46 protein-coding genes and 2 pseudogenes (2 of these 48 running past the window's edge) are annotated in these 57671 nt (G+C 70.3%); 24 read left to right on the top strand and 24 right to left on the bottom strand.

The window, feature by feature from the left end:
• Nucleotides 1–10494: the start of a non-ribosomal peptide synthetase gene (locus LK06_RS33980; protein ID WP_107430819.1), read on the bottom strand. It extends 11817 nt beyond the left edge of the window; 10494 of the gene's 22311 nt are visible here — the first part of the coding sequence; its start codon is at nucleotides 10492–10494; its stop codon lies beyond the left edge, outside the window.
• A gap of 194 nt (nucleotides 10495–10688) precedes the next feature.
• On the opposite strand from LK06_RS33980, the gene LK06_RS21030 reads away from it, so the two are divergent.
• Entirely contained in the window at nucleotides 10689–11615 is a 927-nt protein-coding gene (locus LK06_RS21030; RefSeq protein WP_043432115.1) for an ornithine carbamoyltransferase, read from the top strand.
• A gap of 271 nt (nucleotides 11616–11886) precedes the next feature.
• The gene (locus LK06_RS21025) at nucleotides 11887–12090 is read left to right on the top strand and encodes a hypothetical protein (RefSeq protein WP_043432113.1); all 204 of its coding nucleotides are present in this window, start codon (nucleotides 11887–11889) and stop codon (nucleotides 12088–12090) included.
• Nucleotides 12091–12186: 96 nt separating this feature from the next.
• On the opposite strand, the gene LK06_RS33820 is transcribed toward LK06_RS21025, so the two are convergent.
• On the bottom strand, nucleotides 12187–12336 hold the full coding sequence (locus LK06_RS33820) for a hypothetical protein (RefSeq protein WP_167747950.1): 150 nt from the start codon (nucleotides 12334–12336) through the stop codon (nucleotides 12187–12189).
• A 326-nt stretch (nucleotides 12337–12662) separates the two neighbouring features.
• Between LK06_RS33820 and LK06_RS21020 the strand changes: the two genes are divergently transcribed.
• Nucleotides 12663–13907, top strand: a complete 1245-nt coding sequence (locus LK06_RS21020; protein ID WP_039658280.1) for an IS110 family RNA-guided transposase — start codon at nucleotides 12663–12665, stop codon at nucleotides 13905–13907.
• Between the two features lie 118 nt (nucleotides 13908–14025).
• On the opposite strand, the pseudogene LK06_RS21015 reads toward LK06_RS21020, so the two are convergent.
• Nucleotides 14026–14184: pseudogene (locus tag LK06_RS21015) on the bottom strand (DUF255 domain-containing protein); the annotation flags it as partial.
• 295 nt (nucleotides 14185–14479) lie between these two features.
• On the opposite strand from LK06_RS21015, the gene LK06_RS33340 reads away from it, so the two are divergent.
• Nucleotides 14480–14701 carry a hypothetical protein gene (locus LK06_RS33340; RefSeq protein WP_159025322.1) on the top strand — a complete coding sequence of 74 codons (222 nt, stop codon included), beginning with the start codon at nucleotides 14480–14482 and terminating at the stop codon, nucleotides 14699–14701.
• A 38-nt stretch (nucleotides 14702–14739) separates the two neighbouring features.
• Here LK06_RS33340 and LK06_RS21010 read toward each other — a convergent pair whose 3' ends face one another.
• Entirely contained in the window at nucleotides 14740–14979 is a 240-nt protein-coding gene (locus tag LK06_RS21010) for a hypothetical protein (RefSeq protein WP_071659220.1), read from the bottom strand.
• On the bottom strand, nucleotides 14972–15853 hold the full coding sequence (gene mca, locus LK06_RS21005; protein WP_071659221.1) for a mycothiol conjugate amidase Mca: 882 nt from the start codon (nucleotides 15851–15853) through the stop codon (nucleotides 14972–14974). Before mca ends, LK06_RS21010 begins: the two co-directional genes overlap by 8 nt.
• A gap of 152 nt (nucleotides 15854–16005) precedes the next feature.
• Here mca and LK06_RS21000 point away from each other — a divergent pair, with 152 nt between their 5' ends.
• Nucleotides 16006–16404 (top strand): DUF4307 domain-containing protein, encoded by a 399-nt coding sequence (locus tag LK06_RS21000; RefSeq protein WP_039653015.1) that lies wholly within the window; start codon nucleotides 16006–16008, stop codon nucleotides 16402–16404.
• Nucleotides 16405–16582: 178 nt separating this feature from the next.
• The gene (greA, locus tag LK06_RS20995) at nucleotides 16583–17080 is read left to right on the top strand and encodes a transcription elongation factor GreA (RefSeq protein ID WP_039653014.1); all 498 of its coding nucleotides are present in this window, start codon (nucleotides 16583–16585) and stop codon (nucleotides 17078–17080) included.
• Between the two features lie 306 nt (nucleotides 17081–17386).
• Here greA and LK06_RS20990 read toward each other — a convergent pair whose 3' ends face one another.
• The 3 genes from LK06_RS20990 to ilvA form a co-directional block, all read right to left on the bottom strand.
• Nucleotides 17387–18187, bottom strand: coding sequence for an ABC transporter permease (locus LK06_RS20990; RefSeq protein WP_039653013.1), 801 nt, complete (start codon nucleotides 18185–18187; stop codon nucleotides 17387–17389).
• Nucleotides 18188–18398: 211 nt separating this feature from the next.
• Complete coding sequence (locus LK06_RS20985; protein WP_039653011.1) at nucleotides 18399–19406, bottom strand: daunorubicin resistance protein DrrA family ABC transporter ATP-binding protein; 1008 nt, start codon at nucleotides 19404–19406, stop codon at nucleotides 18399–18401.
• 272 nt (nucleotides 19407–19678) lie between these two features.
• A complete protein-coding gene (ilvA, locus tag LK06_RS20980) occupies nucleotides 19679–20908 on the bottom strand; it encodes a threonine ammonia-lyase (RefSeq protein ID WP_039653010.1) in 1230 nt (409 codons plus the stop codon).
• A 162-nt stretch (nucleotides 20909–21070) separates the two neighbouring features.
• Here ilvA and LK06_RS20975 point away from each other — a divergent pair, with 162 nt between their 5' ends.
• The 3 genes from LK06_RS20975 to LK06_RS20965 all read left to right on the top strand — a co-directional run bounded on the left by LK06_RS20975 (nucleotide 21071) and on the right by LK06_RS20965 (nucleotide 22566).
• Complete coding sequence (locus LK06_RS20975) at nucleotides 21071–21577, top strand: MarR family winged helix-turn-helix transcriptional regulator (protein ID WP_174673998.1); 507 nt, start codon at nucleotides 21071–21073, stop codon at nucleotides 21575–21577.
• Between the two features lie 208 nt (nucleotides 21578–21785).
• Complete coding sequence (locus LK06_RS20970) at nucleotides 21786–22289, top strand: sigma factor-like helix-turn-helix DNA-binding protein (protein ID WP_043406317.1); 504 nt, start codon at nucleotides 21786–21788, stop codon at nucleotides 22287–22289.
• A 28-nt stretch (nucleotides 22290–22317) separates the two neighbouring features.
• On the top strand, nucleotides 22318–22566 hold the full coding sequence (locus LK06_RS20965; RefSeq protein WP_039653008.1) for a hypothetical protein: 249 nt from the start codon (nucleotides 22318–22320) through the stop codon (nucleotides 22564–22566).
• Between the two features lie 38 nt (nucleotides 22567–22604).
• Here LK06_RS20965 and LK06_RS20960 read toward each other — a convergent pair whose 3' ends face one another.
• Nucleotides 22605–23759 carry a cystathionine gamma-synthase gene (locus LK06_RS20960; protein ID WP_043433541.1) on the bottom strand — a complete coding sequence of 385 codons (1155 nt, stop codon included), beginning with the start codon at nucleotides 23757–23759 and terminating at the stop codon, nucleotides 22605–22607.
• A gap of 243 nt (nucleotides 23760–24002) precedes the next feature.
• Here LK06_RS20960 and LK06_RS20955 point away from each other — a divergent pair, with 243 nt between their 5' ends.
• The 3 genes from LK06_RS20955 to LK06_RS20945 all read left to right on the top strand — a co-directional run bounded on the left by LK06_RS20955 (nucleotide 24003) and on the right by LK06_RS20945 (nucleotide 28384).
• Nucleotides 24003–25121 carry a hypothetical protein gene (locus LK06_RS20955; RefSeq protein ID WP_039653005.1) on the top strand — a complete coding sequence of 373 codons (1119 nt, stop codon included), beginning with the start codon at nucleotides 24003–24005 and terminating at the stop codon, nucleotides 25119–25121.
• A gap of 264 nt (nucleotides 25122–25385) precedes the next feature.
• Entirely contained in the window at nucleotides 25386–26921 is a 1536-nt protein-coding gene (locus LK06_RS20950) for an MFS transporter (protein WP_043433542.1), read from the top strand.
• 185 nt (nucleotides 26922–27106) lie between these two features.
• Nucleotides 27107–28384, top strand: coding sequence for an ATP-binding protein (locus LK06_RS20945; protein WP_039653003.1), 1278 nt, complete (start codon nucleotides 27107–27109; stop codon nucleotides 28382–28384).
• Between the two features lie 175 nt (nucleotides 28385–28559).
• Here LK06_RS20945 and LK06_RS20940 read toward each other — a convergent pair whose 3' ends face one another.
• Nucleotides 28560–29897, bottom strand: a complete 1338-nt coding sequence (locus LK06_RS20940) for an MFS transporter (RefSeq protein ID WP_086083722.1) — start codon at nucleotides 29895–29897, stop codon at nucleotides 28560–28562.
• Nucleotides 29898–30390: 493 nt separating this feature from the next.
• Nucleotides 30391–31431, bottom strand: coding sequence for an NAD(P)-dependent alcohol dehydrogenase (locus LK06_RS20935; protein ID WP_039653000.1), 1041 nt, complete (start codon nucleotides 31429–31431; stop codon nucleotides 30391–30393).
• 172 nt (nucleotides 31432–31603) lie between these two features.
• Here LK06_RS20935 and LK06_RS20925 point away from each other — a divergent pair, with 172 nt between their 5' ends.
• A complete protein-coding gene (locus LK06_RS20925) occupies nucleotides 31604–32509 on the top strand; it encodes a helix-turn-helix domain-containing protein (RefSeq protein WP_039652998.1) in 906 nt (301 codons plus the stop codon).
• A gap of 136 nt (nucleotides 32510–32645) precedes the next feature.
• On the opposite strand, the gene LK06_RS20920 is transcribed toward LK06_RS20925, so the two are convergent.
• The 4 genes from LK06_RS20920 to LK06_RS20905 form a co-directional block, all read right to left on the bottom strand.
• Nucleotides 32646–33329, bottom strand: coding sequence for an ABC transporter ATP-binding protein (locus tag LK06_RS20920; protein WP_039652996.1), 684 nt, complete (start codon nucleotides 33327–33329; stop codon nucleotides 32646–32648).
• 79 nt (nucleotides 33330–33408) lie between these two features.
• Nucleotides 33409–34857 (bottom strand): ABC transporter permease, encoded by a 1449-nt coding sequence (locus LK06_RS20915; RefSeq protein WP_039652994.1) that lies wholly within the window; start codon nucleotides 34855–34857, stop codon nucleotides 33409–33411.
• A gap of 166 nt (nucleotides 34858–35023) precedes the next feature.
• Entirely contained in the window at nucleotides 35024–36274 is a 1251-nt protein-coding gene (locus LK06_RS20910) for a L,D-transpeptidase (protein WP_039652992.1), read from the bottom strand.
• Between the two features lie 219 nt (nucleotides 36275–36493).
• Nucleotides 36494–36835 (bottom strand): hypothetical protein, encoded by a 342-nt coding sequence (locus tag LK06_RS20905; protein ID WP_086083426.1) that lies wholly within the window; start codon nucleotides 36833–36835, stop codon nucleotides 36494–36496.
• A 108-nt stretch (nucleotides 36836–36943) separates the two neighbouring features.
• On the opposite strand from LK06_RS20905, the gene LK06_RS20900 reads away from it, so the two are divergent.
• Nucleotides 36944–37294, top strand: a complete 351-nt coding sequence (locus LK06_RS20900; protein ID WP_039652989.1) for a hypothetical protein — start codon at nucleotides 36944–36946, stop codon at nucleotides 37292–37294.
• A gap of 42 nt (nucleotides 37295–37336) precedes the next feature.
• Entirely contained in the window at nucleotides 37337–38128 is a 792-nt protein-coding gene (locus tag LK06_RS20895) for a hypothetical protein (RefSeq protein ID WP_234367463.1), read from the top strand.
• A gap of 47 nt (nucleotides 38129–38175) precedes the next feature.
• On the opposite strand, the gene hutH is transcribed toward LK06_RS20895, so the two are convergent.
• The 3 genes from hutH to LK06_RS20880 form a co-directional block, all read right to left on the bottom strand.
• A complete protein-coding gene (hutH, locus tag LK06_RS20890; RefSeq protein ID WP_039652986.1) occupies nucleotides 38176–39714 on the bottom strand; it encodes a histidine ammonia-lyase in 1539 nt (512 codons plus the stop codon).
• A gap of 88 nt (nucleotides 39715–39802) precedes the next feature.
• Nucleotides 39803–40945 (bottom strand): GGDEF domain-containing protein, encoded by a 1143-nt coding sequence (locus tag LK06_RS20885; RefSeq protein WP_039652984.1) that lies wholly within the window; start codon nucleotides 40943–40945, stop codon nucleotides 39803–39805.
• Between the two features lie 153 nt (nucleotides 40946–41098).
• The gene (locus LK06_RS20880) at nucleotides 41099–41893 is read right to left on the bottom strand and encodes an enoyl-CoA hydratase/isomerase family protein (RefSeq protein WP_039652983.1); all 795 of its coding nucleotides are present in this window, start codon (nucleotides 41891–41893) and stop codon (nucleotides 41099–41101) included.
• Between the two features lie 190 nt (nucleotides 41894–42083).
• On the opposite strand from LK06_RS20880, the gene LK06_RS20875 reads away from it, so the two are divergent.
• Nucleotides 42084–42740, top strand: coding sequence for a hypothetical protein (locus LK06_RS20875; protein ID WP_234367462.1), 657 nt, complete (start codon nucleotides 42084–42086; stop codon nucleotides 42738–42740).
• Nucleotides 42741–42809: 69 nt separating this feature from the next.
• On the opposite strand, the gene LK06_RS20870 is transcribed toward LK06_RS20875, so the two are convergent.
• Entirely contained in the window at nucleotides 42810–43934 is a 1125-nt protein-coding gene (locus LK06_RS20870; protein WP_039652981.1) for an adenylate/guanylate cyclase domain-containing protein, read from the bottom strand.
• Between the two features lie 298 nt (nucleotides 43935–44232).
• Nucleotides 44233–45099, bottom strand: coding sequence for a biotin--[acetyl-CoA-carboxylase] ligase (locus LK06_RS20865; protein ID WP_039652979.1), 867 nt, complete (start codon nucleotides 45097–45099; stop codon nucleotides 44233–44235).
• A gap of 110 nt (nucleotides 45100–45209) precedes the next feature.
• On the opposite strand from LK06_RS20865, the gene LK06_RS20860 reads away from it, so the two are divergent.
• The 4 genes from LK06_RS20860 to LK06_RS20845 all read left to right on the top strand — a co-directional run bounded on the left by LK06_RS20860 (nucleotide 45210) and on the right by LK06_RS20845 (nucleotide 47962).
• Nucleotides 45210–46823 (top strand): acyl-CoA carboxylase subunit beta, encoded by a 1614-nt coding sequence (locus tag LK06_RS20860; protein WP_039652978.1) that lies wholly within the window; start codon nucleotides 45210–45212, stop codon nucleotides 46821–46823.
• A 41-nt stretch (nucleotides 46824–46864) separates the two neighbouring features.
• Nucleotides 46865–47074: an acyl-CoA carboxylase epsilon subunit gene (locus tag LK06_RS20855; RefSeq protein ID WP_039652977.1), complete on the top strand. Its 210-nt coding sequence runs from the start codon at nucleotides 46865–46867 to the stop codon at nucleotides 47072–47074.
• Between the two features lie 109 nt (nucleotides 47075–47183).
• Nucleotides 47184–47312 carry a morphogenic membrane protein MmpB gene (gene mmpB / locus LK06_RS34920; RefSeq protein WP_086083424.1) on the top strand — a complete coding sequence of 43 codons (129 nt, stop codon included), beginning with the start codon at nucleotides 47184–47186 and terminating at the stop codon, nucleotides 47310–47312.
• A gap of 32 nt (nucleotides 47313–47344) precedes the next feature.
• Nucleotides 47345–47962, top strand: a complete 618-nt coding sequence (locus tag LK06_RS20845) for a Maf family protein (protein WP_086083422.1) — start codon at nucleotides 47345–47347, stop codon at nucleotides 47960–47962.
• A gap of 160 nt (nucleotides 47963–48122) precedes the next feature.
• Here LK06_RS20845 and LK06_RS20840 read toward each other — a convergent pair.
• A pseudogene (locus LK06_RS20840) lies at nucleotides 48123–48596 on the bottom strand (hypothetical protein); the annotation flags it as partial.
• Between the two features lie 411 nt (nucleotides 48597–49007).
• On the opposite strand from LK06_RS20840, the gene LK06_RS20835 reads away from it, so the two are divergent.
• A complete protein-coding gene (locus tag LK06_RS20835) occupies nucleotides 49008–50783 on the top strand; it encodes an acetyl/propionyl/methylcrotonyl-CoA carboxylase subunit alpha (RefSeq protein WP_039652976.1) in 1776 nt (591 codons plus the stop codon).
• 203 nt (nucleotides 50784–50986) lie between these two features.
• Here the strand turns inward: LK06_RS20835 and LK06_RS20830 are convergent, their stop codons facing one another.
• The gene (locus tag LK06_RS20830; RefSeq protein ID WP_071659222.1) at nucleotides 50987–51934 is read right to left on the bottom strand and encodes a DeoR/GlpR family DNA-binding transcription regulator; all 948 of its coding nucleotides are present in this window, start codon (nucleotides 51932–51934) and stop codon (nucleotides 50987–50989) included.
• A 165-nt stretch (nucleotides 51935–52099) separates the two neighbouring features.
• Nucleotides 52100–53548, bottom strand: a complete 1449-nt coding sequence (locus tag LK06_RS20825) for an NAD(P)H-quinone dehydrogenase (RefSeq protein WP_039652972.1) — start codon at nucleotides 53546–53548, stop codon at nucleotides 52100–52102.
• Between the two features lie 138 nt (nucleotides 53549–53686).
• Here LK06_RS20825 and LK06_RS20820 point away from each other — a divergent pair, with 138 nt between their 5' ends.
• The 3 genes from LK06_RS20820 (at nucleotide 53687) to LK06_RS20810 (ending at nucleotide 57180) form a co-directional block, all read left to right on the top strand.
• Nucleotides 53687–54124 carry a gamma-glutamylcyclotransferase family protein gene (locus tag LK06_RS20820; protein ID WP_039652971.1) on the top strand — a complete coding sequence of 146 codons (438 nt, stop codon included), beginning with the start codon at nucleotides 53687–53689 and terminating at the stop codon, nucleotides 54122–54124.
• A 124-nt stretch (nucleotides 54125–54248) separates the two neighbouring features.
• Entirely contained in the window at nucleotides 54249–55073 is an 825-nt protein-coding gene (locus LK06_RS20815; protein ID WP_039652970.1) for a purine-nucleoside phosphorylase, read from the top strand.
• A 439-nt stretch (nucleotides 55074–55512) separates the two neighbouring features.
• Nucleotides 55513–57180, top strand: a complete 1668-nt coding sequence (locus LK06_RS20810) for a phospho-sugar mutase (protein WP_039652968.1) — start codon at nucleotides 55513–55515, stop codon at nucleotides 57178–57180.
• Between the two features lie 123 nt (nucleotides 57181–57303).
• Here the strand turns inward: LK06_RS20810 and LK06_RS20805 are convergent, their stop codons facing one another.
• Nucleotides 57304–57671, bottom strand: partial view of a PH domain-containing protein gene (locus tag LK06_RS20805; protein WP_039652967.1) — the 3' portion only. It continues 298 nt past the right edge of the window; only the last 368 of its 666 coding nucleotides appear in the window; its start codon lies off the right edge, out of view; it ends in the stop codon at nucleotides 57304–57306.

Below are 57671 nucleotides of genomic sequence, written 5' to 3'. Positions count from 1 at the left end.
CACCGGAAGCGGCGCCCAGCCCGGGGCGCGCCCCTCGGCCCGTGCCGCGTAGGCGATGGAGAGGTCGTCGCCGAGCAGCGTCTCCGACCAGCCGTCGCTGGCGATGTGGTGCATGAGCGGCAGCAGGGCGTGTTCCTCGTCGCCGAGCCGGAACAGAGTGCAGCGGATGGGCAGTTCGGTGACGAGGTCGAAGTGGTACTGCGCGGCCTCGGCGAGAGCCGCCTCGAGGTGCCGCTCGTCGTCGACGTCGGTGGTGATCAGATCCACCACCGCTTCGTCCGCGGGCACGATGTGCTGGTACGGCGTGCCGTCGGCCTCGCGGAACAGGGTGCGCAACCCCTCGTGCCGGGCGACCACGTCGTGCAGGGCGGCCCGCAGCGCCGGAACGTCGAGCGGCCCCGAGAAGCGCATGACGAGTGGCACGTTGTACGTCGAGCTCGGGCCTTCGAGCCGGTTGAGGAACCACAGCCCGCGCTGGCCGAAGGAGAGCGGCACCCGCTCGGGACGTTCCATGGGCTCCAGGGCGCGCCTGGCCTCGCCCGCCTGGTCCGTCCAGCCGGCGAGCCCGGCGACGGTCGGCGTCTCGAACAGTGCCCGGACGGGCACCTCCACCCCCATCGCGGACCGGATGCGGCTGATCAGCCGGGTGGCGAGCAGCGAGTGCCCGCCCAGCTCGAAGAAGTTGTCGTCGATCCCGACCCGGTCCACGTTCAGCACGTCGGCGAAGAGGACCGCGAGGAGTTCCTCCCGCGGGTTGCGCGGTCGCCGGCCCTCCGCGGCGCCCGACAGCGTGGGCGCGGGCAGGGTCTTGCGATCGAGTTTGCCGTTCGGGGTGAGCGGCAGCCGGTCGAGCGTGACGAAGGAGGCGGGGACCATGTGGGCGGGCAGCACGTCCGCGACGTGCTTGCGGACACGGGCGGTGTCGCCACCGACCACGTACGCGGTGAGCCGCGGATCGCCCGGCTGGTCCTCACGCACGATCACGGCGGCCTGCGTGACGTCCGGCGCGTCGAGGACCGCGGACTCGATCTCGCCCAGCTCGATCCGGAAGCCGCGGATCTTCACCTGGTCGTCGGCCCGGCCGAAGTAGGACAGCGTGCCGTCCGCGGCCCGGCGGGCCAGGTCTCCGGTGCGGTACATGCGGGTCCCGGGCGGGCCGTACAGGTCGGCGACGAAGCGCTGTGCGCTGAGGCCGGGCCGGCCGAGGTAGCCGCGGGCCAGGCCGGCCCCGGAGACGTACAGCTCGCCGGTGGTGCCCGTCGGGACGGGCTGCAGGCCCTGGTCGAGGACGTACACGTGCAGGTCGGGGATGCCGACGCCGACGACGCTGTTGGCGGTGGCCGCCGCCGAGACGCGGTCGAGCGCGTGGTGGGTTACGTGCACCGTGGTCTCGGTGATGCCGTACATGTTGACCAGCACGGGAGAGTCGTCGGGGTGCCGGTCGTACCAGGACGACAGCCGTCCCAGGTCGAGCGCTTCACCGCCGAAGACCACGTACCTGAGCGCCAGCTCCGTGCCGGGGTTCTCCTCGTCGGCCTGCATGAGCTGGTAGAAGGCGGACGGGGTCTGGTTGAGCACGGTGACGCGCTCGTCCGCGAGCAGCCGCAGGAAGTCGAGCGGAGACCGGCTCACGTCCTGCGGAACCACGACGAGCGTGCCGCCGCGCAGCAGCGGTCCCCACAGCTCCCAGACGGAGAAGTCGAACGCGTAGGAGTGGAACAGCGTCCACACGTCGGGCGCGTCGAAGCCGAACCACTGGTCTGTCCGCGTGAAGAGCCGCACGACGTTCTGGTGGGGGATCAGGACGCCCTTGGGCCGCCCCGTGGAGCCGGACGTGTAGATGATGTACGCGCCGTTGTCGGGGCGCAGGGTCGGGCGTGCCGGATCGGTGACGGGACCGTCGGCCAGTTCCTCCATGACGACGCGGGTGCTGCCGTCGGGCAGGGCCACGTCCGCGCGGAGGCTGGTCACGACGACGGCCGGGCGGGCGTCCTCCACGACGAAGGCGATGCGCTCGGCCGGGTAGTTCGGATCCAGCGGCAGGTAGACGCCGCCGGCCTTGAGGACGCCGAGGACGCCCACCACGAGGTCCACGCTGCGCGGCAGGGCGAGCGCGACCACGGACTCCGGGCCCACGCCCTGGGCGATGAGGGTGTGGGCGAGTCGGTTCGCCCGGGCGTTCAGCTGCGCGTAGGTCAGGCGCTCCGTGCCCTGGGCGACGGCGATCGCCTCGGGGTGCGCGGCGGCGGCGGCCTCGAACAGGGCGGGGACGGTCGTCCGCTCGGACGGCGGAGCCGGTGCTGTCCACTGCTCCAGCAGTTCCCGGCGTTCCGCCGGGGCCAGGATGTCCGTCTGCCACAGCCTCTGGTCCGGGTCCGCCACGACCGCCCTCAGCAGCCGGGCGAGCCGGTCGACGATGTCCTGCACGGTGGACCGGTCGAACAGGTCGGTGGCGTACTCGACCAGGCCCGACAGGCCGGCGGGCTCGCCGTCGGGGCCGTGGTTCTCCTGCATGTCGAAGTCGAGGTCGAACTTGGCGACCCCGGAACCGACATCCTCCAGACCGGCCCGCAGACCGGGCAGGCTCAGGTCCGCCTCGGCGTTGTTCTGGAACAGGATCATGACCTGGAACAGCGGGTGGTGCGCGAGGGAGCGGGTCGGGTTGAGCACCTCGACCAGTCGCTCGAACGGCACCTCCTGGTGCGCGTACGCGGCCAGGTCCGTCTCGCGGACCCGGGCGAGGAGTTCCCGGAAGGACGGGTTCCCGGAGGTGTCGGTGCGCAGCACCAGGGTGTTGACGAAGAAGCCGATCAGTTCGTCGAGCGCCTCGTCGGTCCGTCCGGCGATGACGCCGCCGAGCGGGATGTCGTCGCCGGCTCCGAGCCGGGTGAGCAATCCGGCCACTGCCGCCTGGAACACCATGAAGAGGGTGGTGTTCGTGTGGCGGGCGAGTTCGAGCAGCCCGGCGTGCAGGTCGGCGTCGAGCTCGAAGTGGACCTCGTCGCCGCGGAAGCTCGCGGCGGAGGGCCGCGGCCGGTCGGTGGGCAGCTCCAACTGCTCCGGGAGCCCGGCGAGGGTCTTCTGCCAGTAGGCGAGTTGCTGCGACAGCAGGCTCTGCGGGTCGCTCTCGGAACCGAGCAGTTCGCGCTGCCAGAGCGTGTAGTCGGCATATTGGACGGGCAGCGCGGACCAGGCCGGCGCCCGCCCCTCGGTCCGGGCTGCGTACGCGACGGAGAGGTCCCGCGCGAACGGTGCGTCCGACCAGCCGTCACTGGCGATGTGATGCAGCAGGAAGAGGAGGACGTGCTCGGTCTCCGAAAGCCGGAACAGGGTGATCCGCAGCGGCAGTTCGGTGGCGAGGTCGAAACCGTAGCGGGTGGCGACGGCGAGTTGCTCGGCGAGCCCGGCCTCGTCGGTCTCGACCAGGGTGACCTCCGGCTGCTCGGCGTCGACGATCAGCTGGTAGGGCTGCCCGTCCACCTCCGGGAAGCGGGTGCGCAGGCTCTCGTGCCGCGCCACCATGTCGCCGAGGGCGGCTTCGAGGGCCGCCTGGTCGAGGGGTCCCGACATGCGCAGCAGCAGCGGCACGGTGTAGGTGGCGCTGCGGCCTTCGAGCCGGTACAGGAACCACAGGCGCCACTGCGCCGCCGAGACGGGGATGTGCTCCGGCCGTGTCATCGGGCCGAGGGCGAGCCTGGACTGCTCGGCGCCCGTCATCCGTTCGGCGAGTTCGGCGACGGTGGGGGCCTCGAAGAGGTGCCGGATGGCGAGTTCCACGTTGAACATCGAGCGGATGCGGCTGAGCAGCCGGATCGCGGTGAGCGAGTGCCCGCCGAGGTCGAAGAAGCTGTCGTCGATGCCGACGGTCGGCACTCCGAGCACGGCGGCGAAGAGACCGCAGAGGATCTCCTGCTCCGGGGTGCGCGGTGCGCGGAAGGAGAGGGGCACGGCGACGCCGCCCTCGTCGGCCGTACCGCTGGTCCGCGCCGCGGCCGGTTCGACGGCCGGTGCGGTGCCCGGAGCGGTCGCGGCCACGGCCGTCCCCGTCCCGACGAGTTCGCCGACGGGCACGGAGGCGTCGTCCACGAGAGCGGTGAACAGGCGGACGAGGTCGGCCGCGAGCGCGTCGATCTGCGAACCGTCCAGCAGGTCCGGCCGGTACTCCAGGCGCAGCTTCAGCCGCGACCCGGGAAGCACCGAGAGGGTCAGCGGGTAGTGGGTGGCGTCGTGGTCCTCCAGCACGCTCGCGCGCAGGCCGGGTGCGGGCTCCCATACGTCGTCGTCATCGTGCGGGTAGTTCTCGACGATGGTCAGCGTGTCGAACAGGTCGCCCGGTCCACGGAGCCGCTGTACGTCGTTGAGTCCGAGGTACTGGTGCGCGATCAGCCGGGACTGCTCGTCCTGTACGCGCTCCAGCAGCTGCAGCAGGGACTCCGTCGCGTCGAGCCGGACGCGGACGGGCAGCGTGTTGATGAACATACCGACCATCGCCTCGCTGCCGGCCAGCTCCGCGGAGCGTCCGGAGTACGTGGAGCCGAACACCACGTCCTCCTGTCCGGTGCGGGCGCGAAGCAGCAGGCTCCACAGGCCCTGGACGGCGGTGTTGAGGGTGATCCCGTACTCGCGCAGCCGCTCCTGGAGCCGCCCGGAAACCGTGTCGGGCAGGTCGCAGTAGACCTGGAGGGGGCGGGCGGGCGTCTCCGTGCCCGGCTTGGCGAGGAGGGTCGGTGCGGCGAGCCCGTCGAGCGCGGTCCGCCAGGCGTCGTGCGCCGCCGTGCGGTCCTGCCGCGCCGTCCAGGCCAGGTGGTCGCGGAACGCGGCCGGCTCAGGCAGGGTCTCGCCCCGGTAGAGCGCGAACAACTCGTCCAGCACCAGCTGCATGGACCAGCCGTCGAAGAGGATGTGGTGGTTGACGAGGACGAGCCGGTGCTCGTCCTCGTCGAGCCTGACCAGGGTGAAGCGCAGCAGCGGCGGCCGGCCCAGGTCGAAGCGCTCGGCGCGCGCCTCGGCCACGATCCGGGCGAGGGCGGGCTCGCGCTCGGCCTCGGTGAGTCCCGAGAGGTCGACCTCCCGCCACGGCAGTTCGAGGCCGTCGACAACCACCTGTACGGGCCGGGGCAGGCCCTCGTGGTGGAAGCCCGCCCGCAGGTTCGGGTAGCGGTCGAGAAGGGAGGCCGCGGCGGTGTGCAGGGCGCACGGATCCAGCGGGCCGCTCAGCGCGAAGACCTCCTGGACGGCATAGAGGTCGGCGCCGGAGTCGTACAGGGCGTGGAAGAGCAGGCCCTCCTGGAGCGGGGCGAGCGGCAGCACGTCGACCAGGTCCGGCAGTGCCCCTTCCAGCTCCTCGATGTCGCCTTGCGAGAGGTCCACGAGGGGCAGGTCGAACGGGGTCAGTCCGCCGCCTTCGACGGCCGCGAGATCGGTGAGTGAGGCGAACCAGCCGTGCGCCAGTTCCCGTACGTCGTCCTCGGCCAGCAGGGCCTTCGACCAGGTCCAGGTCGCGACGAGCTGCGCCCCGTGGGCGTGGTCGACGGTCACGGCGTCGAGCTCGATGCCGAGGCCGAGCGGCGCGGCTCCGTCGAAGCCGGCGCCCAGCGCGGGAGCCTCGGGCGCGGGCGCCCAGTCGGCGAGTTCGGGGGCGGCGTAACGGCCCAGGTAGTTGAATCCCAGCTGGGGGCGGCCGTATGCGGCCAGTTCCGCGGTGGAGCCCGGATCGCGGTGCCGCAGCAGCCCGTATCCGAGGCCGTTGCCGGGCACCGCGCGCAGCTGCTCCTTGACGAGCTTCAGGGCGCGGACACCGTCCGCGCCTCCAGGGTCGACACGGACGGGGAACGCGCTGGTGAACCAGCCGACGGTACGGCTGAGGTCCAGTCCGGGCACGATGTCCTCGCGGCCGTGGCCCTCCAGTTCGAGGAGCAGCGCTGAGTCATCGACCCCTCGGCGGCCGCGCCACTCGGCGACGGCCAGCGAGAGGCCCGTGACCAGCACGTCTCGGACGCCTGCATGCACGGCAGCGGGGGCCGAGGTGAGCAGCGCTTCGGTGACGCCGGCCGGCAGGGTGAGCGTCAACGTCCCAGCGTCGGCCCGGACATCGATCGCCGGGTCCAGGGGTCGGTCGCCGAGGAGCGGGTCGGGTGTTTCCAGCACCGATCGCCAGAAGGGCAGTTCACCGGTGCGCCTGCTCGCCTCCTCGCCGAGGAGTGCGCTCCACCGCCGCAGCGAGGTCCCGACCGGTTCGAGGGCCTCTCCCTCCCAGGCCGCCCGGAGGTCGCCGAGGAGGGGCTGCCAGGAAACGCCGTCCACAGCCAGGTGATGCACGAGCAGCAGCAGCCGCCCGGCCTCCGCCCCGGCGTCGAACCACACCGCGCGCACCAGGTCGCCCTTGTAGGGGTCCAGTTCCGCCTGGGCAGCCCTGCCGTGCTCTTCGATCGCCTCGCGCAGCGCGTCGACGTCGGCGGCGGCGGTGTCCACGCGGTGGACGGTCGCCGTGACGGCGCCCGGCGCGGGGATGGTGAGTCCCCACTCCTCGTCCAGGGTCAGCCGGAGCGCGTCATGCCGGTCGAGGACTGCCTGGAGTGCGGCGGTCAGACGCTCGGTGCCGAGCCCGGCCGGCACGACGAGCAGCATCGACTGGTGGTAGCCGTCGATGGGACCACCGAGGTCGCGCAGGTCCGCCATGACCGGGGTGGGGAGCAGCGGTCCTGTGGCGATGTCCTGGGCGACCGGGGCGGTGTGATCCGCCATGCGGGCGGCCGCGGCGATACGGGCGACGGTCTTGTGCTCGAAGACGTCCCGCGGCGTGATCCGCAGTCCCGCCTTGCGGGCGCGGCTGACCAGCTTGATGGAGACGATGCTGTCGCCGCCGAGATCGAAGAAGCCCTGGCTCGGGTCCACCCCGGGCAGGCCGAGCACCTCGGCGAAGAGTGCGGCCAGCAGCTCTTCCTCGGGAGAGCCCGCCGATTCGTGGCCCCCGGAGGCGGGAGAGGGCAGGGCGCCGACGTCGAGACGGCCGTCCTCGGTGCGCGGCAGCTCGGCGACGGTGACGTACGTCTCCGGCACGAGGAAGTCGGGCAGTACACGGGCGAGGTGATCACGAAGGTCGACGGAGCGTACGGAGAGGCCGGGGGCGGTCACGACATAGGCGACGAGACCGTCCGTCACGGCCGCGTCGATGAGTGCGGGGTGGGCGAGCAGGGTGTCGACGGTGCGGGACGCGTCGACCGGGGCTCCGTCGACGAGGATCGACGGGCACAGGCGTTCGAGTCGGCCGTCGAGGGTGTACCTGGCCGGGGCGCCGTCGAGGATGCCGACCACGCCGTCGGGCACCGGTCGGCCGTGCTCGTCGACCACCCGGTCCGAACGGCTCTGGATCACGGCGCGTTCATCGTCGGTGAGCAGGTCGATCGTGGAGATCCGGCGTTCCGGGTCGGCCGCCGCGGCACGCAGCAGCCGGGCGAGCCGGGCGATGAGCGTGTCGACCGAGGCGCCGTCGAAGAGGTCGGTGGAGTACTCGGCGACCACGTCCACTCCGGCCGGAGTGCCCGTGTCGGAGAAGCGCTCCTGCAGGCGCAGGTCGAGATCGAACTTGGCGACGCCGGTGGAGACTTCGTCCACCTCGACGGTGAGGCCAGGCATGGCGGGTGCGGCCGTGCCGAGGTTCTCGAAGGTGAGCATCACCTGAAAGAGGGGATGGTGCGAGAGGGACCGGGCCGGGTTGAGCGCTTCGACCAGCCGATCGAATGGTACGTCCTGGTGCGGGTAGGTGGTCGCGGCCGTGCGGTGCACCCGGTCCAGGAGTTCCCGGAAGGTCGGGTCGCCCGAGGTGTCGGTGCGCAGCACGAGCGTGTTGACGAACGAGCCGACGAGGCCGTCGAGCTGCTCGTCCGGCCGCCCTGCGGTCGGGGTGCCGAGCGGGATGTCGGTGCCGGCGCCGAGCCGGGTCATGAGCGCCGCGAGGGCGGCCTGCACCACCATGAAGACGGTGCGGCCGGTGGAGCGGGCGAGCGCGGTCGCCTCCCGGTGCAGCTCGGCGTCGAGGTGCGTGCGCACCTCGTCACCGCGGAAGCTGGCAGCCGGAGGCCGGGGGCGGTCAGTGGGAAGTTCGACGCGTTGCGGCAGCCCGGCGAGCGCGGTCCGCCAGAAGTCGACGCCGTCTGCCTCGCCCTGCCAGAGGGTGTAGTCCGCGTAGGTCACCGGCAGGTCGTCCCACGCCGGTTCGCGCCCGATGCGACGGGCGGCGTAGGCCAGGGACAGATCTTCGATCAGCGGACGCTCGGACCAGCCGTCGCTCGCTATGTGGTGCATCAGGAGCAGGAGGGTGTGCTCGTCCTCGCCGGGTCGCGAGAATAGGGTGGCTCGCAGCGGCGCCTCGCTGCGAAGGTCGAACGGGTGACGGGCCGCTGCGGCCACCGCACCGTCGATGTCGGGGGTGCTGACGACGGTGAGCGTGGCGAGCGTGTCGAGAACCTCCTGGCGGGCGACACCGTCCGTCTCCGGGAACACCGTCCGCAGGGTCTCGTGCCGCCGGGAGACGTCGCGGACGGCGGCACGGAGGGCCTCGGGGTCCACCTGCCCGGTCAGCCGCAGGACGAGGGGGATGTTGTAGGTGGCGCTCGCGCCTTCGAGCCGGTGCAGGAACCACAGTCCGCGCTGGGCGTGAGACAGCGGCATGGGGTCGGGGCGCTGGGTGCGGGTCAGTGGCGGCCGTGCCACTGCCGCCCGATCGAGACGGGCGGCCAGGCCGGCGACGGTGGGCGCCTCGAACAGGGCGCGAACCGACACCTCACGGTCGAGCGTGGTGCGGATGCGGCTGATGAGCCGGGCTGCGAGGAGTGAATCGCCGCCGAGATCGAAAAAGCCGTCGTCCGCACCGACACGGTCGATGCCCAGGACATCGGCGAAGAGTCCGGCAAGAACCTCTTCGGCGGCCGTTCGGGGCGCGCGGCCGGCACCGGCGGTGAGTTCCGGGGCGGGCAGCGCGGCACGGTCCAGCTTGCCGTTCGGGGCGAGCGGAAGCTCGTCGAGCATCATGTACACCGACGGCACCATGTGCTCGGGCAGCCGGACGGCCAGCCGGTCCTGCACCGTATCGGCCTCCACCGCGCCCACGACGTAGGCGACGAGGCGCTGCTGTCCCGGACGGCCCTCGTGCACGGTCACGACCGCCCGGGACACTTCGGCAAGTTCGGTGATCACCGCTTCGATCTCACCCAGCTCGATCCGGAAACCTCGGATCTTCACCTGGTCGTCGGCTCGGCCCGCGAATTCGATGAGGCCATCGGCATTCCACCTGGCCAGGTCCCCGGTTCTGTACATGCGCTCGCCCTCGGCGAAGGGGGAGGCGACGAACCGCTGTGCCGTCAGGCCTGCCCGGCCCAGGTACCCGCGGGCGAGCTGGACGCCCGCCACGTAGAGCTCGCCCTCCTCACCGGGTCCCACAGGGTGCAGGGCGCTGTCGAGGATGTGCACCTGGGTGTTGGCGACCGGGGACCCGATGGGGACGTTCCGGTAGCTCTCGCCGGGCCGTACTTCGAACGCCGTCACATCGATGGAGGCTTCGGTCGGGCCGTAGTGGTGGCAGAGCCGTAGGTCCAGCTTGGTGACAACCTCGTCCGCCAGGGAGGGCGGCAGCACTTCTCCCGCGACAAAGAGGAGTCGCAGGGCGAGACCGGAGGCGTCCCGGATCGCGGGCAGAGCGACCGCCAGCAGCGACGGAACGAACTGAGCGACCGTGACACGGTGCTCGACTGCGTACTCGATCAGCAGGTGCGGCAGGCCCACCACGTCGTCGGGCGCCATGCAGATCGTCGCACCGGCGATCAGCGGTAGCCAGATCTCCGAGCCGGACGCGTCGAAGCTGAAGGCGGTCCGGGCGAGCACCACGTCCGACGCGTCGACATCCCACTGACCGGCCTGCCACAGCATGTGGTTCGAGACGCCCAGGTGCGGTACGACCACGCCCTTGGGCAGTCCCGTGGAACCGGACGTGTAGATGACGTAGGCCGCGTTCTCCGCACGGACCGTGATGCCGGGGGCGGTGTCGTCACCCGTCGTCAGGTCGATGTCGTCGAGAAGTACGACAGGGGTCGTGGTGTCGGGCAGCGTGGCACGGGTGGCGCTGGTCGTGAGCACGACTGACGGCCGGGCGTCGGTCAGCATGAACGCGATCCGCTGAGCGGGGTAGCGCGGGTCGATCGGCAGGTATGCCGCCCCGGTCCTCAGTACGGCCAGCATGGCGACCACCGCGTCCGCCGACCTCGGCACGGCCAGTGCCACGACCTGCTCGGGGCCCGTTCCGATACCGATGAGCCGTCGGGCCAGCCTGTTGGCCCGACGGTCGAGTTCGGCATAGCTGAGCACGGTCGAACCGAAGACCACGGCCGGGTGCTCGGGAGCCCGCCGCACCTGCGCCTCCACCAGTGCGGGCAGCGACATCGCCGCCACATCACCGCCCAGGCTCGACCCGATCGGATTGCGCGTCGCACGACGGTCCACGCTGCTGGCTCCTGTACTTCGTCGACAACTCGTAAAGCCGGGGCGTACACGCACGTCCGACACGGTGCCCGACCGTAGGGAGCGGCACTTTCAGCCTGTTATCGCACGCTCATCCGATGCAGAGGCGACGCCGATACCGCCCTGATAAACAGCGCCTCTACATTGCCAAGCCCGACATGCACAGGAGTCGCGCAATGGCCCGTAACCACCTCATCTCGTTGGCCGACATCCCCGACGCCGACCTCTACCGAATCGTGGACAGAGGAACCCGGTTCGCCTCCGGCGCGTGGTCGGACGAGACCCTGCACGGCGCCGTCGTCGGCATCTACTTCCGGGCGACGTCGACGCGTACGCGTACGGCGTTCTCCTCCGCGGCCCTCCGACTCGGCGCGCGCCTCATCACCTACGGTCCGCACGATCTCCAGGTCAACACGGGCGAGACCACCGCGGACACCGGCCGGGTGCTGGGCGGCATGCTGGACGCCTTGGTCGCGCGCACGGTGGGCAGCGTCGAGGAACTGCGCGCACTGGCTTCCCAGGACCGGATGGCGGTGGTGAACGCCATGGCGGCGCAGGAGCATCCGACGCAGGCACTGACCGATCTGACCGCCATGGCCGGACACTTCGGAGATCTGACCGGGCGGCGGGTGCTCTACATGGGCGAAGGCAACAACACCGCCGCCGCTCTGGCTCTCGCCCTTCCGCGTTACCCCGGGATCGAGTTGCACCTGCGGACTCCCGGGCGCTACGCCCTCGATCCGGAGATCCTGATGCGGGCCAAGGACCTCGCGGCACGGCACGGCTCCACCATCACCGAGCAGCACGACACCGTCGGCATGCCGAAGGACGCCGACGTTGTCTACACGACGCGGTGGCAGACCACCGGCACTTCGAAGGACTCCCCGGACTGGCGCGAGGAATTCGTTCCCTTCCGGGTTGACGAAACCATCATGGAAGCCAGCCCGGACGCGGTCTTCATGCACGATCTGCCCGCACACCGGGGCGACGAAGTCACCGCCGCGGTACTGGACGGACCGCGCTCGATCACATTCACCCAAGCCGAAGCGAAGATGCACAGTGCCGCAGCGGTCCTGGAGTGGAGCCTCGGAGTCCTACCCTGACAGGCGTCCGCCAGTGGTTCGGCGCCCGTCTCCAGGCCGAGTGGCCGGCCCTCCGGAAGGACCTAGGAAGCCCGCTGGCTGATCTCCGCGGCCCTGCCAAAGGGTCGCGCGCCATCGCCGCCACGGTTCGCGCCGGCCAGGGACGCGGGGAGTCGGTGCACAACGCCGGGGTCAGCAGCTGTCGCGGCCGGTGGACGATGCCGGTCATCGGCCCGGACCGCGAAGTCGTGGCGGTACCAAGATCGACCTTGGACCTGCGGACGCCCTGACCGTGGCGCATCCCGACGATCCGGGGCGGTACCTGATCGCCACCGGCGGCGAGGTACCAGTGCTCCCCAGGAAGCAAGCCGTCCGGCACCTGGAGAAGCGCAGGTTCGCGGTCTCAGCCAGCACGCGAACCGACGCACGTACCGATGAGGGCTCGACGCAGGTCGCCGCCACGTCGTGGACGGCGCCCTGCCACCCCGCTGCCTGATCACGGCAGAAACATTCTCGATGCCGCACGCACCGACCCCTCCGTCCTGGCGTGCGGCATCACTCCTGCGCGGGGCCGGCGGCTGAAGCGTCGCGCTTACGCGCCCGCTTCCCGAGGCGGAGTGGTGCCTTCGAGGTGCTGCCTGATGCTGATGTACTGCTCGGGCGGCCACTCCGGGGAAGCCTTCAGTTGATCTTGGACCCAGGCGTCTATCTTGTGGGTCAGATCCTCATCATACGTGTCCACGCTGGCACTCCTCGTGAAAACACCAGGTCAGCAATCCAGCGCACCTTCGGTGCGCGCCGGGGGCGTGGTAAATGCCGTGGCGCGCGCCGGGGGTGCTTCTGTCTGCCCTGACGTGGACTGATGGGGTACGGGACGCTGAGCTGGTTCGTTCCGGCCGAAACCGAAGCCTCTGTGATGCCGGTGAGCTCGCAGGTCAGCATGGTGCTGGGGACCGCCCACGGGAACCGTGGAGTGTTGCTGCGAAGCACGTGCGTCAGAATTCCTGATCCGCCCTGGTCCTCCCGGAACGACGCACCCGGCTGTCCGGCGAGGGAGGGAGCAAGGCCGTGGATGTGCTGCACGAACGCTGCGCCGGCCTCGACATCAGCAAGAAGGACGCCAAGGCGTGTGTCCGCACCCCGAGTACCAAGCGGCGGGGATCCTTCACGACCCAGACCACGACATGGGGGTCGACGACGAATGCGGTCCTGGCCCTGCGGGATCACCTGCTTGCCGCGCGGGTGACGCTGGTGGTCATCGAGGCGACCTCGGACTACTGGAAGCCCTTCTACTACCTGCTGGCCGAGGACTTGAACGTGATCCTGGTCAACGCGCGGCAGGTCAAGAACCTCCCCGGCCGCAAGACGGACGTCTCGGACGCGGCCTGGCTGGCCCAGCTCGGCGCCCACGGCCTGGTGAGGCCCTCCTTCGTGCCGCCCGAGCCGGTCCGTGAACTCCGGGACCTGACCCGGGCCCGGACCACCGCCACCCGTGAACGCGGCCGGGTGGTCCAGCGGCTGGAGAAGCTGCTGGAGGACACCGGCATCAAACTCTCCGCGGTCGCCTCCGACATCATGGGCGTCTCCGGCCGGGCCATGCTCGAAGCCCTCATCGCCGGAGAACACGATCCGCAACTCCTCGCAGACCTGGCCAAGCGCAGGCTCCGCAACAAGATCCCTGAACTGACCGAGGCCCTGACCGGGCGCTTCCGCGAGCATCACGCGTTCCTAACCCGCCTGCATCTGGACCAGTACGACCAGCTCACCGCCATGATCGAGCAACTGGACGAGCGGATCGAGGAGGCGATGGCCCCCTTTCGAGGCGCCCTGGACCTGCTCGACACCATCCCCGGGATCAACCGGGCGGTCGCCGAAGTGATCATCGCTGAGACCGGCGGAGACATGAGCCGGTTCGCCTCCGCCCGTCACCTCGCCTCCTGGGCCGGGGTCTGTCCCGGCCACCACGAGTCCGCCGGCCGCACCAAGAAGACCAAGGTCCGGCCCGGCAACCCATATCTCAAAGGCGCCCTCGGCCTGGCAGCGTTCGGCGCGGTGAGAACCAAAGACACCTACCTGCAGGCCCGCTACAAGCGGCTGACCGCACGCCGCGGCCCGCTCAGGGCACTGGTCGCCGTCGAGCACTCGATCATCACCGCGATCTGGCACATGCTCACCGACAACGTCGCCTATCAGGAACTCGGCGGCACCTACTTCACCCAACGCGATCCAGAACGCGCCACCCGCCGGGCCATCAACCAGCTCAACCAGCTCGGCTACACCGTCACCCTCAACCCGAGGGAGACCGCGGCCTGACCGACAGGGCAAGACACCCGGCGGCCCATCGCGACCACCGGGCACCCAGCCCTGCCCACACCCACCCTGAACAGGTTCTATTTACGCGTCAGAGCTACCTGGTTGTCTAAGTACACTGGCACCAGTGGCAGGCGCTGTAGCCCACGCTCAGGAAGACGGGGACGTTGCGCCGCCGGGCTTCCTCGAACGCGGCGGGCTCCCAGGGCCACCAGTCGACGGGGTTGTCCGCGTGCTGGAGGAGGTACGGGGACGTGGCCTGCGCGAGTCGGTTGGGCATACCCCCATCCTCGCGTACCTGCCCCCGCCCCACCCATGCGCCACGGGGCAGCGCACGACCGGGGCGTAGAGGGAGACCGCCTCGCCCGGCCTCCGGGGCGCCCCTCGGAGCAGACTCACGGCCTCGACGACCACAGCCACGGCGGTCATGGCGGTCATGGCGGTCATGGTCATCTGGCTCGGCATCACGACGGCTTCGGCCGCCTGCCCTTTTGTCCCAGCTCTCGTGTGCGCGGTGGCGGAGGGGCCCTCGCGGGGTGTGCGTGGGCCTGGCCGTGCCCAAGGAGCGGGGCTGCGTGGAAAGGAGCGGGACGTCACCCCGCCTGCGCTACGACGCACAGCGACGCCTCACCTGGGATGCGCGGGCCGTGCCGAGCGCCGCCCGGCAGCGCTCGGCTCGGGTCACCCGGGACCGGAGCACGGCTGCTGCCGAGGCGGGGGAAGCAGGGGTGCACCCGGAGGCGGCCCGGCGGAAGCGACGGCTGCGCATGGCCTCGGACCGCCACCCCCAGAGGTGAGGGAAGGTGGCGGTACCGGCGTGGCGGCGCCCCTCGGGTCAGCCCCGCGGTGCCGTGGAATCGGCCTTCTGCTGCACATCGGCGTCCGGGGCTTCCTTGAAGTCGACCTTCCGCATGTGCTTGCTCATCGACTTCATCAGGCCCCACACCGCCAAGGCCATCACCGCGAAGACGATGAAGCCGAGGACACCGGGGGTGACCTTGTTCTCGTCAAACTCCTTGGCGAGGGGGACGAGGTGCGTCACTGCCAGGCTCACGCTTGCACTCATGTCAGGCATTGTCCCGGATGCCCGCGAAGAGGTCGTCCTCGGGGAGGGAACTGTCGACGAGGGACTTCGCCAGCTCGTACTCCTCCGTCGGCCAGACCTCCTTCTGGAGCTCCATCGGAACCCTGAACCATCCGCCGTCGGGGTCGATCTGTGTGGCGTGCGCGATCAGCGCCTTGTCGCGGATCTCGAAGAAGTCCGCACACGGGACATGCGTGGTCAGGGTCCGCTCCGTGCGCTCGAACTCCTTCCAGCGCTTGAGCCAGTCGCCGTACGGCGACTCCAGGCCACGGTCGAGCATCGCCTGGTGCAGTGCCTCGGTCCGAGGGCGGTTGAAGCCCTGGTTGTAGTAGAGCTTGAGCGGCTGGAAGGCGGGACCGAACTCGTTCTCGGGGTACTTCTCGGTGTCCGCCGCGCCCTCGAAGGCCACCATGGAGATCTTGTGGGTCATGATGTGGTCGGGGTGCGGATAACCGCCGTTCTCGTCGTAAGTGGTGATCACTTGTGGGCGGAATGAGCGGATCTGCCGCACCAGCTCGCCGGCCGCCTTGTCGAGGTCCTCCAGTGCGAAGCACCCCTCGGGCAGCGGCGGCAGCGGATCGCCCTCGGGCAGGCCCGAGTCGACGAAGCCGAGCCACTCCTGCCGGACGCCGAGGATCTCGCGCGCCTCGTCCATCTCCTTCTTGCGTACCTCGTGGATGTATTCCTCGATGTACCTGTCGCCCTGCAGCTTCGGATTGAGGATGGACCCGCGCTCTCCGCCGGTGCAGGTCACCACCAGCACGTCCACCCCCTCGGACACGTACTTCGCCATGGTGGCTGCGCCCTTGCTCGACTCGTCGTCGGGGTGTGCGTGAACGGCCATCAGTCGCAACTGGTCAGTCAAGACTCAATCCTCGGTAAGTCGGCGCCCGGCGTCCCGGGGCATTCAATAGGGCCGTCCCGGAGGGACGTGGTGGGGGCGGCAGTCGGGTGACGGTCAGACGGCTTCTATAGTGACCGAATCGGGGGGCGAATAATTCCGCGGAGAGGACGATCATGAGCACGGCGAGCACCCGGTTTCCCGAGGGCCGCTACGGCCGCTCCTCGGACGAGCGCGCCGATCACAAGCTCAGGATCGCCGCGGGGGTGTTCGGTGCCGCTCTGCTCACGCTGGTCGGCTACTTCGCGTACCACTATGTCGCACAGAGCGAGATCAGTGCACAGGTGATCGCCTTCCAGGCCTCGGACGAGGCGGTCAAGGTGCATTTGGAAGTACACAAGGACCAGGGCGCCTCCGGCTACTGCACCCTGCGCTCCCAGGCGGCGGACGGCTCCGAGGTGGGCCGCGCGGACTTCCGTTTCTCCGGCCCGGCCACACGTATGGACAAGGTCGTCACGCTGCGCACCACGGCCAGGGGGACGACGGCGGAGCTGCTCGGCTGCCACGCGGGCTGACACTCCCCGGATACGCCTGGAATGCATGGCGCTGACCTGCACTGATGAGATTCTGATGGCTTATGTCCTCCCCCTTCCGCCATTGAATTGTTAGGCTCGTGGTTTCGCCCATCCGAGAGGGAACATGCTTCTGGGTAGGGCGATGCTTTGTATTCCCAGTACCGACGAGGAGCACCCTGTGACCCAGACCAGCGAGAACGTCACCTGGCTGACCCAGGAGGCGTACAACAAGCTCAAGGACGAGCTTGAGTACCTTACTGGTCCTGCGCGCACGGAGATCGCCGCAAAGATCGCGGCTGCGCGCGAGGAGGGGGACCTGCGCGAGAACGGCGGGTACCACGCGGCCAAGGAGGAGCAGGGCAAGCAGGAGCTTCGTGTGCGCCAGCTGACCCAGCTCCTGGAGAGCGCCAAGGTCGGCGAAGCCCCGGCGGCAGACGGTGCCGTCGCGCCCGGCATGGTCGTCACGATCGCCTTCGATGGTGACGAGGACGACACTCTGACGTTCCTGCTCGCCTCCCGCGAGTACGCGAGCTCCGATATCGAGACCTACTCCCCGCAATCTCCACTCGGCGCGGGCGTGATCGGCCACAAGATCGGCGAGGACGCGGAGTACGAGCTGCCGAACGGCAAGAAGGCCTCGGTGAGGATCCTCAAGGCCAAGCCGTACACGGGCTGAGCCGAGCCGGAGCCGACCTCGGCCGGCTCCGGACGCGGGTCGCTTTCGGGTCCTGATCAGCTTCGGGCCCCCGGCATCCCACGGGATGGCGGGGGCCCCTGCCGTACCCGAAGGGTGTCAAGTGGTGGCCGAGCGAGGCGCCAGGGCCAGCTTCGTCCGGATCACCGCAGTGATCAAGACGAGTGGATCAGTGTGCCCCAGGCCGGGTGCTTCTTCGGTTCGCGGTCGTGACACCTGGCCAGGGACCCCAGCCCCGGCCGGCTGAGGCCTGGCCGTCTCTGGCAGACGTCCGGGAGGGCAGAGCCATCAACCGGCTGCCCGGCGGTACTTGCGGACCGCGAGCGTACGGAAGATCAGGATGATCACGACCGACCAGATCAGCGAGGCCCACACGGGGTGCTGCATGGGCCAGGCGTCGGGCGCCTGGAAGTCCGGAGGAAGGTTGCCGAACAGTTCGCGGCATCCCTGCACGGTAGCGCTGAACGGGTTCCACTCTGCGATGTGCCGCAGGAAGGTCGGCATGTGGTTCGCGTCCACGAACGCGTTCGAGATGAACGTCAGCGGAAACAACCAGATCAGGCCGCCCGAGGTGGCCGCTTCCGGGGTACGCACGGACAGGCCGATGAGCGCACCGATCCATGAGAACGCGTACCCGAGCAGCAGGAGCAGGCCGAATCCGGCTAGCACCTTGCCGACGTTCTCATGCGTGCGCCAGCCGACCAGCAGGGCGACGGCCGCCAGGACGAGCAGCGTCAGCGCCGTCTGGACCAGGTCGGCGAGGGTGCGCCCGGTCAGGACCGCGCCGCGCGCCATGGGCAGGGAGCGGAAGCGGTCGATGAGGCCCTTGTGCATGTCGTCGGCTATGCCCGCACCGGCGCCCGCCGTGGCGAACGTGACGGTCTGGGCGAAGATGCCGGCCATCAGGAACTCGCGGTAGGCCTGGGTGGAGGTGGACGAGCCGACTTGGATCGAGCCGCCGAACACGTAGGTGAACAGCACCACGAACATGATGGGCTGAATCAACCCGAAGACGAGCATCTCGGGAATCCGCCCCATACGAATCAGATTCCGGCGGGCAATAACCAGGGAATCGGTCACGGCGTTCACTTCACCTGCTCCTTCAAGGCATGGGGCCGCCGGCCTCGGATGCGCGGCGAGGTGAACCCCGGCCGGCACGAGCGCACGGGATTCGAGGTTCGGGACATTCGGAATCTTCGGATCGGGTTGCGCTCAGCGGCGAGCAGCGAGTCACGGGTGGACCGGGCGAGGGGGGCGTCGGGCGATGCGACGGGCACGGCCTCGGTAACGGCAGCGGCACTCATGTCACGGCCTCCTTGTCGTCTTCCGCTTCTTGACCGACGCCCTCATCTGCACATCTGGGCGCATCTGCTGTCGCGTGTCCTGTCAGGGACAGGAAGACATCATCGAGAGTGGGGCGGCGCAGGCCGATGTCGTCTATCTCGATCCCGCGCGCGTCCAGTTCCCGGATGACCTCGGCGAGCAGCTTGGCACCGCCGGTGACGTGCACCGTGAGCATGCGGGTGTGCTCCTCGACGGTGGTCTCGCCCTTGCCGAATGCGCGCAGCACCTCCGCGGCTCCGGCGATCTCGGCGTGCTCGTGCACCACGACCTCGACACGCTCCCCGCCGGTCCGGGCCTTCAGCTGGTCAGAGGTGCCCTTGGCGATGACCCTGCCATGGTCGACCACCGCGATGTCGTGCGCGAGGTGGTCGGCCTCCTCCAGGTACTGCGTGGTGAGCAGCAGGGTCGTACCGCCGGAGACGAGTTGCTTGATGACCTCCCACAACTGCTGGCGGTTGCGCGGGTCGAGGCCGGTCGTCGGCTCGTCCATGAACATCACCGGCGGTGAGACCACCAGGGCCGCGGCAAGATCGAGGCGGCGGCGCATGCCCCCGGAGTAGGTCTTGACAGGACGGTCCGCGGCGTCCGCGAGGTTGAACTGCTCCAGCAGTTCCGTGGCACGCGCCTTGGCCGCCTTCCCCCTCATCCGGTACAGCTGCCCGACCATCTGCAGGTTCTCCCTGCCGGTCAGGTATTCGTCCACCGCCGCGAACTGACCGGACAGGCCTATGGAGCGGCGCACGGCGTCAGGGTCGTTGAGTACGTCGACGCCTGCGACGACCGCCTTGCCGCTGTCGGGTCGCAGCAGGGTCGTCAGGCAGCGGACGGTCGTTGTCTTACCGGCGCCGTTCGGCCCGAGCAGGCCTAGGACCGTGCCCTCGGACACGTCGAGGTCAACGCCGTCCAGTGCTCTTACGTCGCCGAAGGATTTCACCAAGCCTTCGGCATAGATGGCGCCTGGCATGTCTGTCTCCGTGTCGTCAGGGATTCTTGGGAAGGGGCTGGCTTCGCGTGCTGGGCACCCCGCCCGGGTCGGGCGCGGTCGGGAAAGCACTCCAGCGCAACACAAGACACCGTAACGCGATGTATCGCGTTCCTCAACGGTTTTCCGGGCGAGGGGATGCGATGGACCCGAACGAGTGACGCGTGTGGACACCGGACCGGAAACGGCGCCGGGGCCGCAACCGGCAGCAGGACCGGCCTCAGTCAATGGCCGGCCTCAGTCAATGGCCGGCCTCAGTCGATGACCGTGTAACCCGCGTTTTGCAGGGCCCGACCGACCTCGGCGCAGTGCGCCGGCCCCTTGGTCTCCAGGTGCAGTTCCACCTCCACCTCCGTGAGCCCGAGCCGGGGGTCGGTGCGGACGTGACTCACGTCGAGGACGTTGGCATCCGCCTCCGACAGCACACCGAGGAGCGTGGCAAGGGCACCCGGCCGGTCCGTCAACCGGAGTCGGACGGCCAGGTAGCGGCCCTGCGCCGCCAGGCCGTGCCGGAGCACGCGCTGCAGCAGGACCGGGTCGACGTTGCCGCCGGAGAGAACCGCGACGACCGGCCCCTCGAAGGCGTCCGGCGCCCCCAGGAGAGCCGCGACCGGACTCGCCCCAGCAGGCTCCACCACCAGCTTGGCCCGCTCCAGGCACAGCAGCAGCGCGGCCGACAGCTGGTCCTCGCTGACCGTGCGCACCTCGTCGACCAGCTCGCTGATGATCCCGAACGGCACCTCGCCGGGCCGGGCCACCTTGATGCCGTCGGCCATCGTCGTCGGGTTGTCCAGTGTCACCGGGTGCCCGGCGGCCAGCGAGGGCGGGTAGGCGGCCGCCCCCTCCGCCTGCACGCCGACGATCCTGACGTCCGGCCGGAGTCCCTTGACCGCCACCGCGATGCCGGCAGCGAGCCCGCCACCGCCCATGCCCACGACGACCGTACGCACCTCCGGACACTGCTCCAGGATCTCCAGGCCGACCGTGCCCTGCCCCGCGATGACGTCCGGGTGGTCGAAGGGGTGGATGAACACGGCACCCGTCCGGGCCGCGTATTCCTGGGCGGCGGTCAGCGTCTCGTCGACCACCTGACCGTGCAGACGCACCTCAGCGCCGTAGTCTCGGGTCGCGCTGATCTTCGGCAGCGGCGCACCCTTCGGCATGAACACCGTGGCGTGCACGCCCAGCAGCGAGGAGGCGAGCGCCACCCCCTGCGCATGGTTCCCGGCGCTCGCGGCCACCACGCCGGCCGCCCGTTCCTCCGGAAGCAGCCCGGCGATCCTGACGTAGGCGCCGCGCAGCTTGAACGAGCCGGTCCGCTGGAGGTTCTCGCACTTGAGCTGCACCGGCGCACCGACCAGCTGGGACAGGTACCGACTGCCCTCCATCGCGGTCATCCGGGCCACGCCCGAGAGCATCTTCTGGGCTCCACGCACATCGTCGAGGGTGACGGAGCGCAAGGAACCGGCCGTGCCGTAGCTCATGACTCCAGCATCGCAGTCCGCGGTCGCGGACGGCGGGCACGACCACGCTCCGAGACGGGTTTGCGCAGCGCCGGTACGACCGGGCGCTGGGCCGCGTACCCTGTCCCCCAACCCAGCACCCCTTCATGAAGCGAGCCTCCGGCCATGCCCACAACACCCGAAATGTCGATGGACATGATGACCGTCGGTGTCACCGGCCTTCTCGACACCCTCCAGCACGAGGTGGCGGTGTTCGCCCGCCGTGCCGAACAGACCCGGCTCGGCGGTGTCGGGCACGTGCGCAACTCCATGGACCGCGCCGCGTATCTGCTGCTCAACCGCCTCGACAAGGAGGGCCCGATGGGCGTCAAGGCACTCGCCGCGGGCATGGGCATCGACTCCTCCACGGTCACCCGGCAGGTGGCCCCCCTGGTGGACACCGGGCTCGTCAAACGCACCTCGCATCCGGAGGACGGGCGCGCGGTGGTGCTCCAACTGTCCCCGCGCGGAGCCACCCGGCTGGAGGAGGTGCGCTCGTCCAGGCGTCAGCTGATGGCCGAGCTGACACACGACTGGGCACCGGAGGAACGCGAGCAGTTCTGCTCGCTCCTGACCCGCTTCAACAGCGCGCTGTCCGCACGGATGACCATGCAGGGCGTCCCGTCGGCGGAGCAGCCGCCAGCCTCCTGAGGGCGTTCGTCCTGCCCGCTGCCGGCGCCGGCTCCCGGGGCGAGCAGCCCATCGCAGGCCGTCCGTCCCCTCCGGCCGGTCCAGTGGGGTCCGGAGCCTTGACCCCAGACCGCCGCCGGGCCTCATATGAGACCGGTGAGACCGGGTCCTGCGTGGCATGCGGCGCCGCCTGTCCGGCACCGGGCGGGGCCCGTCGGGGGGAGGCACAGTGCATGATCGGCAGCTGGCCCGCGGTGACCGCCGGGCCCGCGAGTTCGACGCGTTCGTCACGGGCGCTGCCGGGCGCCTGCTGCACACCACCACACTGCTCACCGCGGAGGCGCCCGATGCCAATGTGCGCGCACAGCGCCTGCTGACGCTGGCGCTCGCCCACACCTACGCCCGGTGGCACCGGCTGCACGGCGAGGACCCGTACGACTGCGCCCGTCGGTACCTGGCCACGCGCTTCGCGCGCGCGACCTGGCACCGGTACGGCCCCCTGGGCCGCGCCCGGCCGGACCCCCGCAGTCCGCTCGCCTCCCTCACCGCACAGGAACGACTGGTCCTGGTGTTGCGGCTCTACGAGGGGGTCGCCGAAGAACAGGCGGCGGCGCTCCTCGGACTGCCCGCGGAGCGCGTGCACGCGCTCTGCGACCGCGCGACGGCCGCCCTGCTGCATCCAGCCAAGCCGACCGCCGTCTCCGGGGCCGGCGCGAAGGTGGTGCCGTCATGAGGCGAGGGGTGCACGGCGGGAGGTCGTGGTGAACCGGGCCGAGCGGGAGGCCGCCGCGAGGCGGATCATGGAACGGCAGCCGGCCCGGGTGCCGCCGGACCTGCGCTCGGCGGCGGTACGCCGGGGCGAACGCCTGCTGCGGCGCAGACGGTTCGCCCGGCGGGTGCTCTGGCTGCTGGCGTTCGCCGCGGTCCTCGCGTTCGCGGTGTGGGCGGCGGACGCGCGCCCGTGGGTGGAGCCGCCGTCCCAGACGACTCCACCGGTCACCGGCTGGTGAGCCGGGCCCGCCCCGCCGCCTTCCCGCGTCGCCGCCCGCTAGCCGAGGGCCTGCTCCAGGTCCCCCAGCAGGTCGTCGACGTTCTCGATGCCGACCGACAGCCGCACCAGGTCAGCGGGGACCTCCAGGGCCGAGCCGGCCGCGGAGGCGTGGGTCATCCGCCCGGGGTGTTCGATGAGGGACTCGACACCACCGAGCGACTCCCCCAGGGTGAACACCTTGGCGCGGTTGCAGACCTCGACGGCGGCCTCCTCCCCGCCCTCAACCCGGAAGGACACCATGCCGCCGAACGCCCTCATCTGCTTGGCGGCGATCTCGTGACCGGGGTGCTCGGGCAGCCCCGGGTACAGCACGTGCGTCACGCGTGCGTGGCGGGTCAGCAGGCCGGCGATCTTCGTCGCGTTCTCGCTGTGGCGGTCCATGCGCACCGCGAGGGTCTTGGTGCCGCGCAGCACCAACCAGGAGTCGAAGGGACCGGCGACGGCGCCCATCGCGTTCTGGTGGTAGGCCAGTTCCTCGCCGAGCGCCTGGTCGGAGACGATCAGTGCGCCGCCGACCACGTCCGAGTGGCCGCCCATGTACTTGGTCAGGGAGTGCACGACGACGTCCGCCCCGAGCGACAGCGGCTGCTGGAGGTAGGGCGTGGCGAAGGTGTTGTCGACGACGAGCTTGGCACCCGCGGCGTGGGCGACCTGAGCGACGGCGGCGATGTCGGTGATGCCCAGCAGCGGGTTGGACGGGGTCTCCACCCAGACGGCCTTGGTCTTCGGGGTGATCGCGGCCCGGACCGCGGCCGGGTCGCTGGTGTCGGCGACGGACCACTCCACGCCCCAGCGGGCGGCGACCTTGGCGAAGAGACGGAAAGTGCCGCCGTAGGCGTCGTTCGGGATGACCACGTGGTCGCCGGGGGTGAGCAGTGTGCGCAGCAGGGTGTCCTCGGCCGCCAGGCCGGACGCGAAGGCCAAGCCGCGGCAACCGCCCTCCAGTGCGGCGAGGTTCTCTTCCAGGGCGGTCCGGGTCGGGTTGGCGCTGCGGCTGTACTCGTAACCGCCGCGCAGCCCGCCGACGCCGTCCTGTTTGTAGGTCGAGACCTGGTAGATGGGCGGGACGACCGCGCCGGTGAGGGGATCCGCGGTGTTGCCCGCGTGGATCGCGAGAGTCTCAAAGTGCTGACTGATGTGCCTGTCGCTCATGGGCACCGAGCGTAGTGCGCCTGGCCGGCTGGTGACGTCCGCAGGACGGCGGCCGGGACGGTGCGACAGTGGACGCAGGGTCTTCCCTGTACGCGAGGGGCGGCGTTCGCACGGCTCGGCGCGGTCTACGGACGGTGCGCGACCTCGGCGAGGAAGGCTGTGCCCACCCCGCGCGGCAGGGAGTTGTCCACAGCTCTGGGGCGGAGTTGGCCAAGCGTCGGCAGCGTCTGGTTCGCTTGAGGCATGGCAATTCTCTGGCTGCTGATGGCGCTGCTCCTGATGTGCTTCGCCCTGCTCCCGATGGTGCGGCGCAGGCGCGGGGCGATCAAGCAGGTTCTCCCGGGGCCCCCGAACGCCACGGATCCGGCGCTCTACGGCTTCGTCGGCCAGGAAGAGCTTGACGTGCGCGTGCCCGCCCGGGACCAGGAGTTGCTCGAAGTCCTGGAGCTGGTGCAGCGCACCCAGGACTACCGGCCCGCCGCCCAGTTGCTGGCCGGCACCGGGTCGGAGAGTGAGCAACGCTGGCAACGGGTACAGGCCCTCGCGGGTTCGGCCGCAGTGGAGCTGCAGCAGCAGCCCGGCGGGGTACACGAGATACCGGGCGGTCAATGGCTCCGGGTGTGGCGGGCCGAACAGCCCGAGGACGCGGGCGGTGCCGCCGTACACGCGGAGTTCCTGGTGCAGCAGGCCTGGCGTACCTCGGCACCGGGCACGGACGACTTCCGGGCCGTCATGGGGGAGGCCCGGGAGGCCTGTGCGCAGGCGGCCCTCCTGGCCCCGGGCGATCCGGTGCCGTACCTCGTCGAGTTGTCCATCGCCCGTGGACTCGCCTACCCGCAAGACGAGTTCGACCAGCTGTGGCTGAAGGTCCTCGACCGCACGCCACATCACATGGGTGCGCATCTGGCCGCGCTGCACTACTGGTGCGAGAAGTGGCACGGCTCGCGCGAGAAGGCGTACTCCTTCGCCGAGGCCGCCGCGGCCCGTGCGCCGCACGGCTCGCTCCTGTCCGCGCTGCCGCTCTTCGCGGTCTTCGAGCACCTCCCGGAGGTGAACCTGGTCAGGGGTTTGTACCGGAGCGAGGTGGTCGTCAGGGCGATGCACGGCGCGCTGCACGCGGTGCACACGGCCGATCCCGGCGACCCGGTGGTCGCGCACGTCCGCCATGTGCTGGTCTTCTTCCTGGTCCGCGCCGAGCGCTGGGCGGAGGCCATGGACGAGCTGACGCATGTCGACGGTCACGTCGGCGCGCTGCCCTGGACCCTGAGCAGCGATCCCGCCGCCGAGTTCGCCCTCTACCGCGCACTCGCCATAGCCGGCTACGAGGCCGACGGTGGCCGCCCGGCGCTTCTTTCCGGCTGACCCACCTGATCGCGACGCCTCCCGATCCCGATGTCGCCGTGCTCCCCGGAGGACGAGGGCCGGTGCTCCCCGGAGGACGAGGGCCGGTGAAGAGAGCCTGGGCGGCATGCCGGATCCCCACTGACCCGATCGTCGGGCTTCCGGGCGTGTTGGACTGGGCTGGCCCGGCGTGCCGTCGTGGCCGGACTAGCGTCGATCGGCATGGGACGTGGGAAAGCAGGAGGCACTGCGGTGCCGGCGGTCAAGTCATCACGTGTCAAAGCGATGCCCCTGCCGATCATCCTGGGACTCTCCCTCGCCTTCACGGTCACGGTCGTCGACCCGCTGGTGCTCAGCCTGAATCTGCCCCAGGTGGACCGGGCCCTCCATGTGCCGCCGCAGCTCGTCGGGCTGCTGGGCGGAGCCGCGACACTGGTGATGGCCGCTTCCGTGCTCGCTGCGGGTAGCCTCGGGGACACTTTCGGGCTCAAGCGGCTGCTGATGCTGGGGCTGACCGTCGTCACGGTCGTCAACCTGCTTTCTGTGTTCTCTCCCGGCTACGGTTTCCTGCTGGCCATGCGCTTCCTGGACGGGCTGGGCATGACCGCGCTGCTGGGAGTACCACTTGCCCTGCTGAAAGTGTCGGTGCCTGCTGAGCAACGGCCGACGGCCATCGGTGTCCTGATGGCCGTCGAGATGGTCCTTTGCGGGGTGATCCCCGCTTTCACGGGCTGGGCGGTGGCGGCCGTCGGTTGGCGGTTCCTGTTCCTCATCGCCCCGCTGCTGTCTCTGGTCTCGCTCTGGTTGACGGCCCGGTACGTCCCGAAGTCCCCGGTCCAGCAGGGCCGCCGCCTAGACGTGGCGGGTGTCAGCCTGATCGGATTGGTTCTGGTGACCCTCGTCGTCGGCCTCGGCGCGGCGCAGAACGGTGTGGCCCGGCCCCAGACCTGGGTGCCGCTGGTGATCAGCGCAGTCGCCGCCGTGCTCTACGTGCTCCATGCACGCCGTACCGCCCAGCCCGCGTTGGACCTGGCGCTGTTCCGCAGCTCACCGTTCAGCGTGGCCCTGGCTGCGGCCGTCACGTTGAACTTCCTCGGGGTTGGACTCAGCCTCGTCCTGGGGCAGTTCGGCAGCGTGGTGCTGTCCCTGTCCCCCGAGAAGATCGGCCTGCTGTACCTGCCCGGCACCCTGCTCGTCGCTGGTGCCGTGATCCTGGCCGGGCGCCTGGTGGGAAAGTACACCCCGCGGCCGGTGATGGTCACCGGCCTGCTGACGATGGCAGCGAGCGGGCTGCTGCTGGCGGGCACCGCCAGCCCCACGATGGCGCTGTGGCTGCTCGTGCTGGCCACCTGGCTGTGCAACCTCGGGGCGCTGGTCACCTCCACGTCCGTGTCCGAGACGGTCCTCTCCCAGGCACCGCCCGGACATTCCGGCACGGTGGCCTCCGTTCAGATGGCCTTCGCGATGACCGGCTCCGCACTCGGCCCCACGGTCTACCTCCTGCTCTTCAACTTCTTCTTCCAACGGCAGTGGCTGGCGGACGCCGCGGCACGCGACCTGTCGGTGGGTGAGGCCCAGCAGGCTGTGGACGCCGTGAGCAGCGGAATGGCACAGAGCCCCGGCGGCAACGTATACGATCCGAACCTGCTCCGGCAGGCCTCGGGACTCCGCCTCGGGCTGGACTTCACCGAGGCCCTGCAACGCACCATGCTGATCGTCAGCATCCTGCCGCTCGTCGTGGCGGGACTGGCCCTCGCTCTGATGCCCCGCCGCGAGAATCCCGGGCGCAGGGCGCGGTCCGGGCCGCGGCGAAGACGATGATCCGCGCCGTCATCCACCACCGCCGCCGGACACCACTGCCGCCGGACACCCCCACCGAGCGGGTCTGCCGGCCTTCCCTTCCCGATCACCGTGGTTGATCACAGCGGTGCAGTGAGCGGTCTGGATTCGTCACCGGGTGTTCCAGCGGGGACAATGGGGCTCCCGTGCCCGATGAGGTGGTGACGATGCCCGCTTGGCATCTGCGCGACTATCACGACGACGATCTCGACCAGGCCATTGAGGTCTGGGACCAGAGCCGCCGGGCCGACGAGGACCGGGTGTTCCCGGTCTCCGAGGTGATGGCCGCGGCCAAGGCCGGTCAGCCGGCCGTCGTCGCAGTGGTCGGCAGCGAAGTGGTGGGCATGGCCGTGGCACAGGCCCACGGGAAGCGGGGGTGGATCCTGCAGGTGGCACTCGCTTCCCGGTGGCGTGAGCGCGGGATCGGCAGTGCTCTCCTCGGCGAACTGGAACGGCGCCTGCGGGCACTGGGCGTGCGCCACATCAGTGCACTGCTACCCGCCGGGGCCGCCGGGACGAAGGCGCTGGAGAACTCCGGTTACCAGGTCCGCACCGACCTGGCCTACTACGAGAAACTGGAGCCCTCCGGCACTGCCAACACCGACGTCCTCGCGGCGCTGGGCGGCCGGGTCCTACCCGAGGGGCTCTGGGACGCCATGGCCGGCATGGAGCGGGAGAAGCAGGTCGTCGAGCGCCGTCTCGTGCTCCCCCTGAGCGAGCCGACGCTGGCAGACCACTACGGCGTCGCCCCACCCAAGGCGGTCATCCTCTTCGGCCCACCCGGCACCGGGAAGACCAGCTTCGCCAAGGCGGTGGCCTCGCGGCTCGGCTGGCCGTTCGTGGAACTCTTCCCCTCCCGACTCGCGGCCGATACGAACGAGGGTCTCGCCACGGCGCTGCGGGAGACCTTCGCGGATCTGGCGGAACTGGACTCGGTGCTGCTCTTCATCGACGAAGTCGAGGAGATCGCCGGGGAGCGCTCCGGAAAGGCGGTCGACCCCGGGCACGGGGTGACCAACGAGTTGCTCAAGCTCATCCCCGTCTTCCGTGAGCCCGACGCACGCCTGCTGGCCTGTGCCACCAACTCGGTGCGTTCCCTCGACGCTGCTTTCCTGCGACCGGGCCGGTTCGACTACGTCATCCCCATCGGCCCGCCGGACCCAACCGCCCGCGCGGCGATCTGGGCCCGCTACCTCGGGGCATCCGCCCGTTCGGTGAACCTTGGCCAACTGGTCGAGGCAAGCGAATTGTTCACCCCGGCCGACATCGAATTCGCCGCTCGCAAGGGCGCACAGGCGGCGTTCGAACGCGAAATCGCGCAGCGCCAGGGCCTCCCGGCCACCACCGAGGACTACATGACCGCCATCGGCGACACCCGGCCGTCGCTCACCGCCAGGGCGATCCAGGAGTTCGCCGAGGACATCGACGAGTACAGCCGGCTCTGAGACCGGTGCCGCTGTTCCAAAGACGTCGATGACCGACGACCGACAGACGCTGTCCAAAGGCACGAACACCCTCGACGAGCGGCATGGGCCGCGGCCGGCCGGTGGCAGCGGCTTCAGCTCGTGCCCGCACACGCGGGTCTCACGCCCTGGGCATCCGATCCTCACACCTGGACCCCTAGGGACGCTCCTCGGGCATCACGCGGGCAGCGACGAGCCCGAGGGCAGCGGCGGCGACGGCGCTGCCGATCGCGACCCACAGCAGCACGTCGCCGATCGCCGCCGCGAGACCGTCACTGGTGGTGCGCACCTCGATCAGGGTTGCCCCGGCGGCCACGCACATGCCGGCGATCCCGATGACGATGGCGAGTTCCACCCCCGAGGCCTGACCGACCCGCTCGGGCGGGACGACCGCCTGGGTCCCGCTGCTTCCCATCGTCCACCCCATGCCGTAACCGAACCCGGTCAGCGCGAGACCTGGAAGGTAGGACCAGAGGTCGCCGTTGAGGGAGACGAGGAAGAGGCCGACCGCACCCACCAGGGTCATCACGACCATGGTCCGCGGAACGTCGAAGCGCTCACCGAGGCGTCCGGAGAGCGGCGCTGCCACACCGGCGGCGACGGACGCGGCCAGGAAGATCATTCCGGCTCCGAGAGGCGTGTGCCCGGCAACCTGCTGGAGGTAGATCGTGACGCCGTACATGGCCAGGACGAAGGAGATGTTGGCGACGGTCGACATGAACGTGATGACCACATAAGGCTTGTTGTGGAACAGATCGAGCGCGACCAGCGGCCACCGCGCCACCCGCTCCCTCACCACGAACCCGGCCAGCAGCAGCAGTCCGGTCACCGCGACACCGACGGTGACTCCAGCGGGCCAGGCCCGCAACCGGTCCACCGTGATCGTCACCGCAGCGATACCGAGAGTCACCATGCACAGCCCCGGCAGGTCGATCGAGCGCGGCACGGTGGTGTCCCTCGACTCGCGCACCCCGAGGACGACCATGACGATGGCTGCCGCGCCGATCGGAACGTTGACGAAGAGCACCACGCGCCAGCTCAGCAGTTCCGTGACCCCGCCGCCGAACACGGGACCGAGCGCCAGGGCCAGGGCCCCCATCCCGTAGGCGTCCCCGATAACCCGCATCGTCCGCTCCGGCGGATAGGCGTCGGTGATCACTGCGATGGCCAGCGGGAACAGCACCCCCGCGCCGGCACCCTGGGCGATCCGCATCACGATCACGGCGCTCGGGGTGGAGGCGAGGCCGGCGCCCAACGAGCACAGGGCGAAGACGACCAGACCAGTGATCAGCATCCGCCTGCGGCCGAGGATGTCCCCGAGCCTGCCGCCCGGGATCAGGGTGGCGGCCAGCGCCAGCATGTAGCCGCTGATCACCCACTGCAGGTCCGTGGTGGTCGTCCCCAGGTCCGATGCCATCCGGGGCAGCGCCAGGTTCAGTGCCAGGAAGTCGAGTTGCACGACGAAGATGCACATCGAGGAGGCGATCAGCGTCATCAGGGGACGTGGCGCCCGAGGGTCGGCTGCGTGCAAGCGACGCACGGCGGTCTCGCCGCCATGGCGCTTCCCCCGAGGGTGACCGAAGTCCATGGCGCTCTCCCGTGTGGCCGCCTGCTGCCGATGCCCCGTTCGACACGGCCCCGGACGAGGCTCACCGCCCTGGGGCCTGCCCGGACGGCTGCCACCGGGCCGACCTCGGTCGGGGCGAGCACGGCGACTCCGGCGGCCGTTACCGTGGCGTACTCACTATGCGGGAGAGACAGAGGATTCAAGAGTATTTGCCCCTGTTTCGACGAGCGTCGCGCATGTCGGGCGGACCGCACGCCGCGGCGTGGCGGACGGCCTGCCGGTTCCGGTGCCGCAGCGGCTACCCGGCACGGCGGTCGCCCCCGGGCCCCCACCCGCGCCTGCGTCGCCGTGCGCTACCTCCCGGTGCCCGGCCCGGAGCGAGCCGGTGGCGAGCCGCCCGGCGCGCTCCGGGCCGGTCCGCTCAGATGGTGGCCGCGTCGATGACGAAGCGGTAGCGGACGTCGCTCGCCAGCACCCGCTCGTACGCATCGTTGATCTCGTCCGCGCGGATCAGCTCGATCTCGGCGCCCAGTCCGTGCTCGGCGCAGAAGTCGAGCATCTCCTGGGTCTCGGCGATGCCGCCGATGCCGGAGCTGCTCAGGCTGCGTCGGTTGCCGAACAGCGACTGGAGGACGATCCGCACCGGTTCCTCCGGGAGACCGAGGTTGACCATGGTGCCGTCCGTGCGCAGTAGCGACAGGTAGGCGGCGAAGTCCAGCGGGGCGGAGACGGTGTTGATGATGATGTCGAACGTGCCAGCCAGTTCCTCGAAGGTCTTCGGATCGCTGGTGGCGTAGTAGTGGTCGGCGCCCAGTTTCAGCCCGTCGTCCTTCTTGCGCAGGGACTGCGACAGGACGGTGACCTCGGCGCCGAGCGCGTGTGCGATCTTCACACCCATGTGTCCGAGCCCGCCGAGGCCGACGACGGCGACCTTCTTGCCGGGACCGGCGTTCCAGTGCTTGAGCGGCGAGTAGGTGGTGATGCCGGCGCACAGCAGCGGGGCGGCCACATCCAGCGACAGCCCGTCGGGAACACGGACGACGTAGTTCTCGTCGACGACGATCTTCTGGGCGTAGCCGCCCTGGGTGGGCTGCCCGTCCTTGCCGACCGCGTTGTAGGTCAAGGTCGGGCCCTCGGCGCAGTACTGCTCCAGGCCGGCCTTGCAGTTGTCGCACTCCCGGCAGGAGTCGACGATGCAGCCGACGCCCACGCGGTCACCGGTCTGGAACCTGGTCACGCCCGGGCCGACCTCACGGACAACACCGGCGATCTCGTGACCGGGAACCATCGGGAAGTTCGCCTTGCCCCAGCCTTCCCGTGCCTGATGGATGTCAGAGTGGCAGATGCCGGCGAACTCGATGTCGATCAGGACGTCGAACTCGCCGACCGCGCGTCGCTCGATGGTCGTCCGCTCCAGCGGGGCCTTCGCGGCGGGCGCGGCGTACGCAGCAACAGTGGTCATGCCGGGGTTCTCCTAGCAGAGGTCTTCGCCCCCGGCTGCCTTCCTGCCGGGCACGGCCTCCAGACTGCCGCAGGCCCGACTGACCGGCCCAGACCACGGCCTTTCGTACGACTGCCGTGCCTACCACTGGCGGGGTCAGGCTCCTGGGCCTACGACCAGGAATACTGGACGCATGGATGGCAGGAGCGGACAGCCGGAGGCAGCAGCCGGCCAGCCCCTGGACCGGCGCGCCGAGCTGAGCGAGTTCCTGCGCAGCCGCCGTGCCCGGCTCAAGCCGGAGGACGTGGGGCTGCCCGACTTCGGACGGCACCGCAGGGTCCCCGGGCTGCGCCGCGAGGAGCTGGCCCAGCTGGCCGGGGTGTCGGTGGCGTACTACACCCGCCTGGAGCAGGGCAACGGACGGAACGTCTCGGCGGAAGTGCTGGACTCCATCGCGCGTGCCCTGCGCCTGACGGACGCCGAGCACGCGCACCTCACTCACCTGGCCAAGCCGAAGTCGCACAAGAAGAAGCCGACGGCACGGCAGCAGCAGGTGCGCTCCTCACTACGGCAACTGCTGGACACGATGGACGGTGTCCCGGCGTACGTCGTCGGCCGTCGCTCGGAGATCCTCGCCTGGAACCGGATGGCGGCAGCGGTCTTCGGTGACTGGGCGGACCTTGCGCCCGGCGAGCGCAACTGGGCGCGCATGGTGTTCCTGCGCCCCGAGTACCGCGACCTGTTCATCGACTGGGAGCAGAAGGCGATCGACATCGTCTGCGCCCTGCGCATGGACGCGGGCCGCCATCCGGACGACCCCCGGCTGTCTGCTCTGGTGGGTGAACTCTCCGTGAAGAGCGACGAGTTCCGCCGGCTGTGGGCCACCCATGACGTCAAGGAGAAGAGCCACGGCGTCAAGCGTCTGCACCATCCCCTGGTGGGGGACCTCTCCTTGAATTTCGAGTCCTTCCGCCTGCCGGACGGCACGGACCAGTCCCTGGTGACGTACCACCCCGAACCCGGCTCCCCGTCCGCCGAGTCCCTCCGCCTGCTGGCCAGCTGGGGCGCGGACGCGGGCCGCCCGGTGCCGTCCGCCTGAGCCTCGCCGCCCGGTCCCGGGCTCCCGGGCTGGCCCGCACCACCGCTGATGACGCCGTTGAGGCCGGAACCCTGCTGCGGGACGGGACCGGCCCTGGTGGGCGTGCCGGTGCGTTTCCCGGCACACCCGACAGGTGTCAGGCCTTGACGTTCTCCTGCACCGTGATCTTCCCCTTGCGGATGGTGGCCAGACGCGGCGCCTTCTTGGCGATCGCGGAGTCGTGGGTGACCATGATGAAGGTCAACCCGTGCTCCTTCCACAGACGTTCGAGCACGTCCATGATCTCGTCCCGCATACCCTCGTCGAGGTTTCCGGTCGGCTCGTCGGCCAGCAGCACCTTGGGCTTCTTCACCAGGGCCCGGGCGATGGCGACGCGTTGCTGCTGGCCGCCGGACATCTCCGAGGGAACATGGGCCAGCCGTTCCCCCAGGCCGACCGATTCCAGTGCTTCGGCGGCTAGTTCACGGCGCTCCTTGGCCTTGATGCCGAGGGGCACGAGGGCCGTCTCCACATTTTCCTGCGCGGTGAGGGTCGGGATGAGGTTGAAGGACTGGAAGACGAATCCGATGTTCTCGCTGCGGAGTTTCGTCAGACGGGCCTCGGATTGTTTGGCCAGATCCGTTCCGTCGAGCACTACTTCCCCGGAGGTGGGCCGGTCGAGTCCGCCGAGCATCTGGAGGAGGGTGGATTTCCCGCCGCCGGTCGGGCCCTGAATGACCAGGCGGTCGCCGTCGCCGATGGTGAGGTCGATGCCGTCGAGGGCGTGGACCGCTTCCTTGCCGCGGGTATAGCGCTTGGTGACGTTTCTCAGTTCGTACATGTGTGCTCCTGGATGAGTTCGGTGGTGGTGCGCGTCATCGCCGGTCGCCGGTCGGTGCGACCGCTCCGCTGGGTGATCGCTACTCCACCCGCCGCAACGCGTCCGCCGGGCGCAGTCTCGACGCCCGCCAGCCGCCGAACGCGCCGGCGATGAGTCCGCCCGCCACCGCGAGGCCCACCGCCAGGCCGATCGTCGTGACGCTCACCGGCGCGGTGAGGGCGACCTCAAGGGACGTCGCCGCATGGCGGCCGAAGCCACCGCCCCGGCCTCCGAACCCTCCGCCCGGCCCGCCGAATCCGCCGCCGGTGCTGCCCAACTGGGCCTGGAGGGTGGGGCTGATGGCGGTGACGGCGTACGCACCCGCCAGACCGAGCCCGATGCCGAGGGCGCCACCGACCAGGCCGTTGACGATGGCCTCGCCGACCACCTGCCGGGTGACCCGGCCGGACTTCCAGCCCAGCGCTTTGAGGGTGCCGAACTCGCGCACCCGACGGGAGACCGCGGAGGAGGTGAGCAGGCCCGCGACCAGGAACGCGGCCACGAGCACCGCGATGGACAGCCAAGTGCCGACCTTGGTGGCCAGCGAGGAAGCGGTGGACAGGGAACCCGAGACCGTCTTGGCGAGGTCGGAGGAGGTGGTGACCGTCGTACCCGAGACGTTCTTCTGGATGGCGCTCTTGACGGTGTCGATCTTCTGGGAGTCGGTCGCCTTGACGTAGATCGTGGTGACCTTGTCCTTCTCGTCCGCGAGGGTCTGCGCCTGCTTCAGCGGGATGTAGAGGTTGGCCGCCGAGTCACCGCTGGTGGCGGTGGCGATGCCGATCACCTTGAACGCGGTGCCCTTGATGGTGACGGTGGAGCCGACCTTGTACGTCTTCTCCTTGGCGTACGCGGAGTCGGCCACCGCCACCTTGGCGTTCGTCTCACCGGCCTGGAAGGTACGACCGCTGGTGATCTTCGAGGAGGTCAGCGGGCCGATGCCGGTTTGGGTGACGTCGGTACCGAAGACGGAGTACTGGTTGATGCTGAAGTCGGCGCCGCCGCCCTTCACCTCCCCCTGTGGCTGGCCATTGCCACCCCGCCGGAACCCTCCGCTGCCGTTCTGCTGGAACTGGCCGCGGGTGAACTGACCACTGACCTTGACCACGTTGAGGCTCAGCCCGCCAGCGGCCTGCGAAACGCCCTGCTGGTCAGCAACCTTGGTGACGGTCGAGTCGGCCAGGGTGGTGAAGCCCTGTACCCGGACCCGGTCGCTGCTCTGCTGGGACGTGTCGTCGTTGTTCCGCGCGTCGAACCGGAACCGAGGCTGCTGGGAGCTGCCGGCGGACGGCGTTGCCGCCTTGGTCACCGTCATGTCGGTGCCCAGGCCGTACAGCGACTGCAGAACCTCGTCCTGGGCCTTCCCCATGCCGCTGGACACGGAGTTGACGACGATGACCAGCGCGATGCCCAGCGCGAGGCCAGAGGCGACGACGAGAGCCGCCTTTCTGCGGCGGCGCAGTTCGCGCCTCAGGTACGTGAAGAACATGGCCCGCACGGTAGGTACCGGCCGTGATGACACCATAAAGTCGGCATAAGAGAAGCATGAGAAGGAAATGACCGGACCGGGCCCAAGAACACCGATGCACCGATGCCGACCCCGGCGGAGGGGCGGCATCGGTGCTTCAGGTGTGAGGTGCGGGCCGGGAACGGAGTCAGACGGCCGAACCGGCCTTCCACTGCGACCAGTCCATGTTCCAGCCGTTGAGGCCGTTGTCCGGCGCGACCGTCTTGTCGCCGGTGTTCTGCACGACCACGACGTCACCGACCAGGGAGTGGCCGTAGAACCAGGCGGCCGGGGTGTTCGGGTCGTCCGCGCCCTTCTTGTCCTGCAGGCCGACACAGCCGTGGCTGGTGTTCACGCTGCCGAAGACGGACGGCGCACCCCAGTAGTTGCCGTGGATGAAGGTGCCGGAGGTGGTCAGGCGCATGGCGTGCGGCACGTCCTTGATGTCGTACTCGCCCTTGCCGTCATCGTCGGTGAAGCCGACGGTGGCACCGTTCATGCGGGTCTGCTTGAACTTCTCCGAGATCACCATCTTGCCCTCGTACGTGGTGTGATCGGGGGCGCCGGCGGAGATCGGGATGGTCTTGATGACCTTGCCGTCCTGCGTGACCTTCATCTGCTTGGTCTTCGCGTCGACGTAGGAGACCTGGTTGCGACCGATGTGGAAGGTGACCGTCTTCTGCTGTACGCCGTAGACGCCGTCTGCACCCTCGACGCCGTCGAGGGACAGCTTCAGGGTGACGGTGGAGTTCTCCTTCCAGTAGTCCTCGGGACGGCAGTCCATGCGGTTGGCGTTGAACCAGTGGCAGACGACCTCCTGGCCGCTGCTTGAGGTGACCTGGACGCCCTTCTGCACGGCCGCCTTGTTGGTGATCGCCTTGTCGAACTTGATCGACACCGGCATGCCGACGCCGACGGTGGAACCGTTGTCCGGGGTGAAGGTGCCGATGAAGCTGTTGGCCGGGGCGACCGTGGTGAAGGAGGCGTTCTCGTGGGCTATGCGGCCCTGGGAGTCCTTGGCCTCCGCGGCGACCTTGTACGTGGTGGACCGCTTCAGCTGGACGTTGGGCTTCCAGCTCTTCTTGTCGGCGGAGAGCTGACCGGAGACGGCCTGGCCGTCCTGGGTGGTCATGGTGACACCGGTGAGCGTGCCCTTGCTCACCGTGACGGCTGCGGAGTTGTTGATCGAGGCGTTGTTGGAGCCGTCCTTGGGCGTGATCCTGATCTGCGCCTCCGACGACTTCTTGGCCGCCGCCTCGTCGACCTTGGCCTGCGAGGTATCACCCTTGTCGCTGCCCGAGGCCTTGGCATCGCCGCCGGAACAGGCCGAGAGCACCAGCACGCCACCGAGCAGAGCGGACGCGGCCATCAGACCCCTGCGCCGCTTACCGTCCGTCATCACAAGCTTCTCCATCGTTGCCGAGTCGCGAAAAACCCCGAGAGTCCCCGTAAGAGCTTTCAACGCTACGACCGTGCCGCCCCGTTCCACGTCTGGTGGATCTGTGGGCCACACCACGTCCACGGCGCGCGAGCGGTGCGGAATCCGGCCCGTGCGCCCTCTTGGGACGATGGAACCCCGGACGGCTGCCGTCCGGGGTCGTGGACATCCCGGTGCTGCTCAGCCGGTACCGTCCTCGTCGTCACTCACCTCATCGTCCTCGTCCAGATCCCATTCGGGCGAGTCGGGGTCGTAGTCGATCCGCTCGCTGGACCAGGAAGCCTGCTGGAGTTCCACTCCCGGTACGTCGCCGACCAGGTCGAACGGGTCCACGAGGTAGGCGAGGGCCTCCGCAGTGTCCTCCGTCACAGCGCTCTTGGCGTGCGCCCGTTCCTCCTCGGGCAGCTCGGGATCCTCGGCGAGCCGGCGCAGCGCGGCCTTGGTCACCTCGCCCGCCTCCTGGACTTCGAGGACGAGCTCCACCCGAAGTCGCACAAAACGTGATGTCTCTTCAACGCTCATGGCGGGAGCGTACGACCGAGGCCCCCCGTGACTTTCCTGTGACCCGCGCCTTTCACTAACATCGCTCCACACGGCCAATTCGCCAGCGTCACAAGGGGATCGTATTCCGTGTCATCTGCTCGCCGCCCACTGCTGACCGCCACCGCGGCCGGCACCCTGCTCTGCGCACTGTGGTTCGTTCCGTCCGCGAAGGCGTCGCAGGGCCTCCCGGCGAGCGGGACGGCGGTGAACTCTGTCCAGGCGCGCTCCGCGCCGCAGGTCACGCAGCAGGGTGGGGCACTGTCGACGACCACCACCGGCACGGCACAAGCGGCGGGCGACGCCGAACTGGCCGACACCGAACTGGCCGACACCGGCAGCCCGGACACCACGCCGTATGTCGTGGGCGGAACCCTCTTTCTCGCCATGGGTGCCGGCTTCGTGGTGTATTCGGTGCGTCGCGAACGTATGGGCTTTTAGCCTTTCTTGACGAATCCTTGACAGCCGACACATAGTTCACGCATGAAGAGATCATCGGGCGTGCGGCTGTGCGCCACCGCAGCTGTGAGCGCGCTGTCGCTCGCCCTCATCACGGGCTGTTCCGACGGAGAGTCGAAGGGTTCCGCGGACACCGGGGGCAAGGAAGCGGCGAAGCCTGCGGCGAAGACGCTGAACGCCGCCGAACTGAAGAAGCTGATCATCGCCAAGGGCGACGTTCCTGGTTTCAAGGTCCAGGAGATCCCCGGCGGCACCCCCGCCAGGGGTACGGTCAAGGCCGGCGACCCCCAGTGCACCCCGCTGCTGGACGTCCTGACCGGCCTGGCTCCGGCGAAACCGGCTGCGGAGACCAACCGCATGGCCATGCAGGACAAGAAGGCCCCCACGGACGACGCAACGTCCATGGACGACATGACCGACGGCAAGCTCAAGGACGCGATCAACAAGTCCCTGATCCGGGACACCACGGTGGTCGCCCTGTCCTCCTACGACGGGGACGGTGCCGAGCAGGCGCTGAAGTCCGTCTCGGACGCGGTGAAGGCCTGCGCGAGCGGCTTCAAGGGCTCCCAGGGCGGTACCAAGGCGACGTTCACGAAGGTCGCCGAGGAGAAGTCCTCGGGCACGGGTGACGCAGCGATCGCTTTCGCCGCGACCAGCGCGGGCGACGGGGAAACGGCCGTGGTCCACGCCGAGGTCGTGCGGCACGGGAACGCCCTCGTGTCCTACACCACGATCAACATCGGCGCGATGATGGCGAAGCAGGCGTACAAGGTGTCGCCGGCGGTCGTCAGCGCCCAGGCGGCAAAGCTGAAGTGACGTTTCGGGGCCCCGGCCGGCGGATTCCAGTGCCGGGGCCCCTCTCCTCACTGCAGTGGGCCGGTGACCGTCTCCGCGGCCACCACCAGCTCTCCCCCACGCACGAACGCGTCGGCGGCGGCCAGGTCGGGCGCCAGGAACCGGTCAGATCCCGGGCCCTGCACACCGGCGGCCCGTACCGCCTCGATGACGGCCTGCGAGGCGGGGGCTGGGGACAGGCCCTCACGCAGTTCGACGGCGCGGGTGGCCGCGTACAGCTCGATGGCGATGATCCGGGTGAGGTTGTCCACGGCGGTGCGCAGTTTGCGCGCGGCCGACCAGCCCATGGACACGTGGTCCTCCTGCATGGCGGAGGACGGGATGGAGTCGGCGGATGCCGGTACGGCGAGCCGCTTCATCTCACTGACCAGCGCGGCCTGCGTGTACTGGGCGATCATCAGCCCGGAGTCGACACCGGCGTCGTCGGCGAGGAAGGGCGGCAGACCGTGGCTGCGGTTCTTGTCCAGCAATCGGTCAGTGCGGCGCTCAGCGACGGACCCGAGGTCGGCGGCGGCGATGGCGAGGAAGTCCAGGACGTAAGCGACCGGGGCGCCGTGGAAGTTGCCGTTGGACTCCACCCGGCCGTCGGGCAGCACGACCGGGTTGTCGACGGCGGAGGCCAGCTCCCGCTCGGCGACGAGGCGGGCGTGTGCCAGCGTGTCCCGCCCGGCGCCGGCGACCTGCGGGGCGCAGCGCACCGAGTAGGCGTCCTGGACGCGTGGTGCGTCGTCCTGGTGGTGCCCGGTGAGGCCGGAGCCCTTCAGCACGGCGAGCATGTTGGCGGCGGATGCGCCCTGGCCCGGGTGCGGACGGATGGCGTGCAGCTCGGGCGCGAGGACCTTGTCCGTGCCGAGCAGCGCCTCCAGGCTGAGGGCGGCGGTGATGTCGGCGGACTTGTAGAGGGTGCCGAGGTCGGCGAGAGCCATGATCAACATGCCGAGCATGCCGTCGGTGCCGTTGAGGAGGGCGAGCCCCTCCTTCTCCCGGAGTTCGACGGGCTGGATACCGTGCTCCGCGAGCAGCTCGCCGGCAGGCCGGACCTGGCCGTCGGGGCCCTCGGCATCTCCCTCCCCCATGAGCGCCAGGGCGCAGTGGGACAGCGGGGCCAGGTCGCCGGAGCACCCCAGGGAGCCGTACTCGTGCACGACTGGGGTGATTCCGGCGTTCAGCACGTCGGCCATGGTCTGCGCGACCTCCGGACGCACACCGGTGTGCCCGGAGCACACGGTCTTGAGCCGCAGGAACATCAGGGCCCGTACGACCTCCCGCTCGACGCGCGGGCCCATGCCGGCGGCGTGCGAGCGGACGATGTTGCGTTGCAGCTGGGCGCGCAGTTCCTGGCTGATGTGCCGGGTCGCCAAGGCTCCGAAGCCGGTGGAGACGCCGTAGACCGGGTCCGGCTTCGCCGCCAGCGCGTCCACGATCTCCCGGGCCGCCGCGAGGGCCGCCACCGCCTCCGTCGACAGCTCGATGCGGGCACCGCCGCGCGCTACGGCGAGAACGTCGGACGCCGTGACACCGGACGTCCCCACCACCACAGTGTGCATATCCATATTCAGGAGCCTACGCATTGAATGCATAGATGTCACTAGTGGAGTACGGGTACGACCCTTACCGCAGGGTGTGGGCTTCGCCTCAGACGCTGCGCCCCCGGAAGCGGCGCCGCTCCGGCCGGGACGGCGGCGGCTCGTCCGCCAGCCGTACGACCGGGTCGTCCGGCCCCTCCCGGCCCGCCACCACCGGATGTTCGGCACGCAGCGCCTTGGCGCGGTATTGCGCCGCATCCGCCAGCCGGAACAGCCGTCGGGCATCGCGCACCGGCCCGATCGGATCCTCGGTCGAGGCGACGCCGCACGAGACCCCTTCCCCCAGCTCCAGCTCGGCCGACCTGCGACACAATTCGTCCGCGGCCTTCACCACGTCATCTGCGGGCCGACCGGTCGCGAGCAGGCAGAACTCGTCCCCACCGAGCCGGGCCGCCAGGGCGCCCGGCACCATCGCCCCGCACAGCGAGAGGACCGAACCGAAACGTTCCAGCAGCCGGTCGCCGACGGCGTGCCCGAGGGTGTCATTGACCCGCTTGAGCCCGTTGAGATCACAGACGACGAGACTGACGACCGTGCCCCGCGCACGGTGCCGCTCCACCGCCTCCTCCAGCCGCACGTCCACGGCACGGCGGTTGGCGAGGCCGGTGAGCGCGTCGGTGTAGGCGAGCCGGCGGGCCTCCTCCAGCCGTTCGGTCTGCGCGATCCCGGCCGCGACGACCGCGGCCAGAACGGTGGCGAAGTCGGCGTCGGCCCGCTCGAACACCGGCTCACCGACCGCGCGCGCCACGTACAGCTCGCCCCAGGCCCTGCCGTGCAGCACGACCGGCGCGACCACGCAACAGCCGCGGCCCCGGCGGCGCAGGGCGGCAACACGCTGGTGGAAGTAACCGGGGGTGCCGGCCGCCGGCCCCTGGGCCGTCTCCACCCAGGCGTTGGGGCCGCCGCCTCCCGCCCACCGCTCGTGCAGGAATTCGGTGATCTCCGGGAACTGGTGCACCGGGTAGGCCTCCGCCTCCGGGAACTCCTCCTCGTCCGGTGCCCGGTCGCCCACGTTCGCGAGGACGCGCAGCCGACCCAGCTCCCGTTCCCACACCGACAGCGCCGCGAAACTACCGTCCAGCGCCCGGCAGGCGCCGAGCGCGGCGGCCTGCCACGACCCCCGCGGGGTCTGCGCCGCCGCCATCCCCTGCGCCAGCGCCACCACCGCGGCGAGCCGCTTGTCCTCACCCATCACTCCAGGTTAGAGAGTAAATCGGACGAATGGTGACATTGTGCGGCGATCAGGTGGTGGCTGCCGCGATACACCGAGGGCGCGGGCCGACCGCAGGGGCGCACCCACGCGGTGGAGCCGCGCCGCGCCCCCTAGGTCACCGCACCGGGTGCCCTACTCCCCGGGCCACTCCGGCTTCCGCTTCTCGTTGAACGCCGCCACCCCCTCCGCCCGGTCCCCCGAGAACGCCACCGACCGCCACGCCGCGTCCTCGACCTCAAGCCCGGCCCGCAGATCCAGCCCGTGCCCGAGCCGCAGCGCACGCTTCGCCGCCCGCAGTCCCACCGGCGAGTTCCCGGCGATCCGCGCGCCCAGCGCCAGCGCCTCCTCCCGGTCTCGGCCCTCGTCCACCAGCTGGTCCACCAGCCCCAGTCCGGCAGCCTCCACCGCCTGCACCCGTCGCGCTGAGAAGATCAGCTCGGCAGCCCGCGCCGCCCCGATCCGCCGCGGCAGCAGTTGCGTACCACCACCCCCGGGGATCACACCCACCGACACCTCCGGCAGCCCCACCACGGCCGTACGGTCGGCCACAATCAGATCGCAGGACAGGGCCAGTTCGAAACCGCCGCCCAAGGCGAACCCGTGGACCGCCGCGATCGTCGGCATCGGCAGTTCCAGCACCCCGGTGTAGGCCCCGCGTGCCACCGGCCGCTGCCGCACCAGGTCCGCGTCAGTGAAGGAGTTGCGCTCCTTCAGGTCAGCGCCGACGCAGAACGCCCGCTCGTGCGAGGACGTCAGCACGACCACACGAGCATCCCGGTCGACGGCGAGCGCGGCACATGCCCCGGCGATGGAACGGGCCATCTCCGTCGAGACGGCGTTCATGGCCTTGGGCCGGTCCAGTACCAGCTCCGCGACCCGCCCATGCCGCCGCACCAGCACGAACTCGCCGAACCGCTCCTCGCTCATAACACCCTCCGGTTAACGCGGGTTAACACACTGTGCGCCTGATCATCGCAGCCGTGCCCCCTCCCGGGAAGCCCGGGGGGCTACGCCCGTTCGAGTGATGTCCCGGCCGTCTCACCCCGCACCCCCCACAGAAGCGCATAGCGTGCGCTCCGCCACGGCGCGACCGGGGCGCGCGGCGGGGAGGGAATCCATGACAGCGATACGTGCACGGTCCCACGTGGGAGAGACGGCAGCGGCGCACGGCCCCGTCGGGGGCGTGTTCGCTGCTCGGGGGCGCCACCGCAAGCCACGCCCCCGCAAGGTGCTGCTCGCCGTCGGCGGCCTCGCCCTGGCAGCGGGGGTCCTCAGCCTGCTCCGGGTCACCCCGCACTCGGGTGTCGGGGCCCCGGGCACGGCGGAGGCGGAACCCCGGCTCGATCCGGGCGGCGGCGCAACGGGCCGCGCGGCCACCACCGCCGCCGCGCCCACCGCCGTACCCAGGGCACTGCCCACGGCACTGCCCTCGGCGACCTCGGTCATGGGCGGCAGGGGCCCCACACCGGCGACCAGCGGGTCTTGGTCCGTCACTCCCGGTGTGCCGACCGCGCCGTCCAACGACGCCGTCGTACCCACCACCATCCCGACCGGAGCCCCGTCCACACCGGACAGCACACCGCGTCCCGCGCCAACGGCATCGGCCCCGCGCCCGGTGGCCGCGAACTCCACGCCGGCCACGACCACAACCGCGGCCACAACCGCGGCCCCGACGCCCGACCCGAGCCCGAGCCCGACGAGTCCCGATCCGGGCGGGGTGTGCCTTCCGCTGATCGGCCTGTGCGTGGACCTCCTGGGCATCGGCGACCAGTAGACGGCGGCGTGCCCGGGCTGAGCCCAAGCAGGGCTCAGCAGCGCTGAGGGCGGGACAGCCGGGGCAGAGTCAGGACGGGGCGTTCCGACGGGCCATCAGCCAAGGTTCGACGACGCCGAGCCCACGCACCGGGCGCTGCCACATCGGCTGGAGCGCGAAGCGGTACGCCGGCGGCTCCTCGCCCTCCTTCTCGGCTGCCGCCACGGCCTCGGCCGCCGCCGCCTCGGAGGCTGGCGCCTCACCACTGCGGATCAGTTCCTCGGCGAACGCGCTGTCCACCAGCACGGCGTCGCGCGGCGCTATCGAGGTCAGCCGGGAGGCCAGGTTCACCGTCGTACCGAACACGTCACCCATCCGGGTCGTCACCGTGCCGAACGCCATGCCGACCCTCAGCTCCGGCATGGTCTCGTCGTTCGCCAGCGTCTCGACCAGCCGCAGCGCGATGTCGGCGGCGAGACCGGCGTCGTCCGCCGCGTAGAGCACCTCGTCGCCGAGGGTCTTGATGAGCCTGCCGCCGCGCGCGGCCACCAGGTCGGCGGCGGTCGTCTCGAAGGCCTCGACGAGTTCGCCGAGTTCCTCCTCCTCCATCCGGCGGGTCAACCGGGTGAACCCCACGAGGTCGGCGAAGCCGACGGCCAGGCGCCGGTCGACCATCTCCTCGTCGTCCCCAGCCTGCACGACGCGCCCGGTGGCCGCGGCCAGTTGCCGGCGCCAAACGTAGACCAGGAACTCCTCCAGCTCCGGCAGCAGCAGCTCGACCAGCGGATACGTCACCTCAGTGCGGGTCATACCAGGCTCGGGAGGCTCGGTCAGGCCCTCCAGGAAGGAATCGATCTGCCACTCGGCCAACCGGGCGGTGGTCTGCCCCGTGGACCGGGCCACCTGAACCGCCATGGCCTCGCTCAGCAGCCCCGCCTCCACGAGGCCGGCCAGACGGCGCAGGGCGAGCACATCGGCCTCGGTGAGGGCCTTGGCCTGGCCGATGTCCGCGAAGCCCATGGCCCGCCAGAACCGGGAGGCCAGCTCCATGGAGACACCGGCGCTGCGGGCCGCCTGGAACGGGGTGTAGCGGCGCTCGGCGCCCAGGATGAGCTGTTCGAGGCGCAGGGCCAGGGGGTCCTCATCGGTATCGGGGGCTTGCGGATCCACCCGGCCGTCCGCGTCCGCGCCGGAGCCCGTGTCGTCGACGGTCACGCCTGTTGCCCTTCCGATCTGCCGCGGTCAGGTATCGACCGGCCTCAACTCTACGGCAGGTGTGCGCCAGCTCACTCCGTCGGGTTCGGCCGGGGACGCGCCACTCGGCACCGGTCAGTGGTGCCGAAAGCCGCTGCGTGCGCTCCCCGGTTGCATGGCGCCCTCCGGGCCACGGCCCGGTTCCCAGGGCGCCGACCGCCGTATCCGGCGATGGGTCCATGGTGGCTCGCCACGCGGTCGCCCGCACCCCGTCGCACCGTGTCCGGCCGGCCAGGGCACCGCCGCACGACCGTCGCGCTCACGCTGGGCGCAGATGCACGACGTCTCCCGCTCCCACCGGTTCTCGCGCGCCCTCCTCCGTGGCGATGACCAACCGCCCGTCGCCGTCCACCGCCACTGCTCGTCCCACCAGGGCCCGGTCTCCCGGCAGCTCCGCCCGCACCAGCCGGCCGAGCGTGGCACACCCGGCCGCGTAGACGTCGTGCACCCCACTGGCGCCGGGGTCGCCGCCAGCCGCCCGCCATCGCCCGTACCAGTCCTCCAGCGACCGCAGCACGGCCCGCAGCAGCGGATCCCGGTCCGTGCCCACCGCCCCGGCCAGCGCCAGCGAGCCTGCCAGCGGCACGGGCAGTTCCTCCGTGCGCAGCGTGACGTTGACGCCGACGCCCACCACCACGCCGTCCTCGCCCGCCCGCTCGGCCAGGATGCCCCCCGCCTTGCGTTCCTCCCCGCCCACGGTCACCAGCAAGTCGTTCGGCCACTTCAGTGCCGTATCGACGCCCGCTGCCCGGGACAGTCCGGTCGCCACCGCCACGCCCGTCAACAGCGGCAGCCAGCCCCAGCGGGCCACCGGCACCTCGGTGGGTTTCAGCAGCACGGAGAAGAAGAGGCCGGACCGCGGCGGTGCCGTCCACCGGCGATCCAGGCGGCCCCGGCCCTGCGTCTGCTCCTCCGCCACCAGCACCGCTCCCTCCGCGGCCCGGCCGGCCGCCGCGCGCGCCACCAGGTCGTTGTTGGTGGAGCCGGTGCGCTGGACCACCTCGATCCCGGACCACAGCCCTCCCTCGCGCACCAGAGCCCGCCGGAGCGCTGCCGCGTTCAGCGGTGGACGGTCGAGGTCGGACCAGCGGCTGCCGTTGTCGTCTGCTGCATCTCGGGGCGTCATGCAAGCCACCCTAGGTGTGGTAAACGACGCAGTGCTGATCGATAGGCCCGCCACTACTCTACGGATGAGTAACCGTCCCCCCTTTTGAGCAGGCAGGGAGCCGCATCCCGATGTCCGAGCCGGAAGAGCGTCAAGAGATCCAAGGGATCGACATTCACACCACCGCGGGCAAGCTCGCGGACCTCCAGCGGCGCGTCGACGAAGCGACGCACGCCGGCTCGGCACGCGCCGTCGAGAAGCAGCACTCCAAGGGCAAACTGACGGCCCGCGAGAGGATCGAACTCCTACTCGACGAAGGCTCGTTCGTCGAGCTGGACGAGTTCGCTCGGCACCGCTCCACCAACTTCGGGCTGGAGCGCAACCGCCCGTACGGGGACGGGGTCGTCTCCGGGTACGGAACCGTCGACGGACGGCCCGTGGCCGTGTTCTCGCAGGACTTCACCGTCTTCGGCGGCGCGCTCGGCGAGGTCTACGGCCAGAAGATCGTGAAGGTCATGGACTTCGCGCTGAAGACCGGCTGCCCCGTCATCGGCATCAACGACTCGGGCGGCGCCCGCATCCAGGAAGGCGTGGCCTCCCTGGGCGCCTACGGCGAGATCTTCCGCCGCAACACCCACGCCTCCGGTGTGATCCCCCAGATCAGCCTGGTCGTGGGCCCCTGCGCGGGCGGTGCGGTGTACTCCCCGGCCATCACCGACTTCACGGTCATGGTCGACCAGACCTCGCACATGTTCATCACCGGCCCGGACGTCATCAAGACCGTCACCGGCGAGGACGTGGGCTTCGAGGAGCTGGGCGGCGCCCGGACCCACAACACGGCCTCCGGTGTGGCCCACCACATGGCCGGGGACGAGAAGGACGCCATCGAGTACGTCAAGCAGCTGCTGTCGTACCTGCCGTCCAACAACCTCTCCGAGGCGCCGGCCTTCCCGGAGGAGGCGGACCTCGCCGTCAACGACGAGGACCGAGAGCTGGACACCGTCGTGCCGGACAGCGCGAACCAGCCGTACGACATGCACACGGTGATCGAACACGTCCTGGACGACGCCGAGTTCTTCGAGACGCAGGCCCTGTTCGCACCGAATATCCTGACCGGTTTCGGCCGGGTCGAGGGCCACCCGGTGGGCGTGGTCGCCAACCAGCCGATGCAGTTCGCCGGCTGCCTCGACATCGACGCGTCGGAGAAGGCCGCGCGGTTCGTACGCACCTGCGACGCCTTCAACATCCCGGTGCTGACCTTCGTGGACGTGCCGGGCTTCCTGCCGGGTGTCGACCAGGAGCACACCGGCATCATCCGGCGCGGAGCCAAACTGATCTACGCCTACGCCGAGGCCACCGTCCCACTGATCACCGTGATCACTCGGAAGGCCTTCGGTGGCGCCTACGACGTCATGGGTTCCAAGCACCTGGGCGCCGACCTCAACCTGGCCTGGCCGACCGCCCAGATCGCCGTCATGGGTGCCCAGGGCGCGGTCAACATCCTGCACCGGCGCACCATCGCCGAGGCGGCGGGGAAGGACGACGCCGCCGAGGCCACCCGTGCCCGGCTCATCCAGGAGTACGAGGACGCACTCCTCAACCCCTACGTCGCGGCCGAGCGCGGCTACGTCGACGCGGTGATCATGCCGTCCGACACCCGCGGCCACATCGTCCGCGGCCTGCGTCAGCTGCGCTCGAAGCGGGAATCCCTGCCTCCGAAGAAGCACGGCAACATTCCCCTCTAGCCCTGTCGGACCCAGTCCCGGCCGATCGATAGGAAGCCGTCATGACGATCAAGGTCGTACGAGGCAATCCGACCCCGGAGGAGCTGGCCGCCGCCCTGGCGGTGGTCCGCGCACGCGCCGCGGTGGCAGCAGCCCTGCCGCCCGGCGCGCAGGGCCCGCGAGACGCGTGGTCCGACCCGGCCCGAATCGCCTCCGCCCATCTGCCCATGCCGGGCCCGGCGTCCTGGACCCGCACCTACTGGCCCAGCTGAGCGCGCCGTCCCCGGGTACCGGGGAGTCAGCCCGGAGGCTCGACGCCGGGCGGCAACTTGAGTACCCGTACTCAGGCGCCGTCCGGCACCACGGCCGCACGCTGGTGGAATGCTGTGGTCCGACCCGGAGAACGAGCCGTCCCCGGAACTGCGCGACGCGCAGAGAATGCTGCGGCGGCTCGGCTTCCTCATGGCCCTGGCCATGGTCCTGATCATGATCGTGATCGGTCTGAGGTGAGTCCTGCGCCACCACGCGACTAACCTGACGGCATGACTGCCAAGCGCCGCAGGCGACTCGTGCTCGCCTCCCAGTCCCCCGCTCGGCTCGGCCTGCTCCGGCAGGCAGGCCTCGCGCCCGAGGTGATCGTGAGCGGAGTCGACGAGGACGCCATCACTGCCCCCACCCCGGCCGAGCTGGCACTCGCCCTCGCCGAGGCGAAGGCTTCGGTCGTGGCGGCGAAGCCGGAGGTGCAGGGTGCCCTGGTGATCGGCTGCGACTCGGTGCTGGAGTTGGACGGGCAAGCGCTCGGCAAGCCCGCCGACGCCGAGGAGGCCACCGCCCGCTGGAAGGCGATGCGCGGACGGGCGGGGACCCTCCAGACGGGGCACTGCGTCTGGGACACCGAGAGCAAGCGCTTCGTGTCGGGAATCGCCTCCACCGTCGTCCGTTTCGGCGAGCCGAGCGACGAGGAGATCGCCGCGTACGTCGCCTCCAGCGAGCCGCTCTACGTCGCCGGTGCCTTCACCCTGGACGGCCGTTCGGCACCGTTCATCGAGGGCATTGACGGCGACCACGGCAATGTGATCGGCATCAGCCTGCCCCTGGTGCGCAAACTCCTCGCAGAACTGGGTGTGGGCATCACGGAGTTGTGGACACCGGCGGGATGACCCCGGCGGGGACGAGCCCCGCTCCCTCGCCGTCGTCCCGCTGCTCGCCGGCACGGTCCTCCGCCGGCTGCCCACCTTCGTCCAGCCGTCCGCCGGAGCGCCCCTCGGGCCCCCGGTCCCCGGGTGCGTCGGCGCCACGTGCCGGGAGGGCGGACCGGCCCGGCCCAGCCGTCGGCCCGGCCTCGGTCAGCGGGCCGCCACCCGCTCCGGCACCACCGCCAAGAGCCGCCGCCTCCGGGCCGTCCGCGCGGTCGTAGGTCATCAGCAGCAGGACGATCAGTCCGAGGACCACCACCAGGAACAGGAACGCCGTCCAGCCGACCAGACCCCAGGCGAACGCGCCCAACATGCCGTGCACCACGGCCGCGCTGATCAGCAAGACACGGCCGAGGCCGGCTGGGGGACGGTTGCGGATGGCGACCAGCAGCGCCACCAGGGCGCACAGCGCGAAGTAGAGGCCGAAGACGACCGCGCCGATCTTCGCGGACCTCGACATGACGTCGGGGTCGAAACCGGCCATGGACATCTTCTGCCGGTCGATGACCACACCGAGGAACCAGTTCAGCGCCGCGACGCCGAGCGCCTCGGCGAGGAGGACGACCGCCACCACCCACGCCACCGGTCTGCGCACCACCGGTTCTCACCCACTCCCCAGCCAGTGATCGTCACCCAGGTGCGCGCCCGTCGTCCGACGCCCCCCGAGGGGCCCTTCGGACCGCGGCGCCTTCTTTGGTCACCGCGAACGCTACTAACGGGTAAACCTGGGGACAAGGGTTCACGCAGCAGCAAAGAATCATTGGGCCATTCGTAGGGACTCGACAAAGAAACGGAGTGGGCCGCAGCACGCCACCACAGAGACCTTGACCACACGAGAGGGCTAGGGTTTCCCGGAGGAGTCCTGCGTACCCAGGTGCGACAAGGACCTCCACGGGTCGAGCGAGCCTCGAATCACGCTCCGTGTGGGCAAGCTCACCATTGGGGACGGGTCGAAGTGCCGTGTCGGCAGTCCCTAAACTCGGCTTGTTTCAAGGAGGGAGCCTCAATCGTGCGCAAGGTGCTCATCGCCAACCGTGGCGAAATCGCTGTCCGGGTGGCCCGGGCCTGCCGGGACGCCGGGATCGCGAGCGTGGCCGTGTATGCGGACCCGGACCGGGACGCTCTGCATGTCCGGGCCGCGGATGAGGCGTTCGCCCTGGGCGGTGACACTCCGGCCACCAGCTACCTGGACATCGACAAGGTACTGAACGCGGCACGCGAGTCCGGCGCGGACGCCGTCCACCCCGGCTACGGTTTCCTCTCGGAGAACGCCGACTTCGCGCAGGCCGTCCTGGACGCGGACCTGATCTGGATCGGCCCGCCCCCGCACGCCATCCGCGACCTGGGCGACAAGGTCGCCGCCCGGCACATCGCCCAGCGTGCCGGCGCCCCTCTGGTCGCCGGCACCCCCGACCCGGTCAGCGGCGCCGACGAGGTCGTCGCCTTCGCCGAACAGCACGGCCTGCCCATCGCCATCAAGGCCGCCTTCGGCGGTGGCGGCCGCGGGCTGAAGGTCGCCCGCACCCTGGAAGAAGTCCCGGAACTCTACGAGTCCGCCGTCCGCGAGGCGGTCGCCGCCTTCGGCCGCGGCGAATGCTTCGTCGAGCGCTACCTCGACCGCCCCCGGCACGTGGAAACCCAGTGCCTGGCCGACAAACACGGCAACGTGGTCGTCGTCTCCACCCGTGACTGCTCCCTGCAGCGCCGCCACCAGAAGCTCGTCGAGGAGGCCCCCGCCCCCTTCCTCACCGGCGAACAGACCGCCGAGCTCTACCGCGCTTCGAAGGCCATCCTCAAGGAAGCCCGCTACGAAGGTGCCGGCACCTGCGAGTTCCTCGTCGGCCAGGACGGCACCATCTCCTTCCTGGAGGTCAACACCCGCCTCCAGGTCGAACACCCGGTCACCGAGGAAGTCGCCGGCATCGACCTGGTCCGCGAGATGTTCCGCATCGCCGACGGCGAGGAACTCGGTTACGACGACCCGCCCCTGCGCGGCCACTCCTTCGAGTTCCGCATCAACGGCGAGGACCCCGGCCGCAACTTCCTGCCCGCCCCTGGCACCGTCACCACCTTCCACGCGCCCTCCGGCCCCGGCATCCGCCTGGACGCCGGAGTGGAATCCGGCTCGGTCATCGGCCCCGCCTGGGACTCCCTGCTCGCCAAACTGATCGTGACCGGCCGCACCCGAGAGGAAGCCCTCCAGCGAGCCGCCCGTGCGCTCAACGAGTTCCACGTCGAGGGCATGGCCACCGCGATCCCCTTCCACCGCGCCGTCGTCAAGGACCCCGCCTTCGCCCCCGAACTGACCGGCACCAGCGATCCCTTCACCGTCCACACCCGCTGGATCGAGACCGAGTTCACCAACGACATCAAACCCTTCACCGCCCCCGCCGACACCGAAGCGGAGGAGGACGCCACCAGCCGTGAGACCGTGGTCGTCGAGGTCGGCGGCAAGCGTCTGGAAGTCTCCCTTCCCGCCTCGCTCGGCATGTCTCTGGCCCGCACCGGCCTCGCGGCAGGCGCCAAACCCAAGCGCCGCGCGGCTAAGAAGTCCGGCCCCGTCGCCTCCGGCGACACCCTCGCCTCACCCATGCAGGGCACCATCGTCAAGATCGCCGTCGAGGAGGGCCAGGAAGTCAAGGAAGGCGACCTGGTCGTCGTCCTGGAAGCCATGAAGATGGAACAGCCCCTCAACGCGCACAAGGCGGGCACCATCAAGGGACTCAACACCGAGGTCGGCGCCTCCATCACCTCAGGCGCCGCGATCTGCGAGATCAAGGACTGACGGCAGGAGTCCGAGTGCCGCCCGGTGGACCAGCTGGTCTGGTCCACCGGGCGTTTCCGGTTCCGGTGCGCTCCGGCAAGGGCGCACGCCGTGCCGGTGCGCGGCTCCGCGGCCCGAGCACAGGCGACCACCTGCCGTCCGCGCCTCCGTGCTCCTCGCCCGCGCGACGGCTGTGAGCCGCACGGGAAGAGGCCTCTTCGCCCTCAACGCCGCCGGAGGTCGGCGACACGCCCCCGCTCGGCCCCGGCGGGCTGTTCCCCCAGCACGGAAGCCGTACGCAGTGCGCCCCCGGGCGCCTGCCCGCGCCGAGGCCCGGGCAGGCCCCGCTGCTGGCGCGCCGCCGGCACCGGTTCGCCCCTCTGGTTCCCGCTCCCCCCGGCCACGGCGATCTGCACCCCTTGATCGGCAAGAGCCTGCAGCTCCGTTGCGGCACGGTCATCGTGGGCCAGGGGCTCGTCGGTGACCAGGCGGGTGATGAGGTCCGTGGGCACGGTCTGGAACATCGTGTCCGTGCCCAGCTTGGTGTGGTCGGCGAGGACCACCACCTCCGCGGCGGCCTGCACCAGGGCCCGGTCGACGGACGCGGAGAGCATGTTGGACGTGGACAGCCCGCGCTCGGCGGTGAGCCCGCTCCCGGAGAGGAAGGCCTTGGACACGCGCAGCCCTTGCAGGGACTGCTCGGCGCCGGAACCGACGAGGGCGTAGTTGGAGCCCCGCAGGGTGCCACCGGTCATCACGACCTCCACCCGGTTGGCATGGGCCAACGCCTGTGCCACCAGCAGGGAGTTGGTGACGACGGTCAGTCCGGGCACCCTCGCGAGCCGACGGGCCAGCTCCTGCGTGGTGGTACCCGCACCGACCACGATGGCCTCGCCTTCTTCGACGAGACCCGCGGCGAGGTCGGCGATGGCCGTCTTCTCGGCGGTCGCGAGATGCGACTTCTGTGGGAAACCGGACTCCCGGGTGAATCCGCCCGGCAGTACCGCACCGCCGTGCCGGCGGTCAAGGAGTCCTTCTGCCTCCAGTGCGCGCACGTCCCGTCGTACGGTCACTTCGGAGGTCTGGACGACGCGGGCGAGTTCACGGAGCGACACGGCCCCGTTCGCTCGCACCATTTCGAGGATCAATTGGCGACGTTCAGCAGCGAACACGAAACTGACAGTAACCCCAGCGACCGAGTGCTTTCAGCGGTTTGCGCTGAATAACAGAAGTTGTTCGCATGGCGGAGTGGGAAGTGGTATAGGACCCGCCCACCCCGACTATGCCGGGCGCACACCCGACGCCCCCCGGTGACCAGCGGGAAGTCGGACGGACGGTCAGCCTTCGCCGCTTGTCTTACGCGTGTGCAGCTGCCGGGCGACCTCTGCGATCGACCCCGAAAGGGAGGGGTACACCGTGAATGCGTTCGCGATCTGTTCGACGGTCAGATTGTTGTCGACGGCGATCGAGATGGGATGGATCAGTTCCGAGGCGCGCGGCGCCACGACCACACCACCGACGACGATGCCCGTGCCGGGCCGGCAGAAGATCTTCACGAAACCGTCTCTGATGCCCTGCATCTTGGCACGCGGGTTGCGTAGCAGGGGCAGCTTGACGGCCTTGGCGTCGATCTTGCCCGCGTCCACGTCCGCCTGGGTGTAGCCGACGGTGGCGATCTCGGGGTCGGTGAAGACGTTGGACGACACGGTCTTCAGGTCGAGCGGGGCCACCGTCTCGCCGAGGAAGTGGTACATGGCGATGCGTCCCTGCATGGCGGCGACCGAAGCGAGGGCGAACACACCGGTCACGTCGCCGGCCGCGTACACGCCCGGTGCCGTCGTCCGCGAGACCTTGTCGGTCCAGATGTGCCCTGACTCGCGCAGCTTGACCCCGGCCTCCTCCAGACCCAGCCCGACGCTGTTGGGAACGGCGCCGACGGCCATCAGGCAGTGCGAGCCGGTGATGACGCGCCCGTCGGCCAGGGTGACCTCCACCCGGTCGCCGACCCGCTTGGCGGACTGCGCGCGGGAACGGGCCATGACGTTCATGCCGCGACGGCGGAAGACGTCCTCCAGCACGGCGGCGGCGTCCGGGTCCTCGCCCGGCAGCACGCGGTCGCGCGAGGAGACCAGGGTGACTCTGGACCCCAGAGCCTGATAGGCGCCGGCGAACTCGGCACCGGTCACACCGGAACCGACCACGATCAGCTCTTCCGGCAGCTCGGTGAGGTCGTAGACCTGGGTCCAGTTGAGGATGCGCTCGCCGTCCGGCTGGGCGTCGGGCAACTCGCGCGGGTGGCCGCCGGTGGCGATGAGGACGGCGTCGGCGGTGAGGGTCTCCTCGGTGCCGTCGGCGGCGCTGACGACGACCTTCCGTGACCCGTCGAGTGCCTGCATGCCGTCCAGCCGCCCGCGTCCGCGCATGACCCGGGCGCCGGCGCGCGTCACGGACGCGGTGATGTCGTGCGACTGGGCGAGCGCCAGGCGCTTGACCCGCCGGTTGACCTTTCCCAGGTCCACGCCCACTACCCGGGCCGACTGCTCCAACGGCGGGGTGTCGTCGGCGACGATGATCCCCAGCTCCTGGTAGGAGGAGTCGAAGTTGGTCATCACCTCGGCCGTGGCGATGAGCGTCTTCGACGGCACGCAGTCGGTCAGTACCGACGCTCCGCCCAGACCGTCGCAGTCGACGACGGTCACCTCCGCGCCGAGCTGGGCGGCCACCAGCGCCGCTTCATATCCGCCGGGTCCGCCACCGATGATCACGATCCGAGTCACGTACTCCATTGTCCCGCACGTCCCGAGGTGCTGATGCCCGGGGGCGCACGACGGCCCCCGCCCGCCGGAACGAGTTCCCCCCTGAGGTGGGAACACGTCTTCCGGGGACGGAAGTGTCACGGGTTTTGGCTGCCGTACCCTCTCTCCATGTCGCTCTATGCCGCGTACGCCGGCAACCTCGACGCGCGCCTGATGTCGCGCCGCGCTCCGCACTCCCCGCTGCGCGCCACCGGCTGGCTGAACGACTGGCGGCTGACCTTCGGCGGCGAGCAACTGGGCTGGGAGGGGGCGCTGGCGACGATCGTCGAGGATCCGCTGGCGCAGGTCTTCGTCGGCCTCTACGACATCGCACCCCTGGACGAGGAGTCGCTCGACCGGTGGGAGGGCGTGGGCCTCGGCATCTACCGCCGCGTGCGCGTGCGCGTGCACACCCTGGACGGCGAGGAGTCCGCCTGGACCTACGTCCTCAACGGCTACGAGGGCGGTCTGCCGTCGGCGCGCTACCTGGGCGAGATCGCCGACGCGGCAGAATCCGCCGGGGCGCCCCACGACTATGTGATGGAACTCCGCAAGCGTCCCTGCTAGCCAACCCCTCTGCGGCTTTCCCACACATTCGCCCCCTCTTTGTGGAAAACAACAAGACAACGAACGCAATCCAGTGACGTCTGTCATCTACGCGCGTAGGCGAAGACCGGTTACCCTCGTCGGCGTGAACGCATCTCTTCTTCCGGACGACATCCAGGGCGATCCCTACGCCGCCGCCGACGCCGCCGCCACGCGCCTGCGCGCACTCACCGGCGCCGAGACCCACGACGTCGCCCTCGTGATGGGCTCCGGCTGGGCTCCGGCCGTCGACGCCCTGGGCGCACCCGACACCGAGTTCCAGGTCACCGAGCTGCCCGGCTTCCCGCCGCCGGCCGTCGAGGGGCACGGCGGCAAGATCCGCTCGTACTCCTTCGGTGACAAGCGCGCGCTGGTGTTCCTGGGTCGCACGCACTACTACGAGGGCCGCGGCGTCGCCGCCGTCGCCCATGGCGTGCGCACCGCCGTGGCCGCCGGCTGCAAGACCGTGGTGCTCACCAACGGCTGCGGCGGCCTGCGCGAGGGCATGCGCCCCGGTCAGCCGGTGCTGATCAGCGACCACATCAACCTGACGGCGACCTCGCCGATCGTCGGCGCCAACTTCGTCGACCTGACGGACCTGTACTCGCCCCGCCTGCGCGCCCTGTGCAAGGAGGTCGACCCCTCCCTGGAGGAGGGCGTCTACGCGCAGTTCCCCGGCCCGCACTACGAGACCCCGGCCGAGATCCGCATGGCCCGTGTCATCGGTGCGGACCTGGTGGGCATGTCCACGGTGCTGGAGGCCATCGCCGCGCGCGAGGCGGGCGCCGAGGTGCTCGGCATTTCCCTGGTCACCAATCTGGCCGCGGGCATGACCGGCGAACCCCTCAACCACGAGGAGGTCCTCCAGGCGGGCCGTGACTCGGCAGCCCGCATGGGTCAGCTGCTGGCCCAGGTACTGGGTCGGATCTAGCAGGGTCCAGGCGGACCCGCCGGAGACAGCGACCAGCACAGGGTCCGCAGCGGACGGCCACCGGCGGACGCTGCTGCACGGGCGAGCGCGGGCACGCCCGGCCGGTGCCACAACCGCCACCGACGTGGCCCCGGCATCGGGCGGCTGGGGGCGCAGGGTGCGCCGCCAGTGGCCGCGGGTGCTGTTGCGGCACTACGCGAACAACACAGACAACGCAGACAACGCGAACAACGCAGATAACGCAGATAACGCAGACAAAGCGGATGGCCGGGTACGGGGGAGCCGCGAGCGGGCCACAGACGCTGACGGCGGCGGCAAGGGCGTTCCCGTGGGCTCTCCTCCCGGCCGACCGGGTCGGGCGGCGAGCGGCCGGGCAGAACAGGAGTCCGGGGGCGAAGACTCCGGACGACCAGGCAAACACAGGAGAGGTTGATCCCAGGTGCACGACGATCTCATCGCCCGGGCCAAGGCATGGCTCGCCGAAGACCCCGACGCGGAGACCCGTGACGAACTCGCCAAGCTGATCGACGCCGGCGACGTCGACGAGCTGTCGGCACGCTTCAGCGGCACCCTCCAGTTCGGCACGGCCGGTTTGCGGGGCGAACTGGGCGCTGGCCCCCTGCGCATGAACCGTTCCGTCGTCATCCGCGCCGCGGCCGGCCTCGCCGCGTACCTCAAGAAGAAGGGGCAGACCGACGGAGTCGTCGTCATCGGCTACGACGCCCGCCACAAGTCGGCCGACTTCGCCTGGGACACCGCCGCCGTGATGGCCGGCGCCGGTCTGCGCGCGGCCGTGCTGCCGCGCCCCCTGCCCACCCCCGTGCTGGCCTTCGCCATAAGGCACCTGGGCGCGGTGGCGGGCGTGGAGGTCACCGCCAGTCACAACCCGCCCCGGGATAACGGCTACAAGGTGTACCTCGGCGACGGCTCGCAGATCGTGCCGCCCGCCGACGCGGAGATCGCCGCCGAGATCGAGGCGATCGCCTCCCTGAACGACGTGCCCCGCCCCGTCCTGGGGTCCCCCCGGTGGAGCGACACCGAGAGCGGAGGAGGCTGGGAGACCCTGGACGACGCGGTACTCGACGCCTATCTGGCCCGTACGGACGCTGTCGTGGCCGATGGCTCCCCGCGCACCGCACGGACCGTCTACACGGCCATGCACGGCGTAGGCAAGGACGTCCTGCTCGCCGCGTTCGCCCGGGCAGGCTTTCCCGAGCCGGTGCTGGTCGCCGAGCAGGCCGAACCCGACCCGGACTTCCCGACGGTCGCCTTCCCCAACCCGGAGGAGCCGGGGGCGATGGACCTGGCGTTCGCGCAGGCCCGCGCCACCGCCCCGGACCTGGTCATCGCCAACGACCCCGACGCGGACCGCTGTGCGGTTGCCGTGCGGAACGGGGACGACTGGCGGATGCTGCGCGGCGACGAGGTCGGCTCGCTGCTCGCCGCCCACCTGGTCCGCCGTGGCGTGACCGGGACCTTCGCCGAGTCGATCGTCTCCTCGTCGCTGCTCGGCCGGATCGCCGAGAAGGCGGGACTGCCCTTCGAGGAGACGCTCACCGGCTTCAAGTGGATCGCCCGCGTGGACGGCCTGCGCTACGGCTATGAGGAGGCCCTCGGCTACTGCGTGGACCCGGAGGGCGTGCGCGACAAGGACGGCATCACCGCCGCACTGCTGATCACCGAGCTGGCGTCGGTGCTGAAGGAGGAGGGCCGTACCCTCCTCGACCTGCTCGACGACCTCGCCGTGGAGCACGGCCTGCACGCCACCGACCAGCTTTCGGTCCGGGTGCAGGACCTGTCACTGATCGCGGACGCGATGCGCCGCCTGCGCGAACAGCCCCCGACCGAGCTGGCCGGCCTGCCCATCACCCGCGCGGAGGACTTGTCCCGGGGCACGGACACGCTGCCGCCCACGGACGGCCTGCGGTACACCCTCGACGGCGCCCGCGTCGTCGTACGTCCGAGCGGCACCGAGCCCAAACTGAAGTGCTACCTGGAGGTCGTCGTGCCGGTTTCCGCGCACGCCGAGCTGCCCGCCGCCCGTGCTCGCGCGACCGAACTGCTGACGGCCGTCAAGCGCGACCTCTCGGCAGCCGCCGGCATCTGACACTCGGTCGGGGTGTCAGATGGCGGCGGCCTAAACACCCCGACCCGTCCTGTAGGGGCCCAAGGAGCGGGCACGCCCCCGCCGGGCCGCTCGGGCCCGGCGGGCGCCCGGGCGATCCGCCCCTCAGCCCACCGCCAGCAGGACTGCCAACAGCACAGCGCCGACCACCGTCGGCGCAACCACTTCATAGGCCCAGCGGACCGTCGTCCCGCCCTGCGCCGTCTCCGCCCCCGCGCGCTGTTCCAGGAGTTCACGCAGGTCGTACATGGCCTGGTCGGTGTGCGCCCGGGCGGGCACGGGCACGGTGCCGCGCGGGGCGAGGCCGTCTGGGGTGCGCCCGCCGCCCCGGGCGGCGTCCGACGCCGCCCGCTCCTGGCGGCGTGCCGCCTTGTTGCGGGCGCGCGGGGAGACAGGGATGGCCCACAGCTGGTACTTGGTGCCGGACTTGGCGACGACCTCGTTGGTGTAGCTGGAGCGCAGCGCCGCTACTT

Origin of the sequence: Streptomyces pluripotens, assembly GCF_000802245.2 — a bacterium.
Taxonomy (GTDB): domain Bacteria; phylum Actinomycetota; class Actinomycetes; order Streptomycetales; family Streptomycetaceae; genus Streptomyces; species Streptomyces pluripotens.
This window is presented reverse-complemented; position numbering and strand designations above follow the sequence as displayed.

Excerpts from the sequence above, each read along its gene's own strand:
- LK06_RS21030 (WP_043432115.1), top strand. The coding sequence starts at position 10,689 with ATGGCCCGTAACCACCTCATCTCGTTGGCCGACATCCCCGACGCCGAC.
- LK06_RS21010 (WP_071659220.1), bottom strand. The coding sequence starts at position 14,979 with ATGCCTGACATGAGTGCAAGCGTGAGCCTGGCAGTGACGCACCTCGTC.
- LK06_RS21000 (WP_039653015.1), top strand. The coding sequence starts at position 16,006 with ATGAGCACGGCGAGCACCCGGTTTCCCGAGGGCCGCTACGGCCGCTCC.
- LK06_RS20985 (WP_039653011.1), bottom strand. The coding sequence starts at position 19,406 with ATGCCAGGCGCCATCTATGCCGAAGGCTTGGTGAAATCCTTCGGCGAC.
- ilvA (WP_039653010.1), bottom strand. The coding sequence starts at position 20,908 with ATGAGCTACGGCACGGCCGGTTCCTTGCGCTCCGTCACCCTCGACGAT.
- LK06_RS20975 (WP_174673998.1), top strand. The coding sequence starts at position 21,071 with ATGTCGATGGACATGATGACCGTCGGTGTCACCGGCCTTCTCGACACC.
- LK06_RS20960 (WP_043433541.1), bottom strand. The coding sequence starts at position 23,759 with ATGAGCGACAGGCACATCAGTCAGCACTTTGAGACTCTCGCGATCCAC.
- LK06_RS20955 (WP_039653005.1), top strand. The coding sequence starts at position 24,003 with ATGGCAATTCTCTGGCTGCTGATGGCGCTGCTCCTGATGTGCTTCGCC.
- LK06_RS20950 (WP_043433542.1), top strand. The coding sequence starts at position 25,386 with ATGCCCCTGCCGATCATCCTGGGACTCTCCCTCGCCTTCACGGTCACG.
- LK06_RS20945 (WP_039653003.1), top strand. The coding sequence starts at position 27,107 with ATGCCCGCTTGGCATCTGCGCGACTATCACGACGACGATCTCGACCAG.
- LK06_RS20940 (WP_086083722.1), bottom strand. The coding sequence starts at position 29,897 with ATGACGCTGATCGCCTCCTCGATGTGCATCTTCGTCGTGCAACTCGAC.
- LK06_RS20935 (WP_039653000.1), bottom strand. The coding sequence starts at position 31,431 with ATGACCACTGTTGCTGCGTACGCCGCGCCCGCCGCGAAGGCCCCGCTG.
- LK06_RS20925 (WP_039652998.1), top strand. The coding sequence starts at position 31,604 with ATGGATGGCAGGAGCGGACAGCCGGAGGCAGCAGCCGGCCAGCCCCTG.
- LK06_RS20920 (WP_039652996.1), bottom strand. The coding sequence starts at position 33,329 with ATGTACGAACTGAGAAACGTCACCAAGCGCTATACCCGCGGCAAGGAA.
- LK06_RS20915 (WP_039652994.1), bottom strand. The coding sequence starts at position 34,857 with ATGTTCTTCACGTACCTGAGGCGCGAACTGCGCCGCCGCAGAAAGGCG.
- LK06_RS20910 (WP_039652992.1), bottom strand. The coding sequence starts at position 36,274 with ATGACGGACGGTAAGCGGCGCAGGGGTCTGATGGCCGCGTCCGCTCTG.
- LK06_RS20905 (WP_086083426.1), bottom strand. The coding sequence starts at position 36,835 with ATGAGCGTTGAAGAGACATCACGTTTTGTGCGACTTCGGGTGGAGCTC.
- LK06_RS20895 (WP_234367463.1), top strand. The coding sequence starts at position 37,337 with ATGAAGAGATCATCGGGCGTGCGGCTGTGCGCCACCGCAGCTGTGAGC.
- hutH (WP_039652986.1), bottom strand. The coding sequence starts at position 39,714 with ATGCACACTGTGGTGGTGGGGACGTCCGGTGTCACGGCGTCCGACGTT.
- LK06_RS20885 (WP_039652984.1), bottom strand. The coding sequence starts at position 40,945 with ATGGGTGAGGACAAGCGGCTCGCCGCGGTGGTGGCGCTGGCGCAGGGG.
- LK06_RS20880 (WP_039652983.1), bottom strand. The coding sequence starts at position 41,893 with ATGAGCGAGGAGCGGTTCGGCGAGTTCGTGCTGGTGCGGCGGCATGGG.
- LK06_RS20875 (WP_234367462.1), top strand. The coding sequence starts at position 42,084 with ATGACAGCGATACGTGCACGGTCCCACGTGGGAGAGACGGCAGCGGCG.
- LK06_RS20865 (WP_039652979.1), bottom strand. The coding sequence starts at position 45,099 with ATGACGCCCCGAGATGCAGCAGACGACAACGGCAGCCGCTGGTCCGAC.
- LK06_RS20860 (WP_039652978.1), top strand. The coding sequence starts at position 45,210 with ATGTCCGAGCCGGAAGAGCGTCAAGAGATCCAAGGGATCGACATTCAC.
- LK06_RS20855 (WP_039652977.1), top strand. The coding sequence starts at position 46,865 with ATGACGATCAAGGTCGTACGAGGCAATCCGACCCCGGAGGAGCTGGCC.
- mmpB (WP_086083424.1), top strand. The coding sequence starts at position 47,184 with ATGCTGTGGTCCGACCCGGAGAACGAGCCGTCCCCGGAACTGCGCGAC.
- LK06_RS20845 (WP_086083422.1), top strand. The coding sequence starts at position 47,345 with ATGACTGCCAAGCGCCGCAGGCGACTCGTGCTCGCCTCCCAGTCCCCC.
- LK06_RS20825 (WP_039652972.1), bottom strand. The coding sequence starts at position 53,548 with ATGGAGTACGTGACTCGGATCGTGATCATCGGTGGCGGACCCGGCGGA.
- LK06_RS20820 (WP_039652971.1), top strand. The coding sequence starts at position 53,687 with ATGTCGCTCTATGCCGCGTACGCCGGCAACCTCGACGCGCGCCTGATG.